Source organism: Flavobacterium chilense (assembly GCF_001602525.1).
GTDB lineage: Bacteria > Bacteroidota > Bacteroidia > Flavobacteriales > Flavobacteriaceae > Flavobacterium > Flavobacterium chilense.
This window is the reverse complement of sequence record NZ_LSYT01000009.1, coordinates 230687-288357: the sequence shown is the minus strand read 5'-3', so window position 1 is coordinate 288357 and position 57671 is coordinate 230687. Positions and strand designations below refer to the sequence as shown.

Here is a 57671-nt window from a genome sequence, read left to right as displayed (position 1 = left end):
GTCTGATTTACAACATTGAAACATTTAAACAAAACGATTACAGAATTAGATAGTAAAGCGTTAAATTTATTAAAATATACATGTTTATTTGTAATACAATTAATCTTATCTTAGCAGAATCAAATCTATTTTAATGGTATATCAATCTTAAAATACAGAAAAATAAAGCCTGAAATTAGATCGTAAATCACACTTAAAAACAGTTTAATTTCGAATAAACAAAAACCTTATAATACTCAAAATGAACAAGCAGCATTACAATTTATTACTGGCAGATGACGATGAAGATGATTGCGCTTTTTTTAAAGAAGCTCTTGACGAATTGTCACTTTCTGTATCGCTTGTAACGGTGAATGACGGAGTACAGCTTATGGATTTTTTGGCCGATAATTTTTCGTCAAATTTACCCGATATTCTTTTTCTGGATCTTAATATGCCCCGAAAAAATGGTTCTGAATGCCTGACAGAAATAAAAGAAAAAGCAGAACTGAATACACTTCCTGTCATTATTTTTTCGACTTCGCTGGACAATGATATTGTTGATTTAATGTATAAAAAAGGTGCTACTTATTATATTCGGAAACCCGGCGAATTTTCTAAATTAAAAAAGGTAATCGAAAATGCACTGATTATAGCATCCGAAAATAATTTTAAACAGCCTCTAAGAGAACATTTCATACTTCAACCCTAATTCGTTTTTAGAATGAGCCTTACACATAATAAAAATTATTTTATAACCGATGGTGGCGAAATGGGCGAATTGGTTCGTGCTAAAGATTGGAGCAAAACCGCTTTAGATAATCCCGAAACATGGCCGCAAAGCTTGAAAACCATGGTTGCTGTAATGCTCAACAATCCGTTTGGAATGTACATTGCATGGGGAAAAGAATATACGCAGATTTATAATGACGGTTTTCGTCCTATTCTTGGCTCAACCAAACATCCCGAAGCTTTAGGAATTAGTTCAAGAGAAACATTTGCAGAAATCTGGGAAACGATAGGACCTATGTTTGATGATGTAATGAAAGGTAAAGCGGTTAGTTTTCCTGATTTTATGGTTCCGCTAAACAGAAATGGTTTTACAGAAGAATGTTATTTCGATTTCTCCTACAGTCCTATTAAAACAGAAAACGGAGATGTTGGCGGCGTTTTGGTTACGGTTATCGAAACTACAGAAAAGAAAAAAGTAAATCAGGCACTTAAAGAAAGTAACGACCGGTTTATAAACAACATAATGCAGGCTCCTGTTGCCATGTGTGTTTTTAGAGGTCCGAAACATATGGTTGAAATCGCCAACGATCAAATGATTCTGTTATGGGGAAGAAGCGCAAATGAGGTCATCAATAAACCTATTTTTGAAGCCTTGCCCGAAACCAGAAATCAATATCTTGAGGAGGTTCTGGATAATGTTTACAATACCGGTGAAAAATTTATTGCCAATGAGCAACTGGTTCAGCTTCCACGTGATGGAAAAATAGAAGACACCTATATCAATTTTGCTTATGAAGCCCTAAAAGAAACTGACGGCACTATTTCTGGTGTTGTAGGTATCGCCATCGAAGTGACAGATCAGGTACTTTCCCGTTCGAAAGTCGAAGAAGGTGAGCAGAAAGTGAGAGAACTGGTTGAAAATGCTCCTTTTCCGATTGCTTTGTATGTGGGAAAAGAAATGATTGTTGAACTCGCCAATGATTCTATTATTAAAATATGGGGAAAAGGCAATGATGTTATCGGAAAATCATTTAAAGATGTGGTTCCGGAGCTCGACAATCAATTGGTTTTTGAACAGATTAACGAAGTACTCACCACAGGAAAATCTTTTCATACCAAAAATACACCACTGGATATAAACGTTGACGGAAAATCAGGAACGTATTATTTCAATTATAGCCTAACTCCTATTTATGATGTAAACGGTAATGTTTATGGCGTCATGAATACAGGTGTTGACCTGACAGATCTTAACTTCGCCAATAAAAAACTGGAAGAAAGCGAGCAAAATTTACGAAGCATGGTTTCGCAATCTCCAATTGGTATTTGTGTATTAGATGCAGAAACTTTGGTCAGTGAAATTGTAAATGACAGCTTTCTCGAAGTTGCCGGAAAATCTTATGATCAAATAGCCGGAAAATATTATTGGGAGGCTTTCGCCGAAGTAAAATCCTGTTACGAAGCTGCTCTGCAAAAAGTAATACAAGACGGACTTCCTTTTTATGCCAATGAAGTAGACATGATGCTCATCAGACATGGAAAAGAAGAGAAAATATATGTAACTTTTGTTTATGCCCCGTTAAAAAACACAGAAGGAAAAGTAACTAAAGTTGCCATTTGGGTATTGGATAACACATCTCAGGTTATAGCAAGACAAAAAATCGAAGAAGCTGATAAACGTTTCCGAAATACAGTGAAACAAGCTCCTGTTGGGATCACGATTTTACGTGGTCCAAATCATGTAGCCGAAATGGCCAACGAAGCCTATCTAAAACTCGTTGCCCGTGAGGAAAAAGATTTTGTAGGCAAACCTTTGTTTGAGTCATTGCCCGAAGTAAGAGAAACCGTAAGTGATCTTCTGGATACTGTTTTTACTACCGGCATTCCTTATCATGGAAACGAATTGCCTGTACCTATTAACCGATACGGAAAACAGGAAACTTTTTATTTTGATTTTCTATATCATCCTTTAAAAGAAGAAAATGGAGAAATTTCGGGTATCATCGTTACTGTTACTGAGGTAACTGAAAAAGTCGAATCCAGAAAAAAAACAGAGCTTAATGAAGAAAGACTTAATATAATAGTCGAAGCTAGTGAATTAGGTACCTGGGAGTTGGCAGTAAAAACAAAAGACCTTCAATATTCTCAACGTTATCTGGAAATTGTTACCGGACATAAAGACTGGGAAAAACTGAGTCACGCCCAATTGTTGAGTCATGTTCATCCTGACGATTTGTATATACGTGAAAAAGCCTTTAAAGAAGCCATTGCTTTAGGAAATATACACTATGAAGCCAGAGTGATATGGGATGACAAATCAATTCACTGGGTCGAAGCCAAAGGAAAAGTTTTTTATGACTCCGAAAATAATCCTGAAAAATTATTAGGTACTGTACGCGATATAACTGATGAAAAAAATCATCAGCAGGAGCTTGAAGCAAGCGAAAAAAGATTCCGAAAACTTGTTATGGAATCTCCGGTTCCTAAAGCCATTCTTAAAGGAAAAGACATGGTAATCGAAATGGTCAATGCGGCACTTTTGAAAAATATCTGGAAAAAAGAAGAACATGATGTACAGGGTAAAAACATATTGGATGTATTTCCTGAACTCAAAAAACAAAAATATGCCCGATTACTAAACGAAGTTTACACAACCGGAAACCTGCATTCAGAATCAGAATCACTGCTGTATTTAAACGATGGTACTGTTGAGCGTAAAATGTATATTGATTTTGAATATGCACCTCAACGGGAGTTAGATGATACCATTTCAGGAATTAAAATGACGCTGATTGATGTTACCGAAAAAGTAGAAACCAGAAAAAAAATAGAAGAAAGTGAAAAAAAATTCCGTTCCCTGACCGAAAGTATCCCCCAACTTATTTGGGAAACAGACGAAAAAGGAAATGCATTGTTTACCTCTGGTAAATGGCTGGAATATACAGGTGTGATCCCCGCTGGTGAAGCCGAATGGAAAGCCATGATTCATCCGGATGATTTTGAGGAAAACAATAAAATATGGAGCAACAGTCTGGCAACAGGTCAGGTTTACAAAACAGATGTAAGGGTTTTAAGAAAAGACGGCACTTATAGATGGCATGCCGTAATTGGTGAACCTGTTTTAAACAAAGACAACAAGATTATAAAATGGGTTGGGGCATTTACGGATATTCAGACAGAAAAAGCATTTACTCAGGAATTAGAAAAACAAGTAACAGCAAGAACTAAAGAACTGGAATTTAAAAATGTTGAATTAGAGCAAATGAACAAAGAACTTCAGTCGTTTGCCTATATTTCCAGTCATGATTTACAGGAACCATTACGAAAAATTCAAACCTTTGCTACCCAAATTACAGAGAAAGAATCTGAAAATTTATCCGATTACGGAAAGGATAAATTCCAGCGTATGCAAAATGCTGCCAAACGCATGCAAACGCTTATTAATGATTTGCTTTCGTATTCCAGAACCAACATTCAGGAAAGAATATTTGAAAAAGTAAATCTTTCTAAAATCATTGATGAGGTAAAAGAAGATCTGAAAGAAGAACTGGAGCAAAAAGGAGCTGTAATCGAAAGTAATGAAACCAGCGAAGTAAGTATTATTCCGTTTCAGTTTAGACAATTATTGTATAATCTTGCCAGCAATTCATTAAAATTCTCAAATCCGGCTGTTCCTACTATCATAAAAATTAAAAGCGAAATCACAAAAGGTGCAAATCTGGATAATGAAGCCTTAATTAAAGATATCGATTATTGCCATATCAGTATTTCTGACAATGGTATAGGTTTTGAACCTCAGTACAGCAAAAAAATATTCGAAGTCTTCCAGCGTTTACATGGAAAACTGGAATATACCGGAACCGGAATTGGATTGGCAATCGTTAAAAAAATTGTAGAAAACCATAACGGAATTATCACTGCAAAAGGCGAACAAAACAAAGGAGCCACTTTTGATATTTACATTCCGGTGCTTCAAAATACAAATGCATAAAAAAAGCGGAAATGATTTTTAAGTCATTTCCGCTTTTTTTTAATCCGTTAAAAATAACCGATTTACTTTGGTATAATTATCTGGTATAAACAGTAATAACTCCCGTAGTTTTATCTTTTATTTTTAATTCCTTATTCGTAAGATTCATAATGTCACTCGTTGAACTTACATTACCAACTGTAATCGTTAAATCATTATGAGATCTTACATAAGTTCCTGTAGTTTCTGTTAAGGCACAATTAGAACCATTGTAATCCCCTATAACTGCTGCATTACTCAATCTTAAGTCTAAATAATCCCTGTTACATCCGCTTGCATTTTGTGGAGCATCGATTAATACTTCCTGTCCGTTAATAATCGTTCCGGTTTGACTTAGGTTGTATTTTCCTTGTAATGGAATGATTGTTTCTCCTTCGTTGTCATCGCTGCTACATGCTCCTGCAAATAATCCAATGCTCAATAATAATCCGAATAATATTCTTTTAGTTTTCATGTTTGATTTCTTTAAAATTATTTTATGCTAAATTATACTCCAAGTCCTACAGAACTGTTCTATAATTTTGACTTTTATTTATATAATTTCGTACAAAATCTTAAAAAAAATATTATTCAAAAAGAATATACTCAAATTCTTGCATTAAATTTCGGCTGTTTTTTTACATATTTATCTAAAACATAATTCGTTACAGGTTTTAATGGGCTGCCGTTTTCAGGATGTTTTCCATTTGCATTAAAAAAATCGATTCCGGTTACAGTCTTCGCGTACCAAACAGTCGCCAATCCGTCCTGATCAAAGCAAATTGTTGTATCACAAACATTAATCTTTTTAAGATTAACCACATTTTTATCAAATGACTCTATATGGGTAGCCAATCCGTTACCTTGTGTTTTCAGGTTACAATTCACAATTTCATAATGATCACCAGTCCACTGCATACATTTCTTTTTAACAAAGATCTTATCAGTCAATGCAAAACTCACACAAAAGAGTACAACGAAACCTAACGATATAATTTTTATCCTCTTTCTAAACTGACTTAATACTTTTCTGGTAAGATTCGAAGATGAAGAAGTTTTTTTGAATTGTTCCAGAACATTTCTGATCTCTTCCAGACTGGTTTCATCATCTGTATCAACAAACTCATTATTTACAGCGTTTGTCCTCTTCAATTCTTCAACTACAAAACCTTTTTCTTTAAATTTTAAAAAAGGTCTATGTTCAAAATCCACTAAAATAGCAGCCAGGTTCACAGCACTTCTGGAACTTAAATCTGTCCTTCCTTTAAAAAAAGTACCAATGGGTTTAAATTTATCTGTACACTTTTTAAACTCATTTTTTTTGGTTACATCAAATGGAAAACCAAAAAAAGAACTAAAAACAATAAGGTCATCCTCGCTCCTCTTTTTTTCAAATATTTCCCAACACAAATCTCTAAGATTTGCTTGTGAAGGACTAGATAAACCATCGCTGTCTTTCTCTCTCTCATACTTTGCTTTAATAGCTTTTTTATAATCTTCGATAGAATAGTTGTTCATGTTTTTGGAAAGTTTTTAAATGTTACAAGAATGATCAGGTTTCCTAATAAATACAGGCTCGTAGCAACTTGGTTTGCTTCAGAATTAATTCTTATTCGATTTATCAATATGATCAAAAGTACAAAACTAGTTTAATAAATAAATGAGGAAAGACGTAAGGTATAGCATGTTTGGGAAGTACAAAATGGGTCTTACTGTTTTACAATATTCGCGTTTTCAACAAAATTTATATAGCATCATCCAATACTTAAAAAAAAGCCCTACAATATTGTATTGAGCTTCGATTTCAAATAAAAAAATTATTACAAATGAGCGGGCGTTTATATATTTTCATTCTTTTTGTTTTACCACCTAACAAAAATAGATCCATATTCATTTTATTATTTAAATAAAATGAATCGTTATAAAATTCTATAATCTAAAATTTATGATAATCATTTGAAGAATACTTTTTTAAGAGATAGGCAGCCTTTTTTCCATTAATTTGAAGAATTAAAAAGTAAAATATTTATAGCTGAACAAAATTGAGATCTCGTTTTTGTATAAAGATCAATTAGGTGAAGATTTCCTGCAAAGTGTTTCTCTTCCCATTTTTCGAATGGAATGAGCAGAAGGTTACAAGGCACGTTTTGGATTCGTTTATGTTGATTTTGAAACATAGCAACGTAGCATCAAACAATCCGGTTTTGGGTTTAGTAGTTTTTTATTATAAAATATCTTTTTATGATTAATGCTTTTTTACATACTTATCAATAATATACGGAGTAATGGGTCTTAACGCTTTTCCATTTTCTGGATGTGTACCATGTGTATTAAAAAATTCTGCGTTGTTTCCTACTTTAGCATACCAAACAATAGCTTTTTCATTTCTAAAAAAAGTTGTTGTATCGCAAACCGCAATTCTTCTTAGATTTATAACTCTATTATCATAAGGCTCGGGAGAATTAAAGGTTCCAAATCCCTGTATTTCTAAATCACAACTTACTTCTTCATAATGATCTCCGGACCATTGCATGCATTGTTTTTTAAAGAAAGTAGCGTAAATCCCAAAACTTAGAGAAAAAATAATTATTGCCATTATTACCTTCGTTTTTGATTTTTCTAAAATTCTTTTAATGGATCTCTCTATAGCTTTGACATCAAAATTATTTTGTGCCATAATTTGTGAATCATTTATTATTAAACTCTGAGCTTCATTGAAACTTTCTGATGTATTAAAAATTTCTTCCTGTACTAAATCTTCTTCCCTGCTTAAACTTTCTTCTCTTACTAAATCCTCTTCCTGTATTACACTTTCAGTATTTGCTGAGCATTCATGCTCTTCAAAATGTACTTCTTCAATTTCAGTATCATTTTCCTCTACTGGCTTATCTTCTATTTTCGCAAAAAATATTTCTGGTTTATAAGGATTTCTTTTGGGGTCAGAAGGCCCTTCTATTTTATCTATTTCAACAAACCCTTTTTCTTTAAATTTTTTAAAAGGTCTTGGCTGAAAATCGACTAAAACTGCGGCTAAATCCAAAGTATTAATTTTTGTTGCTTTTTTTCCCTCTTTATATAAGTCTCCAATTTTTCTAAACTTATCTGTGTACGGCACAGAAGTATTTTCTTCATTTGGATTAAAGTCGAATTTGAAAAAAATTCTATACACATTAAGATCGTCAGTTCTTGGATCTGACTTTAAAGTTTCCCTGCATAAATCTCTTAAAAGAGCTTGTGATGGATTGCTTAAATAATGAGAATATTTTTCTGTTTCTTTTTGACTGACATACTTATTTCTAATAGCGTCTTTATAATCATTTTCAATTTTTTCTTGAGTAATGTTTCGCATAGACATTCGGATTTTTAGGGTTTTTAGGATTTTCTTATCGGATTCTTTAAGGGTTTCCGTAAAGTTCGGATCTCCCGGAATTCCGTATAAATTCAGCTTTACAATCGTTGTTACTTTGCCTCAGAATCAGTTAATACTTTGAACTGCAGGTCTAAAACAAAAGTACAAAACTAGTTCTACTAAAAGTGCGGAAAACCGTAAAACGGACTTTATCCGGGAAGTATAAATAAAATTTTATAGTTCTACGCACTTCACTTCCCAAAATCATTTGGTATTGCCTAAAACAAGATCCGGAAAAGTTCCGGACAGCAATACCCATGTCTAATTTTTAATTCATAAAATCATGAAAAAAATATTCATTTTGGGTGCCTTTGCACTATTAACAACGACTGTAATTTCTTGTACTGCTGACGAAGTTTCATCAGATAACAATTCTAAAACTGAACTTAAAAAGGAAGCTCTTCCTGAAAAACCATCCTATGCTGATGGTCCGGATGATGATCCTATCAAAGTACCACCACCACCAGTTAAAGACTAAATAAAATTAGTTTTAATATAAATTTTATTTAATTTCGGGGAAAGTAACTATTATGCTACGATCCCCGAATTTTTATTTTATATTCTTCCTTCTTCTCCTTTCCTGTAAAGAAGAAAACATTAAACCTGTCAATACCTCATCTATTAAAAAAGAAGCTCTGGAGTTTCGGGAAAAAGGAATAACGAGCCTTGAAAGCAAAAATTTTAATAGTGCATTCTATAACTTCAATAAATCGAAAATAGCTTTTGAAGCCATGAAAGACAGTGCTAATATTGTCTATAATCTCATTCAAATGGCTTCTATTCAGCAAATAAATGGCGATTATTACGGAAGCAAGGAAACATTAACAGAAGCTTTACCATATATTACAAAAAAAGATGTTTACAGTGCCGCCATTAATAATTTTTTTGGCATAGCCGATAAAGAACTTGCACTCTACGATGATGCTGTTTATTACTATAAAGAAGCAATAAAAGACTGTACCGATTCTATCTCCAAACAATCTCCGTTAAATAATATTGCTGTTGTTTATATTCAGCAAAAAAAATATGATAAGTCAATTCAGATTTTAGAATCCATTTTAAATAAAAAAATATTAGACAATAATTCACTCAAAGGAACAAAAGCCAGGGTTTTAGATAATTTAGGCTTTGCTTATTTTAATAAAGGAGATATTGACAAAGGGCTTCTGCTTATGACTCAGGGTTTCAAAATTAGAAATGAAACAGATGATTCATATGGTCGTATTCAGAGTTGTTTACATTTAGCTGAGTATTATGCAAAAATTGATTATAAGAAATCTCATGAATATGCGCAAACAGCTTATCAAATTGCTACAAAGTTGAATAGTATTGATGAAAGGTTAGAGTCACTCTCTTTTTTAATGTCTAATAGTTCTAATATTCGCAACACAGAATATGCCCAAAAATATATTGTCTTAAACGACAGTATCATTAAAATCAGAAACAATTTTAAAAATAAATTTGCCAAAATTAAATACGATTCTAAAAAAGAAAAGGATGAAAATCAAAAACTACGTTTAGAAAAAACAGAGAATTTATTGGCTCTTCAGGAAGAAAAATATCAAAAAGTAGTTGCAGGATTTGTTGTTCTAATTTTAATTATTGTCATATTAATTTTAATACGATATTTTAGAAACAGAGGACGAATCGACAAAATAAAAACTGCTTATGATACTGAAACCCGCATTGCCAAAGACATTCATGATGAACTGGCAAATGATGTTTTTCATGCTATGACATTTACTCAAACACAGCCATTAGCTATTGACAACACAAAAGAAACATTGGTTCAAAAGCTAGACAATATTTATTCACGTGTTCGTAGAATTTCGCAAGAAAATAGTACCATTGATATTACAGCAAATTATGCCACTAATTTGAGAGAAATGCTTTCGACTTATAATAACGAGAATACAAACGTCATTATTAATAATATCGAAAAAGTAAATTGGGAATTAGTAGACAATATCAAAAAGGTTACAATTCACAGAGTTTTACAAGAATTAATGGTGAATATGAAAAAACATAGTCAGGCATCATTAGTCGTTGTTAAGTTTGACAGCAACGGAAAAACAGTTTTCATTGATTATACAGATAATGGAAAAGGTTGCGAAAAAGAACAAATTATAAAAAATGGTTTACAAAATATGGAAAACCGTATTCTGGCCACAAAAGGAACTATTACTTTTGAAACCGAACCTGATAAAGGTTTTAAAGTAAAAATAACAATGCCTAAATAAAAGCCTATGTTTAAGAAAGTAATAATAGCCGAGGATTTTGAAGAATTCAATTTAGCCATAAAACAAACTTTGAGTGATTTCGAAATTGTCAATTTTCAGCACGCAAAATATTGTGACGATGCTTTTCTAAAAATAAGAAAAGCCATTCAGGATAATGAACCATACGATTTATTAATTAGTGATCTGTCGTTTAAAAAAGACCATCGTGAAGTAAAAATTAGCAGTGGTGACGAGTTAATCCAAAAAGTTCGTGAACTGCAGCCTGATATTAAAATCATAGCCTACTCTATTGAAGATAAAAATGCCCGTATAAAATCACTTTTTAACGATTCTGAAATTGATGCCTTTGTCCTAAAAGGCAGGAACAGTATTGAAGAGCTTAAAAAAGCTATTACAATAATTTCGGTTTCTGATCAAAAATTTATTTCACCAGAAGTTGCTTCAGCGCTTCAGGAAAAAGGCAATTATGAAATAGACGATATCGATATTAAAATTCTAAAATATCTATCTGACGGAACTTCACAAGATGAGATTATCGAGATTTTCAAAAGTTCAGATGTTAAACCTAATAGTAAAAGTGCTATGGAAAAAAGATTATCTAAACTAAAAGATTTCTTCAAGGCCAATAATACAGTTCATTTAGTTTCTATTACAAAAGACATGGGGATTATCTAAAATTCTGTAAACTTCAATTATAACTTTTCAAGCTCCTTCGGGGGCTTTTTTTATTTCTGTAAATAAAATTACTGATTATGGATTTCCGTAAAATACCGGTACCAAATAGGTCTAAGTTTGAATTATAATTCAATTTAAACTTAAAATCATGAAAAAACTAGTCGTTTTATTTAGTCTGTTCTTCCTTGTTCTGGGAGGAAGTATTGAAGCCCAAAGTGGTCATTACAAAAGTGGAAAAGGAAGTTCTCATAAAGGAGGTAAGTACAAAAATTCAAGTACCAACAACCATTATAAAAAGAGAAAGTAACATCCAGGCTTTTGACCTCACTTCTGATGTCAAAAGTCTTTTTTTAAAATTAAACTCAACTATTAATCAAAACAAAAAATTATGAAAGATTATTATGTAAACAATACCGCACAATCAAATGGAGACCATGAAGTTCACACTAGTGATTGTTACTATTTTCAAAGTATTATAAGCAAGAAATACTTAGGCAGTTTTTCTTCTTGCAAACCTGCAGTAGATGAGGCTAAAAAAACTTATTCTAAATCGAATGGTTGCAAAACGTGCTGCAATGCCTGTCATACCACCTAATCTATAATAACAATGGGATTTCGATTTCAAAAAAGAATTAAACTTGGAGGAGGACTTGGATTAAACATTAGCAAATCCGGAATCTATCCAAGTTTAAAAACAAGCAGGGGAACTATTAGTTCCAAAAGATTATCAATCAGAACAGGAATATCCGGAGTTAATTATCAAAATAATTTTAACAATGCAAAAAATAGTGGCTGCATGTTACTATTTGTATTCACGGGAGCAATAACATTTTTAATTTATATTATAAAACAGTAACAATCATGGCATATAGAAAAGGATACTACAAAAAAAACGGGACTTATGTTCAGGGGCATTTTACCAATACACGATCGAGATCTTATTCAAATAAGAATAATGGATGCCTCCTAGTAATACTACTAACAATGACATTTGGATTAGCTATTTCTTGTTCAGAATCATCAGATACTTCAAGTGTAAAAGATACTTCAGGTTCAACAGGTAATTCATCAAATTCAAATTGTCCAACTAAAACTTGTGGTGATTTTAAAACACAGCCTGAAGCACAAGCAGTTTACAATAGTAACAAAATCTGCTACAAAAAACTGGATGGTGACGGCAATGGAATCGCATGTGAAAATTTACCAAAAAAATAATTCAAAAAACAATGATGACACTCGAATTAAAAAGCCATTTTTTAAGATTATATCAAATGGCATTATGTGATGATCAGTTTGACATATTAGAACTTCAAATGTTATATCATTTTGCAGATGAACGCGGTATTCCCAGAGAAGAACTTGATAAACTTTTCTTAAGCCCAATAAATACAGAATCGATTGTTCCTGAAAATTTAAATACCAAGATTGAATATTTATATGATTTTGCGAGAATTATTTGGGCAGATGGCAAAATTACTGATGATGAAGAAAATATGCTAAAAAAGTACTGTAGAAAGTTCCACTTTTTAGACGAAAACATTAATGATCTTTCCAGTTATCTCATTGACTGTGTTCAAAAAAACATAAAAAAAGAAGAAATTATTAACCAGCTAAACTCATAACTAATGAAATCACTTACACAATTATTTAGTTTGAAAAAAGTAGAAAACGTAAAGTCAGATACTTTTGAAGAAAATGAAAATGAGCGCGAACAAATACGGATAACTTATTATCAAAGTGGATTTGCCGCATCAATAAAAGCAATGGGAAAACCTATTGTTTTAAAAGCTTGTTTACAAAACTTATATATGAGTTTTGAAGATCAATGTCGAAAACAAAAATTAGAGCAGGACAGATTAAAACAACCTTATAAAGAAGAACAGGAAAAAAACAGAACTGAACTTAAAAAATCTGAGGCTGCAATTGGTATATATGAAAAAAAAGAACAGGATCTTAATGATGAAATCGATCATATAAAAAATGAAATTATTGAAGTAAAACGTAATCCGGACAAATACGGAATTGAAGATGGTAAAGGCTTAAAAGCTCAATTTTATATTGGTTTATTTTTATTACTTCCAATAACACTTTATGTTTTAGTATTTTATATTTCAGCATCTTATTCTGCTTTTTTCAAGGAGTTTGCAAATGATAGTTTAACAGCTGCCATTTTTGATGCCAATGCATTGACCAATTCTTTTCAGGCAAGCTGGCTGGAAGGCGTTCTTGTAATTACAATTCCGTTTGTATTTATGGGATTAGGTTATGTCATTCATATGGTGCAAAAAGGAAAAGGAATAAAGAATATCTTCAGGATGGTTGCTTTGTTTATCACAACATTTTTATTTGATGCACTTTTAGCCTATCAAATTGAAAAAAAAATATATGAGTTCAATAAAACTACTGATTCTTCTCCTTATAATTTAAATATTGCATTAGGTGAAGCCGAATTTTGGATGATAATCTTTGCCGGTTTTGTTGTGTATATCATTTGGGGACTTGTTTTTGATTTTGTTATGAAAGAATTCGAAAATATTGATAAAATCAGAGCTTTTATAAGAGGAAAAAAAGAAAATCTTATAGATCTCGAAAAATTAAAAGCAGATTATATTAACAAAATCAATAATTTCAAACAACAAATAGTGACCATAACTGGAAAAATATCAGAACTTCAATCTAAAATAGATGGATTTGTGTTTCCTGTAAAAGAATATCTGCATTATCATCATCAATACAAAGAAGGATGGTTTCAGGCTATTAATACCGAAATAGCTTTACCATATACCGAAAAAACCGAATTACTAGAAAGTTGTGATATGTCATCAGAAGAACATTTAAGTAAGTTAAATCTGGTTGATCCTGATTTTCAACATTTAGTTTATTCTAAAAACTAATTCTTATGAAAAAAAAACTAACAATCATTGCAACATTACTGATTCTCATTTCTATTCTTTCATGTAAAAAGGAATCTGATAAAGAAAAAAATGAAGAAAAAGAAACTTCAACAAAAAGTCCTGTTTCAGAAAATTATAACATAAGCATACTGCTTGATTTATCCGATAGAATTAGCCTTAAAAAAAATCCCAATCCAACAATGGAGTATTATCAAAGAGATTTAGGATACATCAAATCTATTTCTGAAGCTTTTACCCAACATCTAAAATCAAAAAGAATACGACAAATTGATGATAAAATCCAACTGTTTTTTAATCCAGAACCTCTGGATCCCGAAATTAACACAATTGCTAAAAACTTAAGAATTAGTATTGATAAAAATAATGCTTCAAAAGATTTACTGAATTCTATAAATAAGGATTACGCTTCACAAACATCAAAAATATATGAATCTGCTATAAAAGACAATAAGTATACAGGATCAGATATATGGAGTTTTTTTGATAGCAAATTAAAAGATCAATGTATTGAAAATAAGTACCGAAATATACTTATCATAATGACAGATGGTTATATGTTTTATGAAAATACTATAATGAAAGAAGATAACCGAACAACTTATATAACTCCTGAACTTATCAGAAAAAATGGTTTAAATACTAAAGACTGGGATAAAAAATTCCACGATCAGGATTTTGGTTTTATCAAAGTAAATAATGTGCCATCTAATCTTGAAGTTTTAGTAATAGGAATTAATCCGAATCATAATAATCCTTATGAAGAAAAAGTAATTAAGGCATATTGGACAAAATGGTTTACTGAAATGAAAATTAGCCATTTTGAAATTAAAAATGCTGATCTTCCATCAAATATGGAAAAAATTATTAAAGATTTTATTTTAAAAAATTAAACCAATAAAAACATTTACACAAAACATTTCAAAATTTTTATTTACCGCTTTCCTTAAAATAGTAATAATTAAAATCAAAAATCATGGAATACAAAGTAGTACCATTCGTTGCTTCGATCGATCCTAAAAAAGGAACTTCTGATCATGTAGCAGAACAACTCGAAAGTTTAATAAAACAATACGCTAATCAAGACTGGGAATATGTGCGTTTGGAAGGCGTTTCAACATATGTTTATCAGGAAACAGGATGCTTTGGAATTGGCGCACGCCCAGGTTATACCACAAACAGGCAAATGATTGTTTTTCAAAGAAAATGAAATATATAATGCTATATGCGATTAAACTGTATTGGAAACTTATTCCTCCATCTCAAAGAAGAAAATGTATTTTTAAGAAATCCTGTTCTAATTACGTATTTGAAATCACTCAAAAAGAGGGAACTTTAGAAGGATTAAAGGCGTTTCGATTTCGATATAAAAATTGTAGAGGAAATTTTCAAGTTTTTAAAAATCCCATAAACAATGAAATACAAATGATTCTTCCATCACAACAAATAATTAATAAAGAAGAAATCGCTGACAGGCTAATTAATCTTCCAAGCTGATAATATTAAATCAAGTATTAATACGCATTTTAAAGAAACTATTTCTAATTAGATTTAACAATCGAAATTCTGTTACAATTCTTTAAACTTATATTTTACACTTAAAGCATTTTATCCCAAAAGCCTATGCTAAAAAACTACCTAATCTTATTCCTCTTACTTGTTATTCTTTCTTGCGAAAAAGCTTCTGCTCCGCCTCCATCATTAGAGATCAATTCGTTTTATAAACAAGTTGTGGGACCAGATGATCGAAAAACCATTACGCCGGAAGAAGCCAAAACATATCATGTAAACACAACTTATAAATATGAATACAGAACCGGAAATCCCGGGCATTATGAATATAATTATGATGTAAAAGGAATAAATATCAGGGGTGATTCTGTTTTTGGAAATATAAATGTTCAGGGGAAATACGGAGCCGGAATTTTAATTGACAGCCTTGCCGAAATAGAAATCAATACCGAATGGGTTTCTCATGGAAAACTAAAAGCCCTTGACAAACAAGGAAACGAATACCATTTAATTGTCAAATGAAACTATCAAATGAAATACACTTTACTCTTACTTCTTATTTTTTTAACTTCATTTCGACCTCCTGAAACCAATGTATATATTTGTGGTTCAACTGGTGCAAAAAAGTATCATTTTAAGGAAACCTGCCGTGGATTATCATCTTGTAGTCGCGAAACGGTAAAAACATCAATCAAACAAGCAAAAGGCTTAGGCCTCACATTATGTGGATGGGAAGATTAAAGATCTTCCCATTTTTTATTTAATTATTTGATAATAATCACTTTACAATAAATTCACATTTGTTTTATTAATTTGAATAAAACTAAACGTCATGAAATTCTTCCATCTAAATTTTCTAGTTTCATTCAAAGAATGGCTTTTTTTAAGAGCTATGCAATCGTCTTTCCTTCATTAATAAATTACCATTAAATAAAGGAAAAACTGACTTGAATGAATAAAATTGAGACCGCATTTTTGCATAAAGACCAATTTGGTGATAATTTCTTGTGGGGTGTTTCAACCGCTGCTTTCCAAATTGAAGGCGCACATGATGCCGACGGAAAAGGTTTTTCTATCTGGGATGTTTTCACATCTCAAAAAGGAAAAATAAAAAACGGACATCACGCCATAACAGCCTGCGATTTCTACAATTCCTACCAAACCGATATCGACTTAATTAACGAACTAAACATTCCGAATTTTAGGTTTTCGATCAGTTGGCCACGAATTATGCCTACAGGAGTTCACCCTGTAAATCAGGCGGGAATTGATTATTACAACAAAATCATAGATTCTTTACTAGCTTCCGGAATTGAGCCCTGGATTACACTTTATCATTGGGATCTTCCTCATGCTTTAGAAACCAAAGGCGGATGGACAAACAGAGAATCTGTTTCATGGTTTTCGGAATATGTTGCTGTTTGTGCCGAACATTTTGGCGATCGCGTCAAAAACTGGATGGTCATCAATGAACCATCGGTTTTTACAGGTGCAGGATATTTTCTTGGCATTCATGCTCCAGGCAGAAAAGGCATTACTAATTATCTTAAAGCTATGCACCATGTTACATTGGCAACGGTTGCAGGGGCAAAAATTCTTCGAAATCAAGTACCCGAAGCAAACATAGGAACTACTTTTTCCTGTACACATATTGAGCCGGCAACTGAAAGTTCAAAAGATATTGAAGCCGCAAAACGTGTTGATACTCTACTAAACAGAACTTTTATAGAACCTATTTTAGGATTGGGTTATCCCCAGGCTGATCTGCCTGTACTAAAAAAGCTCAACAACTATATTTTAGAAGACGATCTCAACAACCTGGCTTTTGATTTTGATTTTATAGGTCTGCAATGTTATACCCGGGAAATAGTAAAGTCAGCCATGTTGGTACCCTATATTGGTGCCGAATTAGTGAGTGCCGAAAAAAGAAACGTAATTTCAACCGAAATGGGCTGGGAAGTTTATCCTCCAGCTTTATATCATGTCCTCAAAAAATTTAATCAATATAAGGGCATCAGGAAAATCATCATAACCGAAAATGGTGCTGCATTTCCCGATACTTTAAGTAACGGAAAAGTATACGACATTAAGCGTACCCATTATATTCAGGACCATTTAGAACAGATTCTCAAAGCCAAAAAGGACGGTCTAAATGTCGAAGGTTATTTTGTATGGAGTCTTACCGACAACTTTGAATGGGCTGAAGGTTACAACGCCAGATTCGGGTTAATTCACGTTGATTTCGAAACACAACAACGAACCATTAAAAATTCAGGATTGTGGTTTAAAGATTTTTTATCGTAGCTGTCTCATTTTACCGCTAAGTTCGCTAAGTTCGCTAAGTTTCTGTAAGAACTATAAGTTAATAAAAAGTTCGCAAAGCTATTTATAAATAGCCTTGCGAACTTTTTCATTTAAACTCAGATATCATTAAGACTTATATTTGTAATTCTGTTTTAAGATCCCAACATGAATTTTTCCATTAGCTTTTAAGTTAGTTACGATTCTGATATATTTTTCTTCAGGATATTTTACATCAAAACTAAAGGTTGTATCTTTTGCTTTAACCTGAAGCAAGTGTTTTCCATCACCAGATGTTGACAATCCTACTGTTTCGTAAGTAGGCAATCCTTCTGTTACTTTTAAATTAATTTCCTGAACTTTCTCCTTATCTAGAAAAACTTCCAGCTTTAAATTATCCAATTTCATGTTAGTTGGCTGTTCAAACGAGACAACGTATTTTTTACAGCCCACAGTGCATAAAATAATGACTAGTATTAAAAGCTTTTTCATAGAAGATATTTTTTAAACGGATACGTAATAGAAATTTAAAAATCTATTATTTTTTATAAATATAGATAATTTTATAGCAATGCTGCTAATGCAAAAAATCAAATTTTACTGCTGGCAAAATGAAAAATTAAAACTCAAAAAAAACAATAAAAAACAGCTATTTTACCTGATTTTACTAGGTTTATCGAGTTTTTTTTCTTATCTTTATTGTGTAATCAACAGTAAATATATGCCTAAAAACAAACTTTTTAAACGCCACAATTATCTTTCAAAAATTTATTTTTTTTATCTCTTCAAGCATTTTATTTTGCAAAATGCTTCTCCACTTCATTTAGAAACTGACTTTTCTAATCTTTTTTCTGTACAAAGTACAAAAGCGCAGAAGATACCAAAGCGACTGCTCCAACTCCTATTGTTATTATTTTTCTGGGATATATCCTTTGAGCTATTTTTTTAGAAAATATAGCTGCAAAATTAAATAGAGAATTTCTTTTTTCGGGATGTTCTTTCGACTCTTCATTTTCATGTTCCACAAAACCCTCTTTTTCTATGATTTTATTTTCTACTCCAACAACTGCCATGTCTTTTTCGGCTCTTTCAATTTGCTTAGCTTCTTCAATTCTACACTTCTCATTAAACTTTTTAAAAGGGCGCGGTTGAAAATCGACTATAACTGCAGCAAGATTTATTGCATCAATATTCAATGGATCTGTTTCTCCTTTAAAAAAGGTTTCGATGGGTCTGAACTTATCTTTTTGTTCCTTAAACTTATTCTTTTTGGTATGATCAAAATCTAAGCACAATAAATTTTTAAAAACATTTAAATCATCCTGAGTTGGGTTATTCTCGAAAATAAGCCAGCATAAATCGCGGAGTTTTCCTCGGGACGGGCTATACAAATAATCAAAGTGTTCTCCCTCTTTTTCGAGTTCGTATTTAATTTTAATCGCTTTTTTATATTCTTCTAATGTATTATTCATTTTGCTTTTTTTAGGAACCTCTTTGTCCCTTTTATTTTCATTTTTAACCCAAAAAAAAACTATGCTTTTATTTTTTGACTTCTACAATTCAAATTTTTACCAGCACATTCAATTTTTATTCCGGTTACATATTATTTCTGCTTTTTTTTAATCAGTTCAGCCAACTTTTGTCTGACTTATTGCATCTATTATTATAGAGATTTGTTCAGGAATAATTAACAATTAATAAAAAAACAGGCTTTGCATTTTTATATTATTGGGAATTCATGGGAATCTCAGGAAAACGCAGGAATTCCGGGAATCCCTTATCTACAGTGCTCTAAAAGTGCCTTTCCTTTGTATCAGAAATTAGTTCAAGTTTTGTCTGCAGACTAAAACAAATATATAAAACTAGTTCAAATTAACAGTGTAAAAAACCGTAAGACCGAGTTTATTCGGGAAGTATAAATAACGTCTTACAGTTCTACACGGTTTACTTCCCAAAAAATCAATTTGGTATTGCCAAAAACAAGCCCCGGATCAATTCCGGACAGCAATACCCATGTCTAATTTCTAAATTAAATCAAAATGAAAAAACTATTCTTTTTTATCGCTTTTGCGTTAATACTTACTATATGTTCTTGTACTCCGGATGAATATGAAACTCCGAAAAAACAAGAAACAGAGAAAAAGGTTACTCCTTTAAAAACAACTTATGCAGATGGTCCAGGGGATGGCAATGGTGGAGCAACAACGCCTCCAGCAACTGATGACTAAATATATATTTTTAGTATCTAATTAATTACTATTTTCGGGGAAAGTAAATTTATATGTTACGGTCCCCGTTTTTTTCTTTTATTATACTACTTTTTCTTATTTCCTGTCAAGAAAAAAAGACTATCAGTATTGATACAGAACCTATACGAAAAGAGGCACTTAGCTTACGCAACAAAGCAATTGAAAATTACGAAAAACAAAACTTTAATACCGCTTTTCATGAGTTTAACAAGTCAAAAACACTTTATGAAACTTTAAAAGATAGTACCAATGTAGGGTATATACTTATCCAAATGGCAGCAATTCAGCAGGTCAACGGAGACTATTATGGGAGTAAAGAAACTGTGACAGAAGCATTACCTTATATTAGAAAAAATAGTGAATATACTGCTTCCATAAATACTAAATTAGGTATAGCAGACAAGGAACTTTCTCTTTATGATGATGCAATTCTTTATTATAAAGAAGCTGTTAATGGATATGAAAATTCTATTGAAAAATTAGATCCTTTAAATAATATTGCAGTTGTTTATATCCTGCAAAAAAAATATAATAAGGCAATCTATCTGTTAGAGTCTCTCTTGAGCAAAAAATTATTAAAAGAGAAAACTCATGTAACTAAAAAATCCCTAATTCTGGATAACTTAGGTTATGCTTATTTTAAGAAGGGAATGGATGAAAAAGGATTCTATTTAATGAATGAAGCGCTCCAAATAAGAAAAGAATTCAACAATACTTATGGAAGCATTGAAAGTTATTTGCACCTTGCTGATTACTACACTAAAAAGGACATTCAAAAATCAGATGAAAATGCCCTTGCTGCGTACAATGCAGCTACACAACTAAATAGTGTTGATGAACGATTAGAAGCACTGCAAATTTTAATTTCAAATGATCACAGCGCACAAAACAGCAAATTTGTTCAAAGGTATTTCACTTTAAACGACAGTATTATTAAGATTAGAAATAACTTTAAAAATAAGTATGCGAAAATTAAATACGATGCGAAAAAAGAAAAAGACGAAAACGCAAAACTTCGCTTAGAAAAAGCAGAAAATCTCTTATCACTTCAAAAAGCAAAATATCTACGAATTGTATTTGTAATTGCATTTGTTTTTTTAGTCATTTTAATCGTGATTCTAATACGATATTACAAAAACAAGAACAAGGCTATAGAATTTAAAACTTCGTACAATACCGAAACCCGAATTGCAAAAAAAATCCATGACGAACTGGCTAACGATGTTTTTCATGTCATTGCCTTTGCTGAATCTCAACCATTATCCAAAGAAAGTACCAAAGAAAATCTACTTCAAAAATTAGATGATATATACGCCCGTGTGAGAGGAATTTCAAGAGAAAATAACCGAATTGATACCGGAATAAATTTCACCCATAGTATCAAACAAATGCTTTCGGCTTATAATACCAACGAAAGAAATATCATGATCACTAATTTGGAAAATACAAATTGGGAAATTATTGATGATATAAAAAAAATCACCATTAGCAGAATCTTACAGGAGTTAATGGTAAATATGAAAAAACATAGTGATGCAAATCTGGTTATTATAAAGTTTGAAAATGATCCAAAATCAATTTTAATAAACTATATCGATAATGGAAAAGGCTGTGAAAAAACTAAGATGGTAAAAAATGGGCTCCAAAACATGGAAAACCGTATTCAGGCAGCTAAAGGAACTATCGATTTTGACACAGAGCCTGATAAAGGGTTTAAAGTAAAAATATCCATACCCAAATAAATACCCATTAAAGTTTTATATTGTAAAATCCTTTAACATTGACGAATAAAATTATAAAAACCTTTCAGGATTATTCCCGAAAGGCTTTTTCTTCAAAAAACAATACAATTATAACCTTATTAAGCTTATAATGTCTCTTCTAAAACAGCAACCACTTCTTTCCAGTTATTCACTCTTAAATGATGTGTTTTATCTACGTTATGAAATGCTGTAAACATAATAGGTTTCCCTATACAATAATCCAGATTTTTACAATGATCATCGATCATATAATCTGTATTGATGATTCTTTTGCTTCCGCATAAAATAATATTCTCCCATTTGATAAAGGGAAAATGTTCTCCAAGCCAATCTACTTTTTCAGCAAGTGAAACCGGAAATTCTGTTGCAGCAGAAACAATAAAAATTTCAAAATTATCCTGTAGTCTGCGTAAACTTTCAACTGCATCCGGCATTACTGGCAATGACCTGAAAAAATTATCTTTATTTAAAATGCCACGTACCAGATCTCTTTCCTTAAAAGCTTCCTCTTCAGATAATCCCTGAATGCTTTCCTTAGAAAGAGTTGTTCCATGCGCCTCATTGTAATGTTCAATTAATTGTGCTTCTATATCAGCCAGCACGCCATCCATATCAACGGCAATAGTTTTCTTTTCCATTATAAATTTATTTTGCAACAAATTTACGCAAATATTGCAAAGTATTGCAATTTTAACTTATTTTTGCAATATAAATTTGCATCGAATGAAAAAGGAAGAACGTCAAAAAGTAATTTTAGAATATTTATCAAAAGAACACAGGGTTACTCTATTGGAGTTGAGTGAATATCTAAATGTGTCCGAAGACACCATTAGAAGAGATGTTAAAGAACTTTCGGATCAGGGACTACTAAAAGCAGTCAGGGGTGGCGCAGTAGCTCCTTCTCCAATTCCGTTACACTTTAGAAACCGAGAAAAACACGATCTTGAAAACAAGAAAATTATTGCCGAAAAAGCAATTTCTTTCTTAAAAGACGGACAAGTGGTATTTATTGATGGCGGAACAACTTCGCTGGCTTTAGTTGCCAGCTTTCCTTATGATTTAAAAATAACAGTTATTACCAATAGTTTTCCGGTTGCAGCATTAGTAGAAGATTTACCTAATATTGAACTCATTTTTGCAGGTGGAAAAATGTGTAAAACCTCTTTTACCACAGCCAGTATCGAAACCATAGATTTCTTTCGAAATTTCAGGGCCGACATTTGTATTTTAGGACTTTGCAGCATTCATCATGAAAGAGGTGTTACAGGTATTTTATATGACGATTCGCAAATTAAAAAGAATATGATTCAAAACTCTAATTTTGTTATCGCATTGGGTTCTGCTGAAAAAATTGACACTGCCGAATCTTATTTTGTTTGTCCTCTTAAAGATATTAATGTTCTCGTAACAAATATTTCACCAGAGGAAGACATTTTTAAAATGTATAAAAAGACTGGTGTTACTATTGTTTAAATCTAAAGGAATTTAGATTTTATAAACTTTTTAATAAGGAGCTATTTCCTGCTATCCGTTTCAATCTTTTGCTTTTAAAGAAAAAGCAAAAGGATTTCCACTTCTATCAGGGCTAGGCACTAATTTCCATAAAAGAATATCACAAGTAATTCGAATAATCCGAAAAACAAAAAGCCTTTTGAGAGTAATCTCAAAAGGCTTTTTTCTACAAATTAATTAGCAATATTATTTCCAACCGCCGCCTAAGTCTCTATAAACATGGACTGCAGCATTCAATTGTTCTTTTTTAGTATCTACCAATTCCAATTTCGCTTCTAATGCATCACGTTGTGTCATTAAAACTTCGAAATAATCAACTCTGGCTGATTTAAACAAATCGTTAGAAACATCAATAGAAGTATTTAATGCATCTACTTGTTTCGATTTTAAATCATACCCTTTTTGTAGGTTTTCAATTTTAGAAAGCTGATTTGAAACTTCTAAATAAGCATTCAAAACCGTACGATCATAATTGTACAATGCCTCAAGTTGTCTTGCATTTGCACTTGCAAATTCTGCTTTAATCGCATTTCTGTTAATCAGTGGTGCAACAAGATCTCCTGCCAATGAATATAAAAGAGATTCAGGCATAGTAAACAAGTAAGAAGGTTTGAAAGCGTTTACTCCTACTGCAGCAGAAATATCCAAAGATGGATAAAACTCAGCACGAGCCACTTTTACATCTAATTTTGCAGCAACTAATTCTAATTCTGCCTGTTTTACATCTGGACGATTTGCTAACAATTGAGACGGAATTCCAGAATTTACAGCCGCTGGCAACAAACTTAAGAAATTTTCATTGCTTGTTCTTTTAATTTCCTGTGGATATCTACCCAATAAAAAGTTGATTTTATTTTCGGCTTCTTTTATTTGCTGTAAAATATCAAACTCTAAGCTTTGTGAAGTTAAAACTTCTGCCTCAAACTTCTTAACTCCTAGTTCTGTCGCTCTTGCAGCCTGCTTTTGAACTTTTACAATTTCTAAAGCATTAGTCTGCAATTTGATGGTTTGTTTTACAATATCCAGCTGATTGTCTAAAGCCATTAATTCGTAATATGAATCAGCAACTTCAGCAATAAGGTTTGTAATCACAAAATTTTTACCTTCAACTGTTGCTAAATATCTGTTTAAAGCTGCTTTTTTAGAATTACGCAGTTTTTTCCAGATATCTACTTCCCAGTTTGCATAAGCCGAGATTGTAAAATCTCCAAGTGGATCCGGCATTTCTTTTCCAGGTTTGATTTCTGTAGAAGCATCACCGGCACCTTGACTGGTATATCTACCCACTTTTTCTACTCCTGCTCCGGCGCGAACACCAACTGTTGGTAATAAAAGTCCTTTTCTTACACGAATGTCATTTTTTGCAATTTCGATTTCCTGCAAAGTAATGTTTAACTCCTGATTGTTTTTCAGGGCAATATCAATCAAATCAATAAGATTTTGATCTTTAAAGTAATCTTTCCAGGCTAATGCTGAGGTATTATTGTTTGCGTCCTGAGTTTGAGCTGTTGCACCAAACGACTCAGGAACCGGTGCACTTGTGGTTATTGCTGCCTCAGGCGCAGGGGCTTTACACCCTGCAACCGTAAGACATATCCCTAATGCAATACCATATTGATATGATTTGAATTTATACATGATTGTTATCAATTTCTTCTGTTAATGGATTTTCTTCTTCATGTTTTACCAGTTTATGTTTCTCTGCAATTTTGGCAAAAATGAAATACAAGCCCGGAATCAAGAATACACCGCAAATCGTTCCGATAAGCATACCTCCAGCAGCTGCGGTACCAATTGTTCTGTTACCAATTTTACCCGGACCAGTTGCAAAAGTTAAAGGTAATAATCCTGCAATAAATGCAAATGAAGTCATCAGGATCGGGCGGAACCTTGCTTTTGCACCTTCCATTGCTGCTTGTAAAACAGTTAATCCGGCCGCATGTCTTTGTATCGCAAACTCTACAATCAATACAGCATTTTTACCTAATAATCCAATAAGCATTACCATTGCTACCTGAGCATAAATGTTATTTTCCAGTCCTGTTAATTTCAATAGAAGGAAAGCTCCAAAAATACCTGCTGGTAAAGAAAGAATTACAGACAATGGTAAAATAAAACTCTCATATTGAGCAGCTAATACCAGGTAAACGAATCCTAAACAGATCAAGAATACCCAAATAGCCTGATTACCCTGAGCCACCTCATCGGCAGAAATACCTGCCCAATCAATATCATAACCTCTCGGTAGTTTTTCAGCAGCAATTTTCTGGATCGTTTTAATCGCAGTACCAGAACTATAACCAGGAGCGGCAGAACCACTGATCTGAGTAGAAGTGTACATATTATGTCTTGTAATCTCTGAAAGTCCGTATACTTTTTCTAATTTCATAAAAGCAGAAAAAGGCACCATTTCATCACGACTATTTTTTACATACAATTTCAAGATATCATCTGGCTGAGAACGGTATTCCGGCGAAGCCTGAACGATTACTTTATAGTTAATACCAAATTTAATGAAACTGATCTCATAGTTACTTCCTACAAGAGTTGACAAAGTATTCATCGCGTTTTCAATAGAAACACCTTTTTGCTGTGCCAAATCATTGTCTACTTTCATCATGTATTGAGGAAAACTAGAGCTATAGAAACTAAATACATTAGATAATTCCGGCTGTCTGTTCAATTCAGCAACAAAATCATTATTTACTTGTTCCATTTTTTTGTAATCTACAGAACCTGTTTTATCTAACAAACGAAGCTCAAATCCACCGGCAGCTCCATATCCAGGCACTGCAGGCGGTTGGAAAAACTCGATATTTGCACCAGCAATATCTTTACATTTTTCCTCCATTTCCTTCATAATGTCAAGAACAGAACCTTTTCTGTCACTCCAATCCTTAAGATTGACTAAACAAGTCCCTGAGTTTGAACCTGTACCTTCAGATAACATTTCATAACCTGCCAACGAAGAAACTGATTTTACTCCATCAATAGTTTCAGCAATTTTTTGAACTCTCTCAGCGATATTATTTGTTCTCTCTAAAGAAGAACCTGGAGGGGTCTGAATAACAGCATAGAACATTCCCTGATCCTCATTAGGAATAAATCCTGAAGGAACAGTACTGCTTATTAACCATGTTCCTGCACAGAAAACAAGAAGTGCAACAATAGTTACAACTCTTCTGTTGACAATTTTACCTAATACATTTTGGTATTTACCTTGCGCTAAATTGAACTTATTGTTGAAAGCATCAATGAATCTATTTGCGGGAGTTGGCTTTTTAGCTACACCGTGATTATTTTTTAACATCATTGCACAAAGTGCTGGTGTCAGTGTCAAAGCTACAATACCAGAAAGAATAATTGCTGTTGCCATAGTTACAGAGAACTGTCTGTAGAAAATTCCAACCGGACCTGACATAAATGCAACCGGAATAAATACCGCTGCCATCAGGAATGTAATCGCTATAATTGCTCCTGCAATCTCGTGCATTGCCTTTTTAGTTGCTTTAAGTGGTGAGAGGTGTTCCTCTTCCATCTTGGCGTGTACAGCCTCAATAACCACAATCGCATCATCGACGACGACTCCAATTGCCAATACTAAAGCAAATAATGTAATTAAGTTCAACGAAATATCGAAGAATGTCATGAATACGAAAGTTCCAACTAACGAAACTGGTACTGCAATTGCCGGGATTACTGTAGATCTCCAGTCTCCTAAGAAAAGGAAAACTACTAAACCTACCAGGATAAATGCTTCAACAAGCGTATGGATTACTTTTTCGATAGAAGCATCAAGGAATTTAGAAACGTCATACGAGATTTCATAATCCATTCCTTTTGGAAATTTCTGTTTGATTTTTTCCAGTTTAGCCTTTACCTCTTCAATAACCTGATTTGCGTTACTTCCAAAAGACTGTTTTAATACAATCGCTGCAGATGGTCTTCCATTTAAGTTCGAATAAATATCATACATCGAGCTACCAAATTCAACTTTGGCAACATCTTTAAGTCTTAAAAGTTCTCCATTAGGACTTGCTTTTACCACAATATTCTCATACTGTTCTTTTGTTGTAAAACGTCCGGAATATTTCAGTACGTACTCAAATGCCTGAGAACGTTTACCGGAACTTTCTCCTGTTTTTCCAGGCGAAGCCTCTAAACTCTGACTTGATAATGCATCCATGATCTCATCAGCAGATATTTTGTAAGCCAGCATACGATCTGGTTTTAACCAGATACGCATCGCATATTCACGTGTTCCTAAGATATCTCCCGATCCAATACCATTTACCCTTTTTAGTTCAGAAAGTACATTGATATCAGCATAGTTGTACAAGAACTTCATATCAGTATTTTTGTCTGTACTGTAAAGGTTCACGTACATCAACATACTTGGTACTTCTCGTGTAATTTTGATACCTTCTCTAATTACTAACGGAGGTAGTTTATTGGTTACAGAAGCCACACGGTTTTGAACGTTAATTGCTGCCTGATTAGGATCTGTACCTAAATTAAACACCACTTTTATTGTAGTTTCACCATCATTTCCTGCATCAGAAGCCATATATTTCATTCCCGGAACACCATTTAAGGCTCTTTCAAGAGGAATAACAACTGCTTTAATCATCAACTCACCATTTGAACCAGGATAATCTGCGGTCACATTCACAATTGGCGGTGAAATGGTAGGGAACTGAGTAATTGGCAAATTCAATACCGACAATATCCCTAAAAAGACAATTATCAGCGATATTACTATCGACAGAACAGGTCTTTGTATAAATTTATTAAACATTTTTATTTTTTTTAATGATTAAACTAATTGAAAGTTTAAAATTGTTCCGTGTCTCACGTTTCACATTTCATTTAACTTGAAACCTGAAACTTGAAACTTTTAAAACAAAAAACCTATTCTGCTTTTGTACGCAAATGATTTATTACTTCTTTAGGTGCCTGGAATTCATATTTGATTTTGTCGTTTTCTTTTACTTTTTGAACTCCTTCAAGCAAGATTTTATCATTTTCAGTTAGACCAGTTCTGACTACATACAAATCAGGTACTTCACCTGTAATAGTAATTTCTCTTGATGTCACTTTGTTATTCTTATCTACAACAAAAACATATTTTTTATCCTGAATTTCGTAAGTAGCTTTTTGAGGAATTACAATAGCATTTTTAAGAGGCAGGAACATTTGAATTTGTCCTGTTTCACCGTTTCTAAGTAATTTTTCAGAATTTGGGAATCTTGCTCTAAAAGCGATATTTCCGGTTTCATTGTTAAATTCACTTTCAATTACCTCAACATTTCCTTTATATTTAAATGTTTCACCATTAGCTAAAACTAAATTTACTTTATTATCAGCACGGTCTTTAACATTAGTTTCATATTGAAGATATTCTGGCTCAGTAACATTGAAATAAGCAAACATTTGACTGTTGTCTGAAAGGCTTGTCAATAATTCACCTTCATCAATTAAACTTCCTAGTTTTAATGGAATACGGTCAATTGTTCCGTCAAACGGAGCTCTGATTTCTGTGAATGATAAATGAAGTTTTGCCAATGCCACTTCAGCTTTTGCAGATTGCAATTTTGCCTGGGCTACACTTAATTCGTTTTTAGAAACGATATTTTTATCTGCTAATAATTTTGAATTTTGTAATTCAATTTCTACTGATTTTTGTTCTGCCTCAGCTTTTAGTAATTCAGACTGATACATGTTTGGCATAATTCTAAACAATAATTGCCCTTTTTTTACAAACTGACCTTCGTCAACATAAATGTTTTGTAAAAACCCTTTTTCCTGGGCACGGATTTCAATATTTCGCACAGATTTAATTTGCGAAACATACTCTTTTGTAAATGAAGTATCGATTCTAACCGGATTTGTAACGGTGAATTTTTCTGCTTCTTCTTTTTCTTCTTTTTTAGTTGAACAACTAGTAAGGCACACCAGAGCCATAAAGCCTGTGAACAAGATAATTCTTTTCATGATTTAGTTTGGAAATTAAGCGATTGAATGCTTGGAATACAGAGATTCCTTTAGATGGAAAAATGCATCAGTCTGCCTTAGTCAGCCCTTAAACTTTCATATAAGAAGAGGTAAAAAAAATATACATCAACAAGATATGCAGGATCACAACTTAGGTAACCGATGTATATGGTTAGATCAAATTCTTAAAACCTGTTGGGTAATGTAAATAGGATTTGACTGGCCAAAAAATGGCACGAAGATTTTTAAACGATTATAATCATTTACAATAGTCTGGCTTGAAAAGGAAAGGTACCAATCGTCAAGTAAACTGTAGTTTGTTGCAAAAAACTTATTCGTAATTCCATCGAGATCATCACTTCCAAGATATTCCTCCTCGAGATCTACATCGGCATCTTCAATAATAGAGCTGCCCTGATCCTGATTCGTAAATTTCACACGGTGTTTTTTCTCAAGAGTATGTTGATGAAAGTTTTGTGGAGTACCCGCATTAAGATATTGTCCTCCGCCGAACAGAAGCAAATTCATGAATACTAAAAATACTATTAACTTTCTCATTTGGGTGCGAAAGTAAGCAAAGTATCGAAACAAAAAAAGATTTTTTTATAAGCTTTAACATTTAATAAAACCGAAAACGTTTTCATTGCTTTAATAGGCACAAATTATTATAATTTATTGTACTTTTTTGCTAAAAATTCACAAAAAAATGGCTTCATATTAGAATCATCCCAATCTATAAGCTTAAATTAAGATAAAACAGTCAAAATCGCAATTATTTAGTTCTGTACATTTTAATCCATAAAATTCATACTCTTTTTCATAACAAAACCTCCATTATGGTAAATTCCTGTCCTGCTTTTACGAAGGTTTTCTGTGTATCGGTCATTCCGAATTTCTTATAAAAAGATGTTTTATTTACTCGTGCGTTGCACCAAACTTTATTTATTTTTTTGTCTTTTGCGAGCTTTAAAACATACTCCAGTAATTTTGAAGCGATTCCTTTTCCCTGATAGTTTTCTAAAGTTGCCAGTTTTCTAAACTGCATTTCATCTTTTATAATAAAACAGGAGATTATCGAAACCAGTTTTTCCGCCTCAAAAACACCAAAATGTAGTCCTGCATTATCTTCTTCTAATTGTACGAACGCAAAAGGCTGGTCCGTCCACATGACTTCATGTCTGATTTGCCAGGTTTCTGAAGCCTGAATTTCTTTAATTTTCATTGTATTTTTTCTTCTGCTTCAAATTTACATGATTTTACAATTCCATTTTTTTACAGAAACAAAAACATATTTAACTCATTATCAAAATTATAACTCAAAATAAATAAGATAAATCATTCGTTTATGATTAATAATATTTATTTTTATAGTATCTAAAAACAAATCCACTTATGAAAAAATTCATTTTAGCAGCATTATTATGTATTAGTGTAAATGGTTTTGCACAATTGATACAATTTGGACCTCAGTTTACTTATAATATAACTTCTCCTATTACTGATGATTTTAGTTCGAAAAGTTCCGGAACCGGCATAGGTGTTGCGGGATTTGCAAGAGTAAATTTATTGCTTTTTTATTGTCAGGGCGAATTTGGTTATGCGCAGTCAAAATTTAGTGTTTCTCAAACGGGAATTGGGGAAACTGAATATAAATTATCCGGAACTGATGCTACCTTACTTATTGGTTTTAAAATTGTTCCTTTAGGGAAATTGGGTAATGTTCGAATTTTTGCCGGATACAACTGGAAAAACTATTCAGATATAAAAGCCAATAATAATCTAAATTATATTGCTATCGAAAAAAACAACAGTAGTATTCTGGGCGGCGTTGGTGTAGATTTATGGAAACTGACTTTAGATTACCGATATCTTGCAGGAGTTTCTGATCTTGATCCGTCAGGGAGAAATATAAAAACAGGTGTTTCTAATATTTCTTTAGGACTGAAATTTTTATAATAACATTTTGACATAAAAAAAGGGAATCTGATTATTTTAGATTCCCTTTTTTCTTTATTTTACTTTCACATAAAAAAGCTCCATGTTATTGCTTTCTATTTTCTCCACTCCGTTATCGGTTTTCTTACCAACGTTAATGACACGCAACTGATCAGAATCTTCATTAATCGAACAATTCCAGATGGTTCCATCTGACAGAATGATATCAGAATATAAAGAATCCGACGCATCTTTATTATAATAAACTAAGCTTTCGGTTTTTATTATCTTCTTTTCCTGAGTCTTTTTGTTTTTTTCATAAAACAAAATCTCACTAGGTGTAATGGCTATAAATTCATCAGATTCTTTCTCTTTTCCGGTTTCTTTTTGATTGAAAGCCCAAACTGGTTTATCTCCAATCATTTTCCAGGTTCCTAAAGCCTGAGTTAAAATAGCTTCTCTCAAAACATTCTTCAAAGTATCTATTTTCTGCATAGATTCTTTACCAATTTCAGTTTCGGGTTTAATTCTGGATGCGATATGAAATAAATCAAGGGCTTTTTTAAAATCAGCTTTTTTATAATAGGAAACAGCTAATTCATATCGACTTTTTTGAAATGCAGTTTTCTGATCATTTTGGGCAATTGCCTTAGAAACAATCAACAAAACAATCAAAAGTAGAGGATTTTTCATTTTTGTAGTAGGTTTTTTATTTTTTTGCAAACCTAGCTTTTTAATTTGAAAGTTTTTTACGGTTTATCGTATTTATTTATATCTAACAGAAAACAATTTTAGTAAATAAAAAAGAGGACCTAAAATTTTAGATTCTCTTTTTTATAGTAGTTATTTTACAAGACTGAAAATCAATAAGTTTTAACCTGAAAATGAGTTTAGGATCTCTATTGCTTTGCTAACATCTTTTTTATTTACAAAAATATGGTCGTGATAATAAGCTGCTACTACATTACAGCTAATTTCTCTTTCTGAAAGTGCTTTCGAAAAGGCTGCCGTTAATCCAATTGCTTCTAACGAAGAATGCACTGTAAGCGTTATCCAGGACATTAAAACTGAGTATTCGAGTTTTAAGGTATCGGCAATTTCTTTTTTAAGAATCAGAGTAATGGCTTCTTTTTCTTTAAAAAACATTTCGATATTGTTTAGATCTATTTTTTCTAAACGTTCCACTTTACAAAAAACATAATCTCCGGCAATATGTTCCGGTTTCATGCTTTTAAGTAATTGTTGTAAATCTTTTTCTCCAGACATTTTTATTTATTTAAGAGCTTATCTAATTTCGGTTTTGTTTCGGCAAAGTTTTTATCTAAGGTAAGTGCTTTTTCGTAATTTAAAATAGCATTTTGTTTATCTCCGCTCGCCTGATAAAAATCTCCAAGCGAATCATACACATTAGGACTTTGAGGATAATTAGTTACATTAAGTTTAAATAAATAACCCGCCAGATCCATATCTTTTTTTCCAAGAGATTGATATCCATAACCGTTTACCATATTTTCCGGTACTTGTACTGTATATCCTAAATGTTTTGAAACGTTCTCAAAATGCTTTTCGATTTTAGTAAAAACAGCTCTATTAAAATTAATCTGATCTTGTATAGACAGTTTTAACTGATTGAATTGAAAGATAAAACGAATAGCATCATAAGAGGCAATCAAAGGCACAGACCCATGATTATCATCGTTATAATATTTGTATCCGTAATTAAGATTGCTCTTTTTATTCTTACTTAGAAAATCATTCAAATCGAGAATAGATCTAATATGTTTTGTAAAAACGCTGGTATCTTTTCTCACTTTTACAATACTCATAGTATCATCCATAGTATTTGCAGCTCCCATAAACAGAGAAACATTTGCTAAATTTTTATTGGTTAATTTCTTTATCGTTTCGGCTAAAAATTTTTGATGATCCCACCACATACTCGGATCGATTGCAACATACGAGTTGAATAAATGTGTATGGTTTGTCAGGATATTTATGGTCGTTAAACCTCCAAAAGAATGGCCAATTAAAGTTTTATAAGGTGTTGTTGGATATTTACTATCGATATACGGAATTAATTCTTTTTCCAGAAACGCTGCGAAATTTTCTCCTCCACCGGATTGTTCGCTTATATTTTGGGGTGCAAATGGTAAATCAATATCAGAATGAGTTGGAGTTAAATCCCTGTTTCGATTTGTATTAGTAATTCCCACAACGATCATTTCAGGGCAATTTGTATTGCCGTTTACTTCACTCAATTCTTCAATTATACCAACAACCGAACTAAAATGACCATCGCCATCAAGCAAATAAACAACCGGATATTTTTGTTTTGAAGAGCCTGTGTTTAGTGCACTTTTAGGTAAGTGTATCCATATTTTTCTTTTATCATTTAAAATTTTAGAAGAAATACTATCAATAGTTCCTATCTCGATTTTGTTTTTATCCTGTGCAAATGTAAAATTGGTAAGCAACACAAAAAAGCTTAATAGCATTACTTGCTTACTAAAAATATTCTCGTAGCTATTTATCATAATTGGTTTTAATTTATTTCTCTTACAAATAAGAATATATTACTTCGCCTAAAAAAAACCGTCTTTCTTATTTCAGGAAAAACGGTTTATAGATTTATTATTTAGCCATCCAGGTATTATTTCCCGGAGTAGCATCCATAAAAATACCTCCGTCAACTCTTACCTGCTTAATTTGTTTTTTATTCTTTAAGGCAACTACAGCATCTTTTTGATTGGTTTGCCACACAGCCGGAGTTTGATGAACTGTTTCGGTTGTATTATCCGCATAAGTTATTATAACATCAAACGGAATTGCAAAACCACCCAGATTCTCTAACGAAACTGTATTATTGCTAACACTTTTTATAGAGAGATCAATATAATTGTTGGTAAAAAACCAGTTATTAAAAAACCAGTTCAGATTTTTTCCTGAAGCTGTATTGATCGAGTTAAAATAATCCCACGGAATTGGATGCTTACCATTCCAGTTGTCCATATAAGCATGCAATGATTTTTTAAACAATTCATCGCCAAGCAAATCTTTTAAAGCAAGATAAGAAAGAGATGCTTTTCCGTATGAGTTATTTCCATATCCCGCACCCGAAACCTGAGTCGACATCGAAATGATGGGCTGATCTTCTTCTGTTGACCTGTCGTTTATATAACCTTTCACTCTGAAATCTTTATAAAATTTATCAGCAGCTTCTTTTCCGTGTTCAGCAATTCCAATTAAATATTCAAAAGTAGTTGCCCAGCCTTCGTCCATAAAAGCATAACGTGTTTCGTTGATTCCCATATAAAAAGGAAAATACGTATGAGCTACTTCATGATCCTGAACTAATTGTGCAAAAACAGGATCTCCCATTTGAGAATCGTTACACATCATTGGATATTCCATGTCAGCAAAACCCTGAAAAGCGGTCATTTTTGAAAACGGATACGGAACTCCAGGCCAATTGTTCGAAAAGAAATCTAATGCATACTGATTGTTTTTTACTGAGTTTACAAAATCAGTTCCTTTTATATCATAAGCCGCCTGAACACTTGCCCGACGATTTGTTTTTTTATCAACCAAAACGCTGCTGGCATCCCACAAATAATGATCGCTTAATCCAAAACATACATCTGAAATATTCTTTGCTTCAAATTTCCAGACATTCCACTCGTTTTGCTTGGTCACAATTCCGGCTTTCAATTCTTTTTCGTTGGCGATATGCAGGATTTCATCTGTTGTATATGATTTTTTCAAACGTGCCGAAAATTCCGGTTGCAGCACTTCATCAGGATTTAGTAAATCACCTGTTGCATAAACAACATAATTTTTAGGGGCTTTTACTGAAAAAGTATAGTCATTAAAATCATTATAAAATTCCTGACGATCTGTATGTGGCAATCTGTCCCATCCATTATAATCATCAAAAACTGAAACACGCGGATAACTGTAAGCTACAAAAAAAGTAGTTTCATCGATTTGCCCTTCTCTTCCACTCTCTTTAGACAAAGGATAATTCCAATCAATGTTAATTGTAATTTTTGAATGCGGAAGAAGCGGTTTGTTCATTTTTACATTTCCTACCGTTCCCCAGTTTTTAGCATCTTCTTTGTAAACATCATCATTAATTTTTAATGAGGTAATGGTTAATCCGGCACTCAAAAAATCTTCACTTACATTTCCGCTTCTTGGTGCAGACGGTTTATGCAGATTATTTACAAACCTAATGACAAGGTTTCTTAAAGTATCATTGCTATTATTTTCATAAACAATAGTTTCTGTACCACTTACCAGCTTTGTTTTTGAGTCTACCGCAATTTCCATGGCATATTTTCCATGATTTTGCCAGTAATTCTTCCCCGGTTTTCCATCTGTCGAGCGAGTACCTTTAGCGTATGCTTCCTTTATATTTCTTGGCATATAAAGTTCCTGAGAAAAGCTATTCTGTGCTATAAACAAAAATGTTATAAGCACAAATTGTATCGATTTTTTTTTCATAAAGTGGTTCTGTTTTGGTTGTTCAATATTTGTTATAATATTAGTGGATTTCTCTAACTTTTTGTTACAAGAATGATTAAAAAATTTATTCCGTTACTTTCAAAAAAACCAGAATCTTAGTCGCTCAGAACCTTAGAACCTCTAAAAAAATAAAAACCGTCTGATTTCAAAAGAAAAAAGACGGCATCTACAATTAATATATAACCCTGATCGCTACAAAATATAATCGGTATTAATAAAATTTGATTCTTTGCTGTTGAGCAATTCCTGCAAAATTTCATTATTATAATCGATATCTTTTGAAGCTACAAACGTACGAATGGAGAAAGAACGTAAGGCATCAGGAATACTTAAGGTTCCTACTGCAGAGTCTTTACGGCCTGTAAACGGAAATGCATCCGGACCTCTTTGGCAAGAACTGTTTAGGTTTACTCTGCAAACCAGATTTACCAAAGCATCAATAAGTGGTGCCAGGGTTTTAATATCTTTTCCAAACAAACTTACCTGTTGTCCGTAGTTAGACTCTGCCATATCATCAAGCGGTTCGTTAATATCTTTAAAAGCAATAATTGGCACTACAGGTCCAAATTGTTCTTCATGATAAACACGCATATTTTTATTTACCGGATATAATACGGCCGGGAAAATATAATTGTCTGTATGCTTTCCGCCTTTTTCGTTTAATATCTTTGCTCCTTTAGCAGTTGCGTCATCAATTAATCCTTGTATATAAGCTGGTTTTTCTGATTCCGGAAGTGGTGTTAGTGAAGCACCTTTTTCCCATGGATTTCCAAATCCTAAGCTGTCTACTTTTTCAGAAAAACGTTTGTTGAATTCTTCTACAATAGATTCATGTATATATAAAACTTTCAGGGCTGTACAACGTTGTCCGTTAAAAGACAAAGTTCCTGTAATACATTCCTGAATGGCCAGATCTAAGTCTGCATCCGGTAAAATAATCGCGGGATTTTTAGCTTCTAAACCTAAAATCAAACGCAGTCTGTTTTTATTTGGATGCTGATCCTGCAAGGCAATTGCCGATTTACTGTTTCCAATTAATGCCAAAACATCAATTTTTCCGGATTTCATAATTGGAGAAGCTACTTCGCGGCCTCTTCCGTATACAATATTAATAACTCCTTTTGGGAAACTGCTTCTAAATGCTTCCAACAATGGCGAAATACATAAAACACCATGTTTTGCAGGTTTAAAAATTACAGTATTTCCCATAATCAAAGCCGGAATCAGTAAGGAGAAAGTTTCATTTAAAGGATAGTTGTATGGCCCCAGACACAAAACCACTCCAAGAGGTCCACGACGAATCATTGCGTTCACTCCCTGTACTTTTTCAAAATGCGAACTGCGTCCGTTTAATTCTTTATAACTGGCAATAGTATCATAAATATATTCAACTGTTCTGTCAAATTCTTTTTGCGAATCGCCAAGGTTTTTCCCAATTTCCCACATCAAAAGCTTCACTACTTCTTCGCGGGTTTCTTTCATTTGTCGAACAAAGTTCTCCATACATTTTATACGGTCTACCACTTTCATGGTTGGCCATAAACCTTGTCCTTTATTATAGGCCGCATTTGCAGCTTCAACAACTTCGGCAGCTTCTTTTTCTGCCATAAACGGAATCGATCCTAATAAAGTTGGTGTATATTTTTCTGTAGATGAAATGGTAGAAAACACAGGTGTGGTTTGCCCTGTCCATTGTTTTAATTCGCCATTTACAAGATAGGTATCTTGATTTATAAGGTTTTTAATCTGAAATTCTTCGGGTATTAAACTCATAATCTGGTAATTTATAGTTTGGTTATTAATAGCATTTTAAAAAGAAAAAGAGGCTTTTCGTGCCTCTTTTTCTTTCTTATGGATTTACAGTTTCACCTTCCCAATCCAGGATTCCGCCAAGCAGGTTATAGGCATTATTAATACCTAATTCATTCATGATCTGACATGCTTTTGCGCTTCTGGCTCCAGAACGGCAATACACATAATAATTTTTGTTTTTATCTAATTCTTCGATTTCATAAATAAACCCCTGACCTTTATTAATGTCGATATTTACAGCATTCTCGATATAGCCGTCATTAAATTCGTCTGCGGTTCTTACGTCAAGTATTACTGCATTCTCGTCAGCAGCAAGTTGAGCAACCCAATCTTCTTGTGATAAATTCATAATGTGTGTTTTTTGTAAAATTACGACGTTTCTATTAATTAAAAACGTACCAAATGCGATTTCGATTATTATTCTCAGAAAACGTTTTAGAGAAAGGATTATAATCAGTGAATGACAAATTTACTCACTATTTTTAAAAATATACTCTATAAACTCGATGGAAAATAGGATTTTTTCATTTACACAAAATTCATCTTAAATATAGTTTTCTCACAATTTATACCATTTCAATCTGCTATCTTTGTATAAAATTATATGTTTTAATCTCTTTTTCATAAAACTAACAAGAGAAAAACAGTGAAGTTTTTTATTTTGAACTATTAAGAAACGAAGATAAATTAAGCTTAATGAAACTTAATATCTTAATGGTTAAAGTTATTTCTATTTTAAATCTCTCAAATGCAAAATTCATTAAAAACCACCTTTCCTAATTTCTCCAGTGAACTTATTGCAACCATTGAAGAAAATGGGAGTCTTCAGGATTTTGAAGCCGGAACCATTTTAATGCGAACCGGGCAGTACATTAAAAACACCGTTTTAATTACCAAAGGAAAAATCAAAATCTATCGTGAAGGCGAAGATGGAGGTGAATTTTTAATGTATTACCTGCAACCCGGACAAGCCTGTGCTATTTCGATGATTTGTACAGCCAAAAGCGAAAAAAGCCAGATCATGGCAAAAGTAGTCGAAGATGTTACTGTCATGATGATTCCGTTACAAATGATGGACAAATGGATGATGGAACACAGAACCTGGTACGAATTTGTAATCGAAACTTACAGAAGCCGTTTTGAAGAAGTTTTGGAAGTTGTTGACAACATCGCTTTTCGTTCTATGGATGAGCGTTTGGAATTTTACCTAAAAAGACATTCTGATGCTTGTGGCTGTTCTGAAGTTAATTTATCGCATCAGGAAATTGCATCCGAATTAAATACTTCAAGAGAAGTAATTTCGAGATTACTCAAAAAAATGGAACAAAGAGGTTTGGTTAAACTCAACCGCAATCAGATTGAATTACTAAGCACAAATTTCACTAATTAGCACAAATTCACTGTATATCAAATCAATTTTATCATTAAGATATTAAAGTAGTTAAGAGTCAAGGAACTAAACTTAATTATCTTACTATCATAACGGTTGAAAAATAAAAAACTTCGTTTTAATTAGTGAAATTCGTGTTTAATAATACTTATGTGATAAATGTTACTGTAGATTTCTTTTTAACGAAGCACCTTTGCAAAAACAACTGTAATGGAATATTTAGGGTATTTTGCTTCAATCATTATTGGAATCTCACTGGGCTTAATTGGCGGTGGCGGATCGATACTTACTATTCCAATTTTGGTGTATTTATTTAAGGTAAATCCGGAGCAAGCAACGTCTTATTCTTTATTTATTGTAGGATTAACTGCTTTGTTCGGAAGTTACAGCCATTACAAAATGGGAAATCTTAAACTAAAATCGGCGTTGTATTTTGCGATTCCCTCTGTAATTTCTATTTTGATTATTCGTGAGGTTATTTTTCCGCAAATTGCTTCTACGCTATTTTCTATAGCTTCGTATTCCGTATCCAAAGATTTTCTGATTATGATTATCTTTTCTGTTTTGATGATTACGGCAGCAATATCCATGATCAAAAAAAACAAACCCGAAATACAAGCAACCGAAACGAATTATATTCAATTAAGTGTAATAGGCTTTGCCGTTGGAATTATAACCGGTTTTTTGGGTGCCGGCGGAGGATTTTTAATTATTCCTGCCCTGCTCTTTTTTGCCAATTTACCAATGAAACAAGCCGTTGGAACTTCATTATTGATTATTACAATTAATTCCTCAATAGGTTTTGGTGGCGATTTATACATTGGAACCCCCATAAATTATACTTTTTTATTAGGCGTTTCAGGAATGGCACTTCTCGGAATGTTAATTGGAAGTCAGCTTTCTAAAAAAATCGACGGCACAAAACTAAAACCTCTTTTTGGCTGGTTTGTTCTCGTAATGGGATTTTATATTATTACAAAAGAAGTTTTGTTATAAGGCAGTTTCACACATTTTTTTATAAAATTTTAATTTAGTTCTTTTTATTTGTAGAGTAATCTTTGTCGAAGTTTTGAACTTCGACAAAGATAAAACTATCAGTTTCTGTGGGATTAAATCAATTATGTTTTACGATATTTATTTACTAGCCCACCAATGATAATAGTTATGTAATCCGTCATATTCAAATCCACAACGCGGATATAACTGATTTCCTATGTCATTTGTTTTTTCTGTTTCCAGCATTAAACCACAGGCATTTGTTTCTATGCACCATTGTTTGCTACGATCAATTAATGCTACAGATAATCCTTTTCCACGGTAATCAGGATGTACAAAAAGATCACTTAACAGCCATTGTTTTTGCAATTTGGTATAATGAAATAATTTGTACAATTGCACAAACCCAACAGCCTTTCTGTTCACAATTGCTAAAAAAATATCTGATTCATTGTTTAGTAATCGTTCTTTCAGAAATGCTTTGCCTTTTTCGACATCAGATTCCTGACGGTAAAAAACGCGATATAGATTAAAAAGTTCTGCTGTTTCGTTAAGATCTTCAATACTTGCTTTTTTGATGTTGTAATCCATTAGTTAAAATTTTAATTAAAAAAGCGAAAGTATCATAAAGTAAAAGCTCAGTTATAGTCCAGTTTACACAAAACAAGATCATCCAGTGTTTTGACTAAATCTATTACACCATAAAAAAAATGCTGGTTAAAACCAACAGCTCTATATAATTTTCAAAATCTTTAATAATTAGGCTGAAAGCCACAAAAACAATAGCGTAGTGCATCGCACTACGAATTAAATCAACAATGAATATCGCCCTGAAAGGGCAAAAGCAAAATGACAATACAAACATCTTTAAGAATCCAGAAACAACATATAAACTATAGTGAATATTTCCTTTATGGTTAGGCTTTCGCCCTTACAGGGCCTAAGCTAACAATCGTTTTTCATTCATAGTGCTTCGCACCATGCTATTTCTAAGGCTCTTTCAGAGCTCGTTTTGAACACTTATTGTTTCAAATTCATACTATTAAAATTGCCGCCTTCTTTAACCCAATATACTCATTCTGGCTAAAACCATTAAGGCTTCAAATAAAAAAACCGCTGGTTAAAACCAGCGGCTAGTCATATAATTAATTCGTAAAAATTTGTGTAATTCGTGGCTATAAAACAATCAATGTTCCCCATATCCAACCTCATCCATTTTCCCGCTAAAAACGCGATACTGAATGATAAAGTAAACAATAACCAAAAACAAAGCAATAAAAAACCAACTTAATCCGGCATTTAATCCATATTCATGAGCGGCGGTGTTGTAAATGGTCAATGACGGATTAACATTATTAGTCGAAGGTAAAACATTTGGAAAAATCGAAACGGCTGTCGAAGCAAATCCTCCAACAAGAAACAAAGTCGAGAATAAAAATCCCATACCGTCTTTTTGATATGAACGAACTTTAAATAAACCTACAATTCCAACAAAAGTCATTACAGGAAAAAACCAAAGAATTGGATTTGCAATAAAATTATGAAACGGCTGAGGTTCAATAAAATGCCAGATTTGCAACGAAATAATAACCAGAACCAATAAAACAATATTGAGTTTGAAAACCAGATCTTTAAGTTTTGTATTCAAAGACGAGTTGGTTTTAAAAATAATCCAATTGGCTCCGTGAATCGTTAAAGCGACAACACTTACAATACCCAGAAAAAGCGTAAACCAATCAATAATCCCCAATTCATTTGCCTGCGGACTAAAAGTTGGATTCCATAAAGGCAAAAAGAAAAAATGAGCTTCCTGTGTCGAAACACCGTTGGTTACCATTCCGAGATTAACCCCGCGAACGATATTTCCCAAAGCAATCCCGAAGAACAAGGCCAAAAGCAAACTGGCGATTCCAAAAGCTTTATCCCAAATCGATTCCCACATTGGGTGATGTACCTGTCCACGCATTTCTAAACCAATTGCACGGAAAATCAACAGCCATAAAATCATGATTAAAGGCAAATAAAATCCGCTAAAAGATGAAGCATACAAAGTAGGAAAAGCAAAAAACAACACACCTCCGGCAGCAATAATCCAAACTTCATTAGCATCCCAAAACGGGCCAATTGCGCTTGTAATTGCTTTTTTATCTTTTTCTTCTTTAGCCAGAAATAAATGAATAATTCCTGCTCCAAAATCGTAACCGTCTAATACAATATAAACGGCCAGAATTCCCATTAAAACAACGTACCAAAAAAATTCCATAGCTATATTTTTTCTGAATTGAGTTCAACATTATGAGGTCCTTTATTGATGATTTTTCCAACCAAAAGCAAAAACAACATTCCTAGTAAAAGATACAATCCTATAAAACCCAATAAAGTAAATAAGGTGTTTCCGGATGAAACGGTTGGCGAAGCACCTTCGGCAGTTCGTAATAAATTATAAACCAGCCAGGGTTGTCTTCCTAATTCTGCCGTATACCAGCCTGTAGTATTAGCGATATACGGAAATGGCATCATGAACATCAAAGACCATAAAACCCATTTGGTTTCGAATAATTTCTTTCGGATTAATTGAAAAACAGCAAAAGCCATCAAACCAATAAATAAGGTACCAAGTCCTACCATAATATGGTAAGCGTAATATAATCCCGAAATATTGGTTGGATGAAGATCTTCTTCGAACTGATCCAGACCTTTAATTTCTTCATGCCAGCTTCCGTAAGTCAGGAAACTCAGGATATTGGGAACAGCGATTTTATTATCCAGCTTTTTATCTTTTACATCGGGTTGTCCAATTAAAACAATTTCGGAACCTTCTTTTTCGGTATGAAAAATCCCTTCCATTGCGGCAAAAGTTACGGGTTGGTATTTCACAACGTTTTTAGCCAGTAAATCTCCTGTTGGAACTGCCACGATCAGACTCGAAATCAATCCAAAGACCACTCCGGTTTTAAGAAATAATCTTCCAAAAGAAACATTCTTTTTACTCAAAATATAAAAAGCCCCTATTCCGGAAACCACAAAAGAACTGGTAACCAAAGATGCAGCCTGGTTGTGCAAATATGAAGGCCATAACCAAGGATTAAGAAACAAAGCTTTGAAATTCGTGAGAACAAATTTTCCGTTTTCTAATATTTCATATCCTACAGGATTTTGCATCCAGGAATGTGTAGCTATAATCAAATAACCACTTGCCCAGGAACCCAGACAAATTAATAATCCGGTTACAAAATGCCATTTATGTCCAATGAGTTTTTCTCCAAATAAAAAGATCCCCAGAAAGGATGATTCTAAGAAAAAGGAGAACATGCCTTCCATAGCAAGAGTTTGCCCAATAATTCCTCCGGTTAACTCAGAGAATTTTGCCCAGTTGGTTCCAAACTGAAACTCCATCGGAATTCCGGTTACAACGCCCATTGCAAAATTCAGAGCGAAGATTTTCATCCAGAAATGAGTCGCGTGATTGTATTGTTCGTTTTTTGTTTTGAGGTATTTCCATTTGAAGTAAACAATGATCAGCGAAAGACCCATTGTAAGTTGCGGAAAGAGATAGTGAAAGGTAATGGTGAAGGCAAATTGCATTCGGTCATAAAAGAGCATTTCTTCCATAGCGGTATTTTATTTATGAAGTCCCACAAATTTACCCATTAAAACCCGAAATTCCTGCCTTTAAAAAAAGTTTATCGCCTGATATTTGTTAAACTTTTTAGTGTTTTTAAAACATTTATTTTTTTCTGTCCTATAAGTGATATCAGAAATTATAAGTTCAGCTTTAGTAGAAATTGTAAAATATGTTAATGCAGAAATTTTCATTTTCTACAATCATAGAAAGTTAAAAGTCTCTTTTACTTTTATATTATTTTAGATTCTTATTTCTCATACTGAGCAAAGCATTTGTCTAAATTTTGAATCTGCTAACAAGACTTCGACTTCACTCGGTGTTATAAAATGTGCAAAACTAAAATGTACTTATATCACTTATATGGTTAAATTTAATCTTTTTTCAAAATTCCTTTTTCGACACTTTCATTTATTAATCCTTCAGCGTAATTCCACAAAGTTGTTGAACCTTCTTTTATAACACTCTTTTTTTCGTGAACCTTATTATAACTCACACCAAACTCTTTCCATGTTCCGCCATTATTAGATGTGTTTTGCAATAAAGGTTCAAGCCTGTCCATCGATCTGGCAAACTTTGCTTCATTAGTTTCTCCAGCTTCAAATTCTTCCCAAACTAATATTAAATCTTCAGCCTGTTTCTCCGGAAGCAAACCAAAAATGCGGTTGGCAGCCAGTCGTTCCTCATCGGTATTATCATGATTTTTTTGTGAGTCGTATAAAAAAATATCTCCGGCATCGATTTCTACAATATCATGTATCAAAACCATTTTTACCACTTTCAATACATCAATTGGCTCATTAGAATGTTCTGCCAAAACAATTGCCATTAGTGCAAGATGCCAGGAATGTTCCGCATCATTTTCATTTCGGTCACTATTAAACAGCTTCGTTTTTCTTTGAATGTATTTTACTTTGTCAATTTCTTTTATAAAAGCGATCTGATTTAATAAATCTGCTGTGTCCATATCCATAATTTTTGTTAGTTGTAAAATTACGTAGATTTATTTTTTCTACCATATTAAGTAGTATAAGTTCATTTAAAACAATCCGTAATTTTAGTAGAGCTAAAATGAACTTATATCACTTATACTGTGAAATTCCTTTTTTTACACAAAAATCAAATTTCTGTAACATTAGTCACCTATTTTAAGAGAAAACAAAGTTACCTTTGTAACCCATCATTTTTACAACACATGTCATGAAAATAGAACAAATTTACACCGGCTGTCTTGCGCAAGGTGCATACTATATTACTTCAAACGGAGAAGCTGCTATTATCGATCCGCTTCGTGAGATCCAGCCTTACTTAGATCGTTTGGAACGCGATGAGGTGAAACTGAAATATATTTTTGAAACGCATTTTCACGCTGATTTTGTTTCAGGTCATATCGATTTAAGCAAAGAAACTCAGGCACCTATAGTTTACGGACCAAATGCAGCCTGCGAATTTGATTGCATTTCTGCCAAAGACGGACAAGAATTTAAAATTGGAAATATTACAATTAAAGCGTTGCATACTCCGGGACATACCATGGAAAGCACGACTTACTTACTAATTGACGAGAATGGAAAAGATCATGCTATTTTTTCCGGAGATACTTTATTTATAGGAGATGTTGGTCGTCCGGATCTTGCTCAAAAAGCAGCAGGAATGACGCAGGATCAATTAGCCGGAATTTTATATCATTCATTGAGAGATAAAATTATGACTCTGGCCGATGATGTAATCGTTTATCCAGCACATGGTGCCGGAAGTGCCTGTGGAAAAAACATGAGTAAAGAAACTGTTTCGACTATTGGGAATCAAAAAGCAACAAACTATGCTTTGCGCGCGACTATGACCGAAGCGGAATTTATTACCGAAGTTACTGACGGATTATTGCCTCCTCCAGCCTATTTCAGTATGAATGTTGCCATGAACAAACAAGGTTACGAAAGTTTTGAATCCGTTTTACATAACGGAATGAAAGCGATTGATGTAAAAGATTTTGAGGCTGTTGCCGAAGAAACCGAAGCATTAATCCTCGATACCCGAAAAAGTGGTGACTTTGCAAAAGGATTTATTCCGCAATCTATTAATATCGGAATCAATGGTGATTTTGCTCCTTGGGTAGGAACTTTGATTGGCGATGTAAAACAACCTATTATATTGGTAACCGAAGTTGGTCTTGAAGAAGAAACTGTAACGCGTTTAAGCCGTGTAGGTTTTGACTCTATTATCGGACACCTTGAAGGTGGTTTTGAAGCCTGGGAAAAAGCCGGTTTTGAAATTGATACGGTAAACCGAATTTCGGCAGAACAATTCGCAACCGAATTTAAAGCTAAAGAAGATAAAGTAATCGATATTCGTAAAGAAACCGAATACAGCGCAGAACATATTGACGATGCGTATAACAAACCGCTGGCTTTTATCAATGACTGGGTAAAAGATATTGCGCCAAATGAGCATTTTTACTTACATTGTGCCGGTGGATATCGCAGTATAATTGCAGCTTCGATTTTGCAGGCTCGCGGTTTTAGAAACTTTAGTGAAATTGAAGGCGGTTTTGGAGCGATCTCAAAAACTGAAATTCCAAAATCTGATTTCGTTTGTCAAAGTAAAGTATTGAAATAAATTTTTAAGGTACAGAGATGCAAAGGTGCAAAGCGACAAAGTTTTTGCCTTTGAACCTCTGCCCCTTTGAACCTTTGAATCTAAAAAAAATGTTAGAAATTATTAAAGAACCTTGGCCTTGGTATGTTTCAGGCCCTTTGATTGGATTAACTGTTCCTATTTTATTAATTATCGGAAATAAATCTTTCGGGATAAGTTCTTCGTTGCGACATATTTGTGCGGCTTGTATTCCGGCGAATATTTCATTTTTTAAATACGACTGGAAAAAAGAAAGCTGGAATTTATTCTTTGTTTTCGGAATTTTCCTTGGTGGCGTTATCGCTGCTTCTTTCTTGTCTAATCCAAATCCCATTGAAATAACTCCTGAACTTTCAGCACAATTGGCAGGTTACGGAATTACAGATCACTCAGGTTTAGTTCCGGCACAGCTTTTCTCCTGGGAAAGTTTATTAACACTTCGCGGATTCATCATGATTGTAGTTGGCGGATTTTTAGTTGGTTTTGGAACGCGTTATGCTGGCGGATGTACAAGCGGACATGCGATTATGGGAATTTCAAACTTACAATGGCCATCACTGGTGGCAACAATCTGCTTTATGATTGGCGGTTTTGTAATGTCTCTTTTGATTTTACCTTATATTCTTTCACTTTAAAAATTTCAAAAATGAGCAATTTAGAAAATAAAAATACAGACACTGAAGGGACCAACGGAAGCCAAATTAAAGATTCAGGATTCTCAAACTTAAAATATCTTGTAGTTGGAATTCTTTTTGGAATTGTATTCGTAAAAGCCGAAATCATTAGCTGGTTTCGTATTCAGGAAATGTTTCACCTGCAATCTTTCTTTATGTATGGTGTAATTGGTAGTGCAGTTACTGTTGGCGTAGTATCTGTTTTTATCATTAAAAAATTCAACATCAAAACACTACAAGGCGAAAAAATAGAAATTCAGCCTAAAACATTCAGCAAAGGACAAATTTATGGCGGATTAATGTTCGGTTTTGGCTGGGCCATTACAGGAGCATGTCCGGGTCCGTTATTTGCTCAGATTGGTACTGGTGCAACCGTAATTGTTGTTACGTTATTAAGTGCCATTGCCGGAACCTGGTTTTATGGTTTGATCAAAGATAAACTGCCTCACTAATTCCTTTTATTTAGACCTAGAAAATGAGCTTAACAGAACAACTACTATTAAGAAAAGCAGCTATTTCTGAAATACCTGTTATATGGGAAATCCTCCAGGATGCTATTGAACAAAGACGACAAGACGGAAGCACGCAATGGCAGGACGGATACCCAAATGAACTTTCGATTGAAAAAGACATTGAAAATGGCTATGGCTATGTGTTTACAGAAAACGAATCGATTCTGGCGTATGCTGCTATTATTTTTGACAAAGAACCTGCTTACGAAAATATCGAAGGCAAATGGTTAACCAATGGCGATTATACTGTTGTACATCGTGTAGCAGTTTCAAAATTGGCAAAAGGAAAAGGCATTGCCACAAAACTATTTGAAAGCATCGAAGGCTTAAGTCTCGAAAATAACATTCAAAGTATAAAGGTAGATACCAACTTTGACAATACTCCAATGCTAAAAATTTTAGACCGATTAAAATATACATATTGTGGTGAAGTCTTTTTTAGAGGATCAGCACGAAAAGCATTCGAAAAAAAGTTAATTTAAATATCGAATTTCAAGATTATAAAAACCCGACAGGTCCTTAAGACTGTCGGGTTTTTATTTGGTTTGCCTGCGTAAGGGATAGAGCTAAGCTACCGAAGTAGCAGCGAAAGCCCGACAGCATCCTGATAAGAGGGCGTATATGCGCACAGTAATTTTGCCCTCTTATCAGGATGGTGGCACGCTCTGATAATTTTGAAAAGTATATTTTCTAATTGAAAATTTTAACAAAGCTAAAAGTTCTTCATCTAAATCTAATTTGGTTTCGTTAAGTTTGTTTAAAACAAATAAGTCCTATAAAAGCCGTAGATTATATGAACCATTCAGAACAGTTATTCAGATTACAAAATACCGAAAAATGGGATGTAATTATAATAGGTGGCGGTGCAAGCGGTTTAGGAACTGCTCTTGATGCTGCAAGTCGAGGATATAAAACCATTTTAGTCGAAGCCGTTGATTTTGCAAAAGGAACTTCAAGCAGAAGCACAAAATTAGTTCATGGTGGTGTACGCTATTTAGAACAAGGTGACATTCATTTAGTGAGAGAAGCCTTAAAAGAACGAGGACTTATGGCAAAAAATGCAGGTCACTTGGTCAAAAATCAATCTTTTGTGATTCCAAACTACAATTGGTGGGGCGGTTCTTTTTATACTATCGGATTAAAAGTCTATGATATATTGGCTGGCAGTTTAAGTTTGGGGCGTTCAGAATATATTTCGAAGAAAAAAACTATCGAAATGCTTCCAAATGTAGAAGAAAATGGTTTAAAAAGTGGTGTTATTTATCATGACGGACAATTTGATGACTCGCGTTTGGCTATTAATATTGCTCAGACAGCGGTAGAAAAAGGAGCTTGCTTATTAAATTACATGAAAGTGGTTCATTTATTAAAAGATGATAAAAACCAGATTATTGGTGTTGAGGTACAAGATCATGAAACGGGTAATAAATATATTTTAAAAGGTTCTGTTGTCATTAATGCTACCGGAGTTTTTACAAATGCTATCATGAAACTGAACGATAGAGTTTATAAAAAATATATTGTTCCGAGTCAGGGAATTCATCTTGTGTTTGACAAATCTTTTTTACCGGGAGATCATGCTTTAATGATTCCTAAAACAAGTGATGGACGTGTTTTATTTGCTGTACCCTGGCATAACCGAATTGTGGTTGGTACGACCGATACCTTAATAAAGAAACATAGTCTGGAACCTGTTGCTTTAGAAAGTGAAGTCGAATTTGTAATGGAAAATGCTCAGCGTTTTTTAGCCAAAAAACCTGCCAGAGCTGATGTTTTATCTGTTTTTGCAGGTTTACGCCCTTTGGCTGCACCTAAAGAAGAAGGAAAAAGCACTAAAGAAGTTTCCAGAAGCCATAAAATTATTGTTTCAGAAACCGGCTTAATTACCATTACAGGAGGAAAATGGACAACTTACAGAAAAATTGCCGAGGACATTATAAACAAAGCGATTAAAACCGGTAAGCTTGTTAACAAACCCTGCATTACGGAACATCTTGCTATTCATGGCAATAAAGCTACTACTAATTTAGACAGAGAAAATCATTTATATATCTATGGTTCAGATATTCCTGAAATACTGAAACTACAACAAACTAATCCTGAATTAAAAGAAAAAGTCCATCCTGATCATGAATTTACAATGGCCGAAGTCGTTTGGGCAATTCGACATGAAATGGCCAGAACTGTAGATGATATTCTAGCCAGACGCGTTCGGTTATTGTTCTTAGATGCCAGAGCTGCTATTCAGTCTTCAGAAAAAGTAGCCCGATTACTTGCCAAAGAACTGGGGCATAATGAAACATGGGTTCATAAAGAAATTTTAAATTTTAGAAAAATAGCCAAAGGATTTCTTTTGCCTGAATTTCAATAAACAAACTTACTACAAGGCATTTTAAACTTGTTTTCATCTTAAATTCTATCGTATTTACTTTAAAAATGACTATTTAAAGTGGTATATGTTCTATATATCTCTGCTATATCCTCATGAAAGCTTTGATTTTCTAAGGAAGTTAAACGCTATTTTAAAGAATCGTTAAATATCAATTAATCAATATTTTACATCCAAAAATATAGTATTTTTACCTTAATATTTGCTTACATTTCATCTCACTGCATTTCAATTAACAAAAAATTAACATCACATTTGTATATACAACTATTAAAAGATATACATTTGTATATACAAATTATACACTTACGACTATGACAATTGAAGAGGTTATAAAAAGTACAGTTAAGATGGATAATGCGAAAAAAGTTATTCTGAATATCATGTACACGCAAAACGTGATTCAGGATCATTTTAACGAGTTGATAAAACCGTATGATTTATCCGGAGAGCAATATAATGTGTTACGTATATTAAGAGGACAAAAAGGAAATCCTGCTAATATGTGTGTAATACAGGAACGTATGCTGGCAAAAACAAGCAACACAACCCGATTGGTAGACAAATTGCTGCTAAAGGATTTTGTTACCCGAAATGTTTGTCCCGGCAACAGACGTAAAATCGAAGTTTTAATCACTCAAAAGGGATTAGATGTATTAAAAGAATTAGACCCGAAGGTAGATGAGCATGAACGCGCATTTGCTGAGAATATAAGTCCTGAAGAATTAGAATTATTAAATAAATTATTAGAAAAATACCGAACCCAACAAAATTAATATTTATGAGCACATTATTAGACAATCTAAATTGGAGATATGCAACAAAAAAGTTTGATGCAGCAAAAAAAATATCTGATGCAGATTTAAATACTTTAAAAGAAGCTGTTAGATTAGCTGCTTCTTCATACGGTTTACAACCTTATAAAGTTGTTATCGTAGAAAATCCTGAAATTAGAGAGCAATTAAAAGCTGCTGCTTATGGTCAGACTCAAATTACTGACGCTTCTCAAATTTTCATTTTTGCTAACGACTTAAATGCCGGAGCAGAATCTGTAGACGCTTACATCAAAAATATTAGCGAAACAAGAGGTGTTCCTGCTGATGCTTTGGCTGGATTTGCTGATATGATGAAAGGTACTATTGCTAACTTATCTCAAGATGCGAAAAACATCTGGACAGCAAAACAAACTTATATTGCTTTAGGAACTTTATTGGCGGCTGCAGCTGAATTAAAAATCGATGCAACTCCAATGGAAGGATTTAATGCTGCTGCATTTAATGAAATCTTAGGTTTCGACAAATTAGGTTTAAACGCTTCAGTTATTGCAACTGTTGGTTACAGACATACTGAAGACGATACTCAGCATTACAAAAAAGTTAGAAAATCTCACGAAGAATTATTTATCACTATATAATTATTATTAATCCAAAATCAATTTTACAACATGAAAAATTTAAAAACAATTGCATTAGCATTATTCGTAGCAGTAGCGAGCGTTTCAGTAAACGCACAAACTAAAAAAATCGACGCAAAAGCATCTACTATCAAATGGTTAGGTAAAAAAGTAACTGGAGAGCACTCTGGAACTGTAAACTTTAAAGACGGAGCTTTAGTTTTCAAAGGAAAAAAATTAACTGGTGGTTCATTCACTGTTGATATGACTTCATTAACTGCTACAGATTTAACTGGAGAATACCAAGGAAAATTAAACGGTCACTTGAAATCTGCAGATTTCTTTGGAACTGACAAATTCCCAACTGCAAAATTAGTTTTCAAAACTATTGGAGCTAAAGCAACTGATGTTTACACAGTAACTGCTGATTTAACTATCAAAGGAATTACTAAACCAGTAACTTTTGACATCACTGTAGCTGGAAACACTGCTACAACTGCTTTCAAAGTTGACAGAACTAAATACGATATCAAATACAACTCTGGTAATTTCTTCGAAAACTTAGGAGACAAAACTATCAATGATGATTTCGAATTAACTGTAGCGCTAAAATTCTAATATTTTAAGATTTACAGCATTTATTTAAATCTATAAGAAAAACCCCAATAGTTCTACAACTATTGGGGTTTCTTTTTACATATTCTCAAAAAAATAACATCCTTAATATTGGCATAACACTTTCGTAATAACATATAAGACTTTGATTAACATTCGGCTTCTAATTTTGGACTAATTAAAAAAACAAAACTAGAAATCAAAATTATAGTTATGAAAACAAAAGTACAAATTGCCATTATTACACTTCTTAGCACTCTATTCATACAAGCCCAACAACAAACAAAAGGAATTATTGGTAACACCAACTGGATGAACAACTGGACCAATTTTAAACCTGCCAATACAGAATACAGTGAAGCTACCAACATAATTGCCGGAACAATCGACAAAGACACAAAATTATTTAAACGTAATATCTATCAATTAGTTGGCATTGTTTATGTTACAAACAATGCTGTTTTGACTATCGAACCTGGAACTGTAATAAGAGGTGACGATAAAACCTGCGGTACACTTGTTGTAGCAAATGGCTCAAAAATAATGGCCGAAGGTTTAGAAACAGATCCTATTATTTTTACTTCGAACAAAGAGAAATCAGACAGAAAACCAGGAGATTGGGGCGGTATAATTCTTTTAGGAAAAGCACCTATTAACTCTCTTGGAGGAGTTCATACGCTTCCGTTTAATCTGGAACCAGGTTTAAATCATTATGGTGGTACAGATGCCGAAGACAATTCAGGTATTTTAAAATATGTGAGAATAGAATTTGCCGGTAGAAAACTAAGTTCTGATAAAGAACTTAACGGACTTTCTCTAGCAGGTATTGGCAGAAAAACAACTTTAAGTAATATCCAGATCAGCTTCTCAAATGATGACTCTTTTGAATGTTATGGAGGAGATTTAAACATGAGCAACCTTGTTTCCTACAGAACCACAGATGATGACTTTGATTTTACACAAGGTGCTCAAATCAATATCAGTAACAGTATTGCAATTCGTCATCCATTTTCATCAGATATTTCAGGGTCAAGATGTTTTGAAGTCGACTCATATGACAAAATTCAAAATACAGACATGAGCAAAAAAATGACTAAAATCAATGCCAACAACATTACTTTGGTTAATTTAGAAGAGAACAATCAGGGACTTGTAAGAGAATCTATTTATGTTAGAGAAAACACCTTTTTTAATCTAAACAATAGTATTGTTTCTGGTTTCTCTCCTTTTGTACTTTTAGAAGGAAACATTGGAAACGGAGAAGCAAACCTTTCAAAAATGACTTTCAAGAATGTAACCGTTAACAATTGTAATGGCGGTATTACAAGTGAATCAGCAAGTGGAAATACAGCCATTCAGGCGTATTATAATATCCCGGGATCCGGATTAGAATACACAAAAATTAAAAATACAGAGCTGTTTACAACTCCAAACATCAAAGGAAATCCGGATTTTAGAGTAAATGCAAACAATACTATTGCTATTGGAAATTAAGCACTTAAATTACATTTAGAGTTTAAAATTTAACAAATTTTAAAATTTAGAAAAGATTTTTTTTGAAATTTATGTATTCTAATTCAAATTACATTTATATATTTGTCACATCAAAATAAGATATGAAAACAATAATGAACAATACTTGGTGGTGGAAGAATTTACGTCAAACGTCGTGAACAAAGCTTCCTATGGTATTGTAAAACTATAAAATATAAAAGGCTTGTCATCACGACAAGCCTTTTTTTTTGGCCGAAACTTAAGTAGAAAAATATATTAAAAAACTAAAAAACAACATACTTTGAAACCTTTTATACTCAACACACATTACAAACAAATCCTGGCAGATACAATTACGCCGGTAAGTATTTATTTTAAAATCAGAGATAAATTTCCAAATAGTTTATTACTTGAAAGTAGTGATTATCATGGCAATGACAACAGCTTCTCTTATATTTGCTGCAATCCGATTGCAACGATTAAAATCGAAAACGAAACGATTTCAAAAACTTTCCCTGACGGAACAACAGAACAAATTTCAATTGATTCATCTACTAATATTCCGGAAGTAATCCAGGAATTTTCAAGCCAGTTTCAATCAGAAAAAAATGATTTTAAGTTTATTAATAATGGCTTGTTTGGATACATTTCTTACGATGCTGTTCGTTATTTTGAAAAAGTTTCGATTGCCAAAAAAGATACTGCTACTTTGATTCCGGATGTTTTTTATGCTGTTTATCAAAACATCATCGCTATCAATCACTTTAAAAATGAAGCTTACATTTTTTGCCACAGCGTAGACGGAAAAAATAATATTGTCGAAATCGAACAACTATTACAATCCAGAAATATTGCTTCATACAAATTTACCAAAGAAGGTGAAGGCTTCTCTAACTTAACCGATGATGAATTTAAACACAATGTAGCTCTGGCTAAAAAACACTGTTTCCGCGGAGACGTTTTTCAATTGGTGTTATCACGTCGTTTTACACAAGGATTTAAAGGAGATGAATTCAACGTTTATCGTGCTTTAAGAAGCATTAATCCATCTCCTTACCTATTCTTTTTTGATTATGGAGATTTCAAAATATTTGGGTCTTCGCCCGAAGCTCAAATTATCGTAAAAAACAGAAAAGCCGAAATTCACCCAATCGCAGGAACTTTCAAAAGAACCGGAAATGATGAGCGAGATGCGCTTTTAGCCAAAGAACTTTCTGAAGATAAAAAAGAAAACAGCGAGCACGTTATGTTAGTCGATTTAGCCAGAAATGATTTAAGCCGAAATGGTCATGATGTAAATGTAGAAAAATACAGAGAAGTTCAGTTTTTCTCGCATGTGATTCACTTGGTTTCTAAAGTTACCGGACATTTACATGAAAAAGCTACGACTATGCAAGTAGTTGCCGACACTTTCCCGGCTGGAACTTTAAGCGGAGCACCAAAACACAGAGCGATGCAATTGATTGAAGATTACGAAAAAACAAATCGTAATTTCTACGGTGGCGCAATAGGTTTCATGGATTTCGAAGGCAATTTTAATCACGCCATTATGATCCGAACTTTCCTGAGTAAAAATCATCAATTACATTGTCAGGCCGGAGCCGGAATCGTAGCAAATTCTGATGAAGAAAGCGAAATGCAGGAAGTCTACAACAAATTAAGGGCATTGAATACAGCGCTTGAAATGGCGGAGAAAATTTAGATACGTCTCGCGAGGTTGAAACCTCGGGCAATGTTTAAAAAATAATCTATATAAACATAGCCGACGGTTGAAACCGTCGGGGCAAAGATTAGTAAGATCTGAAACAATTAACAAATAAACTATAAAAACCACAAAAGCATAAATCATGAAAAAAGCAATTTCAATTTTAGTTTTAATCATTACCATTACGTCTTGTAATTCGGAAAAAAAAGAAAATCCTATTAAAGGAACCTGGCGCCTTATATCAGCTGAAACCACCGAAAAAGATTCAACGTTTTCGACTTTCAATCCAAAGACAAAAATGATTAAAATTATAAATGATACTCATTTTGCCTTTTTCAATCATGATTTAAATAATGGAAAAGATTCAACAAATGCAGTATTCTTTGGCGGAGGCGGAAAATATACTTTAAAGGACAGTACATACACCGAGAATCTGGAATACTTCAATAATCGTCAATGGGAAAATGGAAAATTTGAGTTTACAGTAACAATCAAAAACGACACCTTAATTCAAAAAGGAATCGAAAAAGTAGAAAAATTAGGAATCGACCGCATTATTACAGAGAAGTACGTTCGAGAGTAAAAAATAGTTTCAAGTTTTATTTGTTTCAAGTTTCAAGTTATTGAAACCTGAAACCTGAAACTTGAAACCTGAAACAAAAAAGCACAATGAAAAAAATATTAGTTATAGACAATTACGATAGTTTCACTTACAACTTAGTACACTATCTGGAAGATTTAAACTGCGAAGTAACCGTTTATAGAAATGACGAATTCGAAATTGACGAAATCGCTTCTTTCGATAAAATATTACTTTCTCCGGGACCTGGAATTCCCGATGAAGCAGGTTTATTAAAAGCAGTAATCGAAAAATATGCACCAACAAAAAGTATCCTTGGTGTTTGTTTAGGACAACAAGCCATTGGGGAAGTTTTTGGCGGAACACTTTCGAACCTTGATAAAGTATATCACGGCGTGGCAACAAATGTAAAAAAAGTGGTGACCGATGAAATTTTGTTTGAAGGCTTAGAAAACGAGTTCGAAGTTGGGCGTTACCACTCATGGGTTGTTGACAGTAATTTACCGGAAGTTCTTGAAGCTACTTCGATAGACGAAAACGGGCAAATTATGTCATTAAGACATAAAACTTTTGATGTAAGAGGCGTTCAGTTTCACCCGGAAAGTGTTTTGACACCAAACGGAAAAAGGATTTTAGAGAATTGGATTAGAAGTTAGTTAAAAGTTTTAAAGTCGAAAGTCATAAAGTCAAATATTAAAAACTTAGCCTTTCCTATTAAAACTAAAAAACATTAATCAATTTTAAAAATAAACGTCAAAAACAAGAAGACTTTAAGACTTTCGACTTTATGACTTTAAGACTCAAACAGAATGAAAAATATATTAAATAAATTAATCAATCACGAAGTACTTTCAAAAGAGGAAGCTAAAAACGTACTGATTAATATTTCAAGTGGTCAATACAATCCGAGTCAGATTTCGGCATTTTTGACTGTATTCATGATGCGAAGCATTACAATTGATGAACTTTCGGGTTTCCGTGAAGCTTTGTTAGAATTGTGTATTCGTGTTGATTTATCAGCTTACAACACCATCGATTTATGCGGAACGGGTGGTGACGGGAAAGACACTTTCAATATTTCGACTTTAGCATCGTTCGTTTCAGCCGGAGCCGGAATAAAGGTAGCAAAACACGGAAATTACGGAGTATCTTCTATTTCCGGATCAAGCAACGTGATGGAAAAAATGGGAATCAAATTTAGTAATGACGCTGCTTTTTTAGAAAAATGTATCGAAAAAGCCGGAATTTGTGTTTTACACGCTCCCCTATTTCATCCAGCGATGAAAAATGTTGGACCAATTCGTAAAGAGTTAGCGGTAAAAACCTTCTTTAACATGTTGGGACCAATGGTAAATCCATCATTCCCTCAGAATCAACTGGTTGGAGTTTTCAATCTTGAACTAGCCCGAATGTATGCTTATTTATATCAAAATACTGATATCAATTTCACCATATTACATTCGCTTGACGGATACGATGAAATCTCCTTAACAGGTCCAACCAAAACAATAACATCACACATGGAAGGAATGTTGAAACCAGAAGATTTTGGTGTTCATCTTTTATCTCAAACAGAAATCGAAGGTGGAAAATCCATCGAAGAATCTGCAGAGATATTTACCAATATTATTTCAGGAAAAGGAAACGAGGCACAAAACAATGTAGTCTGTGCTAATGCAGCAATGGCAATTGCAACGGTTACAAAATGTTCTCCGCTGGAAGGATTTGAATTAGCAAAAGAAAGCTTATTATCCGGAAAAGGATTAAAAGCATTGCAAACATTACAAGAATTAAGTAAGTAAAATTTAGTTTCAGGTTTTCTTTGTTTCAGGTTTCAAGTTATTGGAACGCAACCTGAAACTTAAAACCTGAAACCTGAAACAAACAAAACCATGAATATTTTAGATAAAATAATAGTTGACAAAAAGCGGGAAGTCGTTCTCAAAAAATCAATCATTCCCGTTTCGCAATTGGAAAGTTCTGTATTTTTTAATAGAGAAGTGATTTCATTAAGTCAAAAACTAAAAACAAGTTCAACCGGAATTATTGCAGAACACAAACGTCGTTCACCATCAAAATCAGTTATCAATCATAGTTTTACGGTTGAAG

General features: G+C 33.1%; 58 protein-coding genes (1 of these 58 cut by a window edge). 37 read left to right on the top strand and 21 right to left on the bottom strand.

Annotated features, from left to right (window positions below):
* Positions 1 to 241: 241 nt before the first annotated feature.
* Positions 242 to 691, top strand: a complete 450-nt coding sequence (locus A4F88_RS20550; protein WP_068844636.1) for a response regulator — start codon at positions 242 to 244, stop codon at positions 689 to 691.
* A gap of 12 nt (positions 692 to 703) precedes the next feature.
* Positions 704 to 4702, top strand: coding sequence for a PAS domain S-box protein (locus tag A4F88_RS20545; protein WP_068844635.1), 3999 nt, complete (start codon positions 704 to 706; stop codon positions 4700 to 4702).
* 76 nt (positions 4703 to 4778) lie between these two features.
* Here the strand turns inward: A4F88_RS20545 and A4F88_RS20540 are convergent, their stop codons facing one another.
* The 3 genes from A4F88_RS20540 to A4F88_RS20530 all read right to left on the bottom strand — a co-directional run bounded on the left by A4F88_RS20540 (position 4779) and on the right by A4F88_RS20530 (position 8069).
* Positions 4779 to 5195, bottom strand: a complete 417-nt coding sequence (locus tag A4F88_RS20540; protein ID WP_068844634.1) for a lipocalin family protein — start codon at positions 5193 to 5195, stop codon at positions 4779 to 4781.
* 131 nt (positions 5196 to 5326) lie between these two features.
* Positions 5327 to 6238: a hypothetical protein gene (locus tag A4F88_RS20535; RefSeq protein WP_068844633.1), complete on the bottom strand. Its 912-nt coding sequence runs from the start codon at positions 6236 to 6238 to the stop codon at positions 5327 to 5329.
* A gap of 727 nt (positions 6239 to 6965) precedes the next feature.
* Positions 6966 to 8069 (bottom strand): hypothetical protein, encoded by a 1104-nt coding sequence (locus A4F88_RS20530; protein WP_068844632.1) that lies wholly within the window; start codon positions 8067 to 8069, stop codon positions 6966 to 6968.
* A gap of 343 nt (positions 8070 to 8412) precedes the next feature.
* Between A4F88_RS20530 and A4F88_RS20525 the strand changes: the two genes are divergently transcribed.
* From A4F88_RS20525 to A4F88_RS20460, 14 genes are all read left to right on the top strand, one after another.
* The gene (locus A4F88_RS20525) at positions 8413 to 8607 is read left to right on the top strand and encodes a hypothetical protein (RefSeq protein ID WP_068844631.1); all 195 of its coding nucleotides are present in this window, start codon (positions 8413 to 8415) and stop codon (positions 8605 to 8607) included.
* Between the two features lie 52 nt (positions 8608 to 8659).
* Positions 8660 to 10369, top strand: a complete 1710-nt coding sequence (locus A4F88_RS20520) for a tetratricopeptide repeat-containing sensor histidine kinase (RefSeq protein ID WP_068844630.1) — start codon at positions 8660 to 8662, stop codon at positions 10367 to 10369.
* A gap of 6 nt (positions 10370 to 10375) precedes the next feature.
* Positions 10376 to 11044 (top strand): DNA-binding transcriptional response regulator, encoded by a 669-nt coding sequence (locus tag A4F88_RS20515; RefSeq protein WP_068844629.1) that lies wholly within the window; start codon positions 10376 to 10378, stop codon positions 11042 to 11044.
* A gap of 148 nt (positions 11045 to 11192) precedes the next feature.
* The gene (locus tag A4F88_RS25510) at positions 11193 to 11351 is read left to right on the top strand and encodes a hypothetical protein (RefSeq protein WP_156062672.1); all 159 of its coding nucleotides are present in this window, start codon (positions 11193 to 11195) and stop codon (positions 11349 to 11351) included.
* Between the two features lie 300 nt (positions 11352 to 11651).
* On the top strand, positions 11652 to 11900 hold the full coding sequence (locus A4F88_RS20500) for a DUF4236 domain-containing protein (RefSeq protein WP_068844626.1): 249 nt from the start codon (positions 11652 to 11654) through the stop codon (positions 11898 to 11900).
* 5 nt (positions 11901 to 11905) lie between these two features.
* Positions 11906 to 12259, top strand: a complete 354-nt coding sequence (locus A4F88_RS20495; protein ID WP_082815821.1) for an excalibur calcium-binding domain-containing protein — start codon at positions 11906 to 11908, stop codon at positions 12257 to 12259.
* Between the two features lie 11 nt (positions 12260 to 12270).
* Complete coding sequence (locus tag A4F88_RS20490; protein ID WP_068844625.1) at positions 12271 to 12666, top strand: hypothetical protein; 396 nt, start codon at positions 12271 to 12273, stop codon at positions 12664 to 12666.
* A 3-nt stretch (positions 12667 to 12669) separates the two neighbouring features.
* Positions 12670 to 13938, top strand: coding sequence for a flagellar type III secretion system protein FlhB (locus tag A4F88_RS20485; RefSeq protein ID WP_068844624.1), 1269 nt, complete (start codon positions 12670 to 12672; stop codon positions 13936 to 13938).
* A 5-nt stretch (positions 13939 to 13943) separates the two neighbouring features.
* Complete coding sequence (locus tag A4F88_RS20480) at positions 13944 to 14849, top strand: hypothetical protein (RefSeq protein ID WP_068844623.1); 906 nt, start codon at positions 13944 to 13946, stop codon at positions 14847 to 14849.
* An 83-nt stretch (positions 14850 to 14932) separates the two neighbouring features.
* Complete coding sequence (locus tag A4F88_RS20475; RefSeq protein WP_068844622.1) at positions 14933 to 15166, top strand: hypothetical protein; 234 nt, start codon at positions 14933 to 14935, stop codon at positions 15164 to 15166.
* Positions 15097 to 15453 (top strand): membrane protein insertion efficiency factor YidD, encoded by a 357-nt coding sequence (gene yidD, locus A4F88_RS20470; RefSeq protein ID WP_342446799.1) that lies wholly within the window; start codon positions 15097 to 15099, stop codon positions 15451 to 15453. The genes A4F88_RS20475 and yidD overlap by 70 nt, the downstream gene beginning before the upstream one ends.
* Before the next feature lie 126 nt (positions 15454 to 15579).
* Positions 15580 to 15990 (top strand): hypothetical protein, encoded by a 411-nt coding sequence (locus A4F88_RS20465; RefSeq protein ID WP_068844620.1) that lies wholly within the window; start codon positions 15580 to 15582, stop codon positions 15988 to 15990.
* Between the two features lie 9 nt (positions 15991 to 15999).
* Positions 16000 to 16209, top strand: coding sequence for a hypothetical protein (locus A4F88_RS25245; RefSeq protein ID WP_073075451.1), 210 nt, complete (start codon positions 16000 to 16002; stop codon positions 16207 to 16209).
* 210 nt (positions 16210 to 16419) lie between these two features.
* Positions 16420 to 17772: a GH1 family beta-glucosidase gene (locus tag A4F88_RS20460; RefSeq protein ID WP_068844619.1), complete on the top strand. Its 1353-nt coding sequence runs from the start codon at positions 16420 to 16422 to the stop codon at positions 17770 to 17772.
* A 126-nt stretch (positions 17773 to 17898) separates the two neighbouring features.
* On the opposite strand, the gene A4F88_RS20455 is transcribed toward A4F88_RS20460, so the two are convergent.
* Both A4F88_RS20455 and A4F88_RS20450 read right to left on the bottom strand, forming a co-directional pair.
* Positions 17899 to 18261 carry a hypothetical protein gene (locus A4F88_RS20455; RefSeq protein ID WP_143155066.1) on the bottom strand — a complete coding sequence of 121 codons (363 nt, stop codon included), beginning with the start codon at positions 18259 to 18261 and terminating at the stop codon, positions 17899 to 17901.
* 347 nt (positions 18262 to 18608) lie between these two features.
* A complete protein-coding gene (locus A4F88_RS20450) occupies positions 18609 to 19241 on the bottom strand; it encodes a hypothetical protein (protein ID WP_068844617.1) in 633 nt (210 codons plus the stop codon).
* A gap of 240 nt (positions 19242 to 19481) precedes the next feature.
* Between A4F88_RS20450 and A4F88_RS25850 the strand changes: the two genes are divergently transcribed.
* From A4F88_RS25850 to A4F88_RS20440, 3 genes are all read left to right on the top strand, one after another.
* The gene (locus A4F88_RS25850; protein WP_255564677.1) at positions 19482 to 19616 is read left to right on the top strand and encodes a hypothetical protein; all 135 of its coding nucleotides are present in this window, start codon (positions 19482 to 19484) and stop codon (positions 19614 to 19616) included.
* 192 nt (positions 19617 to 19808) lie between these two features.
* Complete coding sequence (locus A4F88_RS20445) at positions 19809 to 19997, top strand: membrane lipoprotein lipid attachment site-containing protein (RefSeq protein ID WP_068844616.1); 189 nt, start codon at positions 19809 to 19811, stop codon at positions 19995 to 19997.
* Between the two features lie 53 nt (positions 19998 to 20050).
* Complete coding sequence (locus A4F88_RS20440) at positions 20051 to 21760, top strand: tetratricopeptide repeat-containing sensor histidine kinase (protein ID WP_068844615.1); 1710 nt, start codon at positions 20051 to 20053, stop codon at positions 21758 to 21760.
* Between the two features lie 125 nt (positions 21761 to 21885).
* Here A4F88_RS20440 and A4F88_RS20435 read toward each other — a convergent pair whose 3' ends face one another.
* Positions 21886 to 22419, bottom strand: a complete 534-nt coding sequence (locus A4F88_RS20435) for a 5' nucleotidase, NT5C type (protein ID WP_068844614.1) — start codon at positions 22417 to 22419, stop codon at positions 21886 to 21888.
* A gap of 85 nt (positions 22420 to 22504) precedes the next feature.
* Here A4F88_RS20435 and A4F88_RS20430 point away from each other — a divergent pair, with 85 nt between their 5' ends.
* On the top strand, positions 22505 to 23254 hold the full coding sequence (locus A4F88_RS20430; RefSeq protein WP_068844613.1) for a DeoR/GlpR family DNA-binding transcription regulator: 750 nt from the start codon (positions 22505 to 22507) through the stop codon (positions 23252 to 23254).
* 225 nt (positions 23255 to 23479) lie between these two features.
* Here A4F88_RS20430 and A4F88_RS20425 read toward each other — a convergent pair whose 3' ends face one another.
* The 5 genes from A4F88_RS20425 to A4F88_RS20405 form a co-directional block, all read right to left on the bottom strand.
* Positions 23480 to 24931, bottom strand: coding sequence for a TolC family protein (locus A4F88_RS20425; protein ID WP_068844612.1), 1452 nt, complete (start codon positions 24929 to 24931; stop codon positions 23480 to 23482).
* Complete coding sequence (locus A4F88_RS20420; protein ID WP_068844611.1) at positions 24924 to 28091, bottom strand: efflux RND transporter permease subunit; 3168 nt, start codon at positions 28089 to 28091, stop codon at positions 24924 to 24926. The genes A4F88_RS20425 and A4F88_RS20420 overlap by 8 nt, the downstream gene beginning before the upstream one ends.
* A gap of 113 nt (positions 28092 to 28204) precedes the next feature.
* Entirely contained in the window at positions 28205 to 29287 is a 1083-nt protein-coding gene (locus A4F88_RS20415; RefSeq protein WP_068844610.1) for an efflux RND transporter periplasmic adaptor subunit, read from the bottom strand.
* Between the two features lie 177 nt (positions 29288 to 29464).
* Positions 29465 to 29845 (bottom strand): hypothetical protein, encoded by a 381-nt coding sequence (locus tag A4F88_RS20410; protein ID WP_068844609.1) that lies wholly within the window; start codon positions 29843 to 29845, stop codon positions 29465 to 29467.
* Positions 29846 to 30104: 259 nt separating this feature from the next.
* Positions 30105 to 30509: a GNAT family N-acetyltransferase gene (locus tag A4F88_RS20405; protein ID WP_068844608.1), complete on the bottom strand. Its 405-nt coding sequence runs from the start codon at positions 30507 to 30509 to the stop codon at positions 30105 to 30107.
* A gap of 170 nt (positions 30510 to 30679) precedes the next feature.
* Here A4F88_RS20405 and A4F88_RS20400 point away from each other — a divergent pair, with 170 nt between their 5' ends.
* Positions 30680 to 31243 (top strand): porin family protein, encoded by a 564-nt coding sequence (locus A4F88_RS20400; RefSeq protein ID WP_068844607.1) that lies wholly within the window; start codon positions 30680 to 30682, stop codon positions 31241 to 31243.
* Between the two features lie 54 nt (positions 31244 to 31297).
* On the opposite strand, the gene A4F88_RS20395 is transcribed toward A4F88_RS20400, so the two are convergent.
* From A4F88_RS20395 to A4F88_RS20370, 6 genes are all read right to left on the bottom strand, one after another.
* Complete coding sequence (locus A4F88_RS20395) at positions 31298 to 31915, bottom strand: hypothetical protein (protein WP_068844606.1); 618 nt, start codon at positions 31913 to 31915, stop codon at positions 31298 to 31300.
* Between the two features lie 180 nt (positions 31916 to 32095).
* The gene (locus A4F88_RS20390; RefSeq protein WP_068844605.1) at positions 32096 to 32488 is read right to left on the bottom strand and encodes an ACT domain-containing protein; all 393 of its coding nucleotides are present in this window, start codon (positions 32486 to 32488) and stop codon (positions 32096 to 32098) included.
* A 2-nt stretch (positions 32489 to 32490) separates the two neighbouring features.
* The gene (locus tag A4F88_RS20385) at positions 32491 to 33756 is read right to left on the bottom strand and encodes an alpha/beta hydrolase-fold protein (protein WP_209442835.1); all 1266 of its coding nucleotides are present in this window, start codon (positions 33754 to 33756) and stop codon (positions 32491 to 32493) included.
* A gap of 97 nt (positions 33757 to 33853) precedes the next feature.
* Positions 33854 to 35725 (bottom strand): M1 family metallopeptidase, encoded by a 1872-nt coding sequence (locus tag A4F88_RS20380; RefSeq protein WP_068844604.1) that lies wholly within the window; start codon positions 35723 to 35725, stop codon positions 33854 to 33856.
* 213 nt (positions 35726 to 35938) lie between these two features.
* Entirely contained in the window at positions 35939 to 37519 is a 1581-nt protein-coding gene (locus A4F88_RS20375) for an NADP-dependent glyceraldehyde-3-phosphate dehydrogenase (protein WP_068844603.1), read from the bottom strand.
* 76 nt (positions 37520 to 37595) lie between these two features.
* Positions 37596 to 37907, bottom strand: a complete 312-nt coding sequence (locus A4F88_RS20370) for a rhodanese-like domain-containing protein (RefSeq protein WP_068844602.1) — start codon at positions 37905 to 37907, stop codon at positions 37596 to 37598.
* Between the two features lie 399 nt (positions 37908 to 38306).
* Here A4F88_RS20370 and A4F88_RS20365 point away from each other — a divergent pair, with 399 nt between their 5' ends.
* Positions 38307 to 38948, top strand: coding sequence for a Crp/Fnr family transcriptional regulator (locus tag A4F88_RS20365; RefSeq protein ID WP_068844601.1), 642 nt, complete (start codon positions 38307 to 38309; stop codon positions 38946 to 38948).
* 210 nt (positions 38949 to 39158) lie between these two features.
* Positions 39159 to 39944 (top strand): sulfite exporter TauE/SafE family protein, encoded by a 786-nt coding sequence (locus A4F88_RS20360; RefSeq protein ID WP_068844600.1) that lies wholly within the window; start codon positions 39159 to 39161, stop codon positions 39942 to 39944.
* A 138-nt stretch (positions 39945 to 40082) separates the two neighbouring features.
* On the opposite strand, the gene A4F88_RS20355 is transcribed toward A4F88_RS20360, so the two are convergent.
* The 4 genes from A4F88_RS20355 to A4F88_RS20340 all read right to left on the bottom strand — a co-directional run bounded on the left by A4F88_RS20355 (position 40083) and on the right by A4F88_RS20340 (position 44533).
* The gene (locus A4F88_RS20355; RefSeq protein ID WP_068844599.1) at positions 40083 to 40535 is read right to left on the bottom strand and encodes a GNAT family N-acetyltransferase; all 453 of its coding nucleotides are present in this window, start codon (positions 40533 to 40535) and stop codon (positions 40083 to 40085) included.
* Between the two features lie 595 nt (positions 40536 to 41130).
* A complete protein-coding gene (cydB, locus tag A4F88_RS20350) occupies positions 41131 to 42207 on the bottom strand; it encodes a cytochrome d ubiquinol oxidase subunit II (RefSeq protein ID WP_068844598.1) in 1077 nt (358 codons plus the stop codon).
* Between the two features lie 2 nt (positions 42208 to 42209).
* Positions 42210 to 43556 (bottom strand): cytochrome ubiquinol oxidase subunit I, encoded by a 1347-nt coding sequence (locus A4F88_RS20345; RefSeq protein WP_068844597.1) that lies wholly within the window; start codon positions 43554 to 43556, stop codon positions 42210 to 42212.
* Between the two features lie 383 nt (positions 43557 to 43939).
* The gene (locus A4F88_RS20340) at positions 43940 to 44533 is read right to left on the bottom strand and encodes an HD domain-containing protein (protein ID WP_178368496.1); all 594 of its coding nucleotides are present in this window, start codon (positions 44531 to 44533) and stop codon (positions 43940 to 43942) included.
* 233 nt (positions 44534 to 44766) lie between these two features.
* On the opposite strand from A4F88_RS20340, the gene A4F88_RS20335 reads away from it, so the two are divergent.
* From A4F88_RS20335 to trpC, 14 genes are all read left to right on the top strand, one after another.
* Positions 44767 to 46182, top strand: a complete 1416-nt coding sequence (locus tag A4F88_RS20335; protein WP_068844595.1) for an MBL fold metallo-hydrolase — start codon at positions 44767 to 44769, stop codon at positions 46180 to 46182.
* Positions 46183 to 46271: 89 nt separating this feature from the next.
* A complete protein-coding gene (locus tag A4F88_RS20330; protein ID WP_068844594.1) occupies positions 46272 to 46835 on the top strand; it encodes a YeeE/YedE family protein in 564 nt (187 codons plus the stop codon).
* Between the two features lie 11 nt (positions 46836 to 46846).
* Positions 46847 to 47326 carry a DUF6691 family protein gene (locus tag A4F88_RS20325; protein ID WP_068844593.1) on the top strand — a complete coding sequence of 160 codons (480 nt, stop codon included), beginning with the start codon at positions 46847 to 46849 and terminating at the stop codon, positions 47324 to 47326.
* Between the two features lie 23 nt (positions 47327 to 47349).
* Positions 47350 to 47868, top strand: coding sequence for a GNAT family N-acetyltransferase (locus tag A4F88_RS20320; RefSeq protein WP_068844592.1), 519 nt, complete (start codon positions 47350 to 47352; stop codon positions 47866 to 47868).
* A gap of 311 nt (positions 47869 to 48179) precedes the next feature.
* Positions 48180 to 49757, top strand: a complete 1578-nt coding sequence (locus A4F88_RS20315; protein WP_068844591.1) for a glycerol-3-phosphate dehydrogenase/oxidase — start codon at positions 48180 to 48182, stop codon at positions 49755 to 49757.
* Positions 49758 to 50089: 332 nt separating this feature from the next.
* Positions 50090 to 50551, top strand: coding sequence for a MarR family winged helix-turn-helix transcriptional regulator (locus A4F88_RS20310; RefSeq protein WP_068844590.1), 462 nt, complete (start codon positions 50090 to 50092; stop codon positions 50549 to 50551).
* Between the two features lie 5 nt (positions 50552 to 50556).
* On the top strand, positions 50557 to 51189 hold the full coding sequence (locus A4F88_RS20305) for an NAD(P)H-dependent oxidoreductase (protein WP_068844589.1): 633 nt from the start codon (positions 50557 to 50559) through the stop codon (positions 51187 to 51189).
* Positions 51190 to 51219: 30 nt separating this feature from the next.
* A complete protein-coding gene (locus A4F88_RS20300) occupies positions 51220 to 51786 on the top strand; it encodes a YceI family protein (RefSeq protein WP_068844588.1) in 567 nt (188 codons plus the stop codon).
* Between the two features lie 210 nt (positions 51787 to 51996).
* Positions 51997 to 53277, top strand: coding sequence for a hypothetical protein (locus A4F88_RS20295; protein WP_068844587.1), 1281 nt, complete (start codon positions 51997 to 51999; stop codon positions 53275 to 53277).
* Positions 53278 to 53578: 301 nt separating this feature from the next.
* The gene (locus tag A4F88_RS20290; protein ID WP_068844586.1) at positions 53579 to 54979 is read left to right on the top strand and encodes an anthranilate synthase component I family protein; all 1401 of its coding nucleotides are present in this window, start codon (positions 53579 to 53581) and stop codon (positions 54977 to 54979) included.
* Between the two features lie 145 nt (positions 54980 to 55124).
* Complete coding sequence (locus A4F88_RS20285) at positions 55125 to 55565, top strand: hypothetical protein (RefSeq protein WP_068844585.1); 441 nt, start codon at positions 55125 to 55127, stop codon at positions 55563 to 55565.
* 86 nt (positions 55566 to 55651) lie between these two features.
* On the top strand, positions 55652 to 56218 hold the full coding sequence (locus A4F88_RS20280) for an anthranilate synthase component II (RefSeq protein ID WP_068844584.1): 567 nt from the start codon (positions 55652 to 55654) through the stop codon (positions 56216 to 56218).
* Positions 56219 to 56371: 153 nt separating this feature from the next.
* A complete protein-coding gene (gene trpD / locus A4F88_RS20275; RefSeq protein ID WP_068844583.1) occupies positions 56372 to 57364 on the top strand; it encodes an anthranilate phosphoribosyltransferase in 993 nt (330 codons plus the stop codon).
* A 90-nt stretch (positions 57365 to 57454) separates the two neighbouring features.
* Positions 57455 to 57671, top strand: partial view of an indole-3-glycerol phosphate synthase TrpC gene (gene trpC / locus A4F88_RS20270; protein ID WP_068844582.1) — the start only. Its footprint extends 563 nt past the window's final position; 217 of the gene's 780 nt are visible here — the first part of the coding sequence; its start codon is at positions 57455 to 57457; the stop codon falls past the right edge of the window.

Bases quoted from the DNA above. Each gene is read 5' to 3' on its own strand.
- A4F88_RS20435 (WP_068844614.1), bottom strand. From the start codon at position 22,419: ATGGAAAAGAAAACTATTGCCGTTGATATGGATGGCGTGCTGGCTGAT.
- A4F88_RS20310 (WP_068844590.1), top strand. From the start codon at position 50,090: ATGACAATTGAAGAGGTTATAAAAAGTACAGTTAAGATGGATAATGCG.
- A4F88_RS20320 (WP_068844592.1), top strand. From the start codon at position 47,350: ATGAGCTTAACAGAACAACTACTATTAAGAAAAGCAGCTATTTCTGAA.
- A4F88_RS20480 (WP_068844623.1), top strand. From the start codon at position 13,944: ATGAAAAAAAAACTAACAATCATTGCAACATTACTGATTCTCATTTCT.
- cydB (WP_068844598.1), bottom strand. From the start codon at position 42,207: ATGGAATTTTTTTGGTACGTTGTTTTAATGGGAATTCTGGCCGTTTAT.
- A4F88_RS20380 (WP_068844604.1), bottom strand. From the start codon at position 35,725: ATGAAAAAAAAATCGATACAATTTGTGCTTATAACATTTTTGTTTATA.
- A4F88_RS20535 (WP_068844633.1), bottom strand. From the start codon at position 6,238: ATGAACAACTATTCTATCGAAGATTATAAAAAAGCTATTAAAGCAAAG.
- A4F88_RS20335 (WP_068844595.1), top strand. From the start codon at position 44,767: ATGAAAATAGAACAAATTTACACCGGCTGTCTTGCGCAAGGTGCATAC.
- A4F88_RS20365 (WP_068844601.1), top strand. From the start codon at position 38,307: ATGCAAAATTCATTAAAAACCACCTTTCCTAATTTCTCCAGTGAACTT.
- A4F88_RS20420 (WP_068844611.1), bottom strand. From the start codon at position 28,091: ATGTTTAATAAATTTATACAAAGACCTGTTCTGTCGATAGTAATATCG.
- yidD (WP_342446799.1), top strand. From the start codon at position 15,097: ATGCTTTGGAATTGGCGCACGCCCAGGTTATACCACAAACAGGCAAAT.
- A4F88_RS20390 (WP_068844605.1), bottom strand. From the start codon at position 32,488: ATGTCTGGAGAAAAAGATTTACAACAATTACTTAAAAGCATGAAACCG.
- A4F88_RS20525 (WP_068844631.1), top strand. From the start codon at position 8,413: ATGAAAAAAATATTCATTTTGGGTGCCTTTGCACTATTAACAACGACT.
- A4F88_RS20405 (WP_068844608.1), bottom strand. From the start codon at position 30,509: ATGAAAATTAAAGAAATTCAGGCTTCAGAAACCTGGCAAATCAGACAT.
- A4F88_RS20345 (WP_068844597.1), bottom strand. From the start codon at position 43,556: ATGGAAGAAATGCTCTTTTATGACCGAATGCAATTTGCCTTCACCATT.
- A4F88_RS20315 (WP_068844591.1), top strand. From the start codon at position 48,180: ATGAACCATTCAGAACAGTTATTCAGATTACAAAATACCGAAAAATGG.
- A4F88_RS20395 (WP_068844606.1), bottom strand. From the start codon at position 31,915: ATGAAAAATCCTCTACTTTTGATTGTTTTGTTGATTGTTTCTAAGGCA.
- A4F88_RS20325 (WP_068844593.1), top strand. From the start codon at position 46,847: ATGAGCAATTTAGAAAATAAAAATACAGACACTGAAGGGACCAACGGA.
- A4F88_RS20545 (WP_068844635.1), top strand. From the start codon at position 704: ATGAGCCTTACACATAATAAAAATTATTTTATAACCGATGGTGGCGAA.
- A4F88_RS25245 (WP_073075451.1), top strand. From the start codon at position 16,000: ATGAAATACACTTTACTCTTACTTCTTATTTTTTTAACTTCATTTCGA.
- A4F88_RS20300 (WP_068844588.1), top strand. From the start codon at position 51,220: ATGAAAAATTTAAAAACAATTGCATTAGCATTATTCGTAGCAGTAGCG.
- A4F88_RS20515 (WP_068844629.1), top strand. From the start codon at position 10,376: ATGTTTAAGAAAGTAATAATAGCCGAGGATTTTGAAGAATTCAATTTA.
- A4F88_RS20450 (WP_068844617.1), bottom strand. From the start codon at position 19,241: ATGAATAATACATTAGAAGAATATAAAAAAGCGATTAAAATTAAATAC.
- A4F88_RS20410 (WP_068844609.1), bottom strand. From the start codon at position 29,845: ATGAGAAAGTTAATAGTATTTTTAGTATTCATGAATTTGCTTCTGTTC.
- A4F88_RS20495 (WP_082815821.1), top strand. From the start codon at position 11,906: ATGGCATATAGAAAAGGATACTACAAAAAAAACGGGACTTATGTTCAG.
- A4F88_RS20385 (WP_209442835.1), bottom strand. From the start codon at position 33,756: ATGATAAATAGCTACGAGAATATTTTTAGTAAGCAAGTAATGCTATTA.
- A4F88_RS20330 (WP_068844594.1), top strand. From the start codon at position 46,272: ATGTTAGAAATTATTAAAGAACCTTGGCCTTGGTATGTTTCAGGCCCT.
- A4F88_RS20530 (WP_068844632.1), bottom strand. From the start codon at position 8,069: ATGCGAAACATTACTCAAGAAAAAATTGAAAATGATTATAAAGACGCT.
- A4F88_RS20540 (WP_068844634.1), bottom strand. From the start codon at position 5,195: ATGAAAACTAAAAGAATATTATTCGGATTATTATTGAGCATTGGATTA.
- A4F88_RS20340 (WP_178368496.1), bottom strand. From the start codon at position 44,533: ATGGACACAGCAGATTTATTAAATCAGATCGCTTTTATAAAAGAAATT.
- A4F88_RS20520 (WP_068844630.1), top strand. From the start codon at position 8,660: ATGCTACGATCCCCGAATTTTTATTTTATATTCTTCCTTCTTCTCCTT.
- A4F88_RS20460 (WP_068844619.1), top strand. From the start codon at position 16,420: ATGAATAAAATTGAGACCGCATTTTTGCATAAAGACCAATTTGGTGAT.
- A4F88_RS20400 (WP_068844607.1), top strand. From the start codon at position 30,680: ATGAAAAAATTCATTTTAGCAGCATTATTATGTATTAGTGTAAATGGT.
- A4F88_RS20415 (WP_068844610.1), bottom strand. From the start codon at position 29,287: ATGAAAAGAATTATCTTGTTCACAGGCTTTATGGCTCTGGTGTGCCTT.
- A4F88_RS20360 (WP_068844600.1), top strand. From the start codon at position 39,159: ATGGAATATTTAGGGTATTTTGCTTCAATCATTATTGGAATCTCACTG.
- A4F88_RS20430 (WP_068844613.1), top strand. From the start codon at position 22,505: ATGAAAAAGGAAGAACGTCAAAAAGTAATTTTAGAATATTTATCAAAA.
- A4F88_RS20550 (WP_068844636.1), top strand. From the start codon at position 242: ATGAACAAGCAGCATTACAATTTATTACTGGCAGATGACGATGAAGAT.
- A4F88_RS20490 (WP_068844625.1), top strand. From the start codon at position 12,271: ATGATGACACTCGAATTAAAAAGCCATTTTTTAAGATTATATCAAATG.
- A4F88_RS20500 (WP_068844626.1), top strand. From the start codon at position 11,652: ATGGGATTTCGATTTCAAAAAAGAATTAAACTTGGAGGAGGACTTGGA.
- A4F88_RS20445 (WP_068844616.1), top strand. From the start codon at position 19,809: ATGAAAAAACTATTCTTTTTTATCGCTTTTGCGTTAATACTTACTATA.
- trpD (WP_068844583.1), top strand. From the start codon at position 56,372: ATGAAAAATATATTAAATAAATTAATCAATCACGAAGTACTTTCAAAA.
- A4F88_RS20375 (WP_068844603.1), bottom strand. From the start codon at position 37,519: ATGAGTTTAATACCCGAAGAATTTCAGATTAAAAACCTTATAAATCAA.
- A4F88_RS20285 (WP_068844585.1), top strand. From the start codon at position 55,125: ATGAAAAAAGCAATTTCAATTTTAGTTTTAATCATTACCATTACGTCT.
- A4F88_RS20475 (WP_068844622.1), top strand. From the start codon at position 14,933: ATGGAATACAAAGTAGTACCATTCGTTGCTTCGATCGATCCTAAAAAA.
- A4F88_RS20455 (WP_143155066.1), bottom strand. From the start codon at position 18,261: ATGAAAAAGCTTTTAATACTAGTCATTATTTTATGCACTGTGGGCTGT.
- A4F88_RS20305 (WP_068844589.1), top strand. From the start codon at position 50,557: ATGAGCACATTATTAGACAATCTAAATTGGAGATATGCAACAAAAAAG.
- A4F88_RS20425 (WP_068844612.1), bottom strand. From the start codon at position 24,931: ATGTATAAATTCAAATCATATCAATATGGTATTGCATTAGGGATATGT.
- A4F88_RS20370 (WP_068844602.1), bottom strand. From the start codon at position 37,907: ATGAATTTATCACAAGAAGATTGGGTTGCTCAACTTGCTGCTGACGAG.
- A4F88_RS20295 (WP_068844587.1), top strand. From the start codon at position 51,997: ATGAAAACAAAAGTACAAATTGCCATTATTACACTTCTTAGCACTCTA.
- A4F88_RS25510 (WP_156062672.1), top strand. From the start codon at position 11,193: ATGAAAAAACTAGTCGTTTTATTTAGTCTGTTCTTCCTTGTTCTGGGA.
- A4F88_RS20280 (WP_068844584.1), top strand. From the start codon at position 55,652: ATGAAAAAAATATTAGTTATAGACAATTACGATAGTTTCACTTACAAC.
- A4F88_RS20485 (WP_068844624.1), top strand. From the start codon at position 12,670: ATGAAATCACTTACACAATTATTTAGTTTGAAAAAAGTAGAAAACGTA.
- A4F88_RS20355 (WP_068844599.1), bottom strand. From the start codon at position 40,535: ATGGATTACAACATCAAAAAAGCAAGTATTGAAGATCTTAACGAAACA.
- A4F88_RS20440 (WP_068844615.1), top strand. From the start codon at position 20,051: ATGTTACGGTCCCCGTTTTTTTCTTTTATTATACTACTTTTTCTTATT.
- A4F88_RS20465 (WP_068844620.1), top strand. From the start codon at position 15,580: ATGCTAAAAAACTACCTAATCTTATTCCTCTTACTTGTTATTCTTTCT.